Origin of the sequence: Natrinema sp. SYSU A 869 (assembly GCF_019879105.1) — an archaeon.
In the GTDB taxonomy this organism is placed as follows: Archaea; Halobacteriota; Halobacteria; order Halobacteriales; family Natrialbaceae; genus Natrinema.
The window spans coordinates 844117-901787 of record NZ_CP082249.1 but is presented as its reverse complement, the minus strand read 5'-3'; the positions used below and the strand labels follow the sequence as shown (position 1 = coordinate 901787).

General features: G+C 62.8%; 51 protein-coding genes, 1 tRNA gene and 1 pseudogene (1 of these 53 running past the window's edge). 29 read left to right on the top strand and 24 right to left on the bottom strand.

Annotation, left to right across the window (positions count from 1 at the left end):
- The first annotated feature begins 190 nt into the window (after positions 1 to 190).
- Positions 191 to 385, top strand: a complete 195-nt coding sequence (locus K6I40_RS12625) for a DUF1427 family protein (RefSeq protein ID WP_222919411.1) — start codon at positions 191 to 193, stop codon at positions 383 to 385.
- Positions 386 to 714: 329 nt separating this feature from the next.
- Here K6I40_RS12625 and K6I40_RS12620 read toward each other — a convergent pair whose 3' ends face one another.
- From K6I40_RS12620 to sdhC, 4 genes are read right to left on the bottom strand one after another with little or no spacing between them, the layout of a single operon-like run.
- On the bottom strand, positions 715 to 2553 hold the full coding sequence (locus tag K6I40_RS12620; RefSeq protein ID WP_222919410.1) for an FAD-binding protein: 1839 nt from the start codon (positions 2551 to 2553) through the stop codon (positions 715 to 717).
- 2 nt (positions 2554 to 2555) lie between these two features.
- The gene (locus K6I40_RS12615) at positions 2556 to 3428 is read right to left on the bottom strand and encodes a succinate dehydrogenase/fumarate reductase iron-sulfur subunit (protein ID WP_222919409.1); all 873 of its coding nucleotides are present in this window, start codon (positions 3426 to 3428) and stop codon (positions 2556 to 2558) included.
- A 1-nt stretch (position 3429) separates the two neighbouring features.
- Complete coding sequence (locus tag K6I40_RS12610) at positions 3430 to 3795, bottom strand: succinate dehydrogenase hydrophobic membrane anchor subunit (RefSeq protein WP_222919408.1); 366 nt, start codon at positions 3793 to 3795, stop codon at positions 3430 to 3432.
- Complete coding sequence (gene sdhC / locus K6I40_RS12605) at positions 3795 to 4226, bottom strand: succinate dehydrogenase, cytochrome b556 subunit (protein WP_222919407.1); 432 nt, start codon at positions 4224 to 4226, stop codon at positions 3795 to 3797. The genes K6I40_RS12610 and sdhC overlap by 1 nt, the downstream gene beginning before the upstream one ends.
- A gap of 156 nt (positions 4227 to 4382) precedes the next feature.
- Here sdhC and K6I40_RS12600 point away from each other — a divergent pair, with 156 nt between their 5' ends.
- The 4 genes from K6I40_RS12600 (at position 4383) to K6I40_RS12585 (ending at position 7037) form a co-directional block, all read left to right on the top strand.
- A complete protein-coding gene (locus K6I40_RS12600; protein WP_222919405.1) occupies positions 4383 to 4628 on the top strand; it encodes a hypothetical protein in 246 nt (81 codons plus the stop codon).
- Positions 4625 to 4777: a hypothetical protein gene (locus K6I40_RS12595; protein WP_222919403.1), complete on the top strand. Its 153-nt coding sequence runs from the start codon at positions 4625 to 4627 to the stop codon at positions 4775 to 4777. The genes K6I40_RS12600 and K6I40_RS12595 overlap by 4 nt, the downstream gene beginning before the upstream one ends.
- 407 nt (positions 4778 to 5184) lie before the next feature.
- Positions 5185 to 5601, top strand: coding sequence for a zinc ribbon domain-containing protein (locus K6I40_RS12590; RefSeq protein WP_222919401.1), 417 nt, complete (start codon positions 5185 to 5187; stop codon positions 5599 to 5601).
- An 851-nt stretch (positions 5602 to 6452) separates the two neighbouring features.
- Positions 6453 to 7037, top strand: a complete 585-nt coding sequence (locus K6I40_RS12585) for a hypothetical protein (protein ID WP_222919399.1) — start codon at positions 6453 to 6455, stop codon at positions 7035 to 7037.
- 476 nt (positions 7038 to 7513) lie between these two features.
- Here K6I40_RS12585 and K6I40_RS12580 read toward each other — a convergent pair.
- Positions 7514 to 8604 (bottom strand): annotated as a pseudogene (locus tag K6I40_RS12580) (succinylglutamate desuccinylase/aspartoacylase family protein).
- Positions 8605 to 8788: 184 nt separating this feature from the next.
- Here K6I40_RS12580 and K6I40_RS12575 point away from each other — a divergent pair.
- The 5 genes from K6I40_RS12575 (at position 8789) to katG (ending at position 15703) form a co-directional block, all read left to right on the top strand.
- Complete coding sequence (locus K6I40_RS12575; protein ID WP_222919397.1) at positions 8789 to 9541, top strand: GNAT family N-acetyltransferase; 753 nt, start codon at positions 8789 to 8791, stop codon at positions 9539 to 9541.
- 461 nt (positions 9542 to 10002) lie between these two features.
- Complete coding sequence (locus K6I40_RS12570; protein ID WP_222919395.1) at positions 10003 to 11472, top strand: flippase; 1470 nt, start codon at positions 10003 to 10005, stop codon at positions 11470 to 11472.
- 91 nt (positions 11473 to 11563) lie between these two features.
- Positions 11564 to 12907, top strand: coding sequence for a RimK family alpha-L-glutamate ligase (locus tag K6I40_RS12565; RefSeq protein WP_222919393.1), 1344 nt, complete (start codon positions 11564 to 11566; stop codon positions 12905 to 12907).
- Positions 12908 to 13014: 107 nt separating this feature from the next.
- Positions 13015 to 13260, top strand: a complete 246-nt coding sequence (locus K6I40_RS12560) for a PRC-barrel domain-containing protein (protein WP_222919391.1) — start codon at positions 13015 to 13017, stop codon at positions 13258 to 13260.
- A 304-nt stretch (positions 13261 to 13564) separates the two neighbouring features.
- Complete coding sequence (gene katG, locus K6I40_RS12555; RefSeq protein ID WP_222919389.1) at positions 13565 to 15703, top strand: catalase/peroxidase HPI; 2139 nt, start codon at positions 13565 to 13567, stop codon at positions 15701 to 15703.
- Between the two features lie 107 nt (positions 15704 to 15810).
- On the opposite strand, the gene K6I40_RS12550 is transcribed toward katG, so the two are convergent.
- The 6 genes from K6I40_RS12550 to K6I40_RS12525 all read right to left on the bottom strand — a co-directional run bounded on the left by K6I40_RS12550 (position 15811) and on the right by K6I40_RS12525 (position 25118).
- The gene (locus K6I40_RS12550) at positions 15811 to 17100 is read right to left on the bottom strand and encodes a hypothetical protein (protein WP_222919387.1); all 1290 of its coding nucleotides are present in this window, start codon (positions 17098 to 17100) and stop codon (positions 15811 to 15813) included.
- Positions 17101 to 17328: 228 nt separating this feature from the next.
- The gene (locus K6I40_RS12545) at positions 17329 to 17919 is read right to left on the bottom strand and encodes a DNA-3-methyladenine glycosylase 2 family protein (RefSeq protein ID WP_222919385.1); all 591 of its coding nucleotides are present in this window, start codon (positions 17917 to 17919) and stop codon (positions 17329 to 17331) included.
- Positions 17920 to 17997: 78 nt separating this feature from the next.
- On the bottom strand, positions 17998 to 19866 hold the full coding sequence (locus tag K6I40_RS12540) for an FAD-dependent oxidoreductase (protein WP_222919383.1): 1869 nt from the start codon (positions 19864 to 19866) through the stop codon (positions 17998 to 18000).
- Between the two features lie 141 nt (positions 19867 to 20007).
- Positions 20008 to 22593: a heavy metal translocating P-type ATPase gene (locus K6I40_RS12535; RefSeq protein WP_222919381.1), complete on the bottom strand. Its 2586-nt coding sequence runs from the start codon at positions 22591 to 22593 to the stop codon at positions 20008 to 20010.
- 96 nt (positions 22594 to 22689) lie between these two features.
- Positions 22690 to 23436: a helix-turn-helix domain-containing protein gene (locus K6I40_RS12530; protein ID WP_222919379.1), complete on the bottom strand. Its 747-nt coding sequence runs from the start codon at positions 23434 to 23436 to the stop codon at positions 22690 to 22692.
- Positions 23437 to 23972: 536 nt separating this feature from the next.
- The gene (locus tag K6I40_RS12525; RefSeq protein ID WP_222919371.1) at positions 23973 to 25118 is read right to left on the bottom strand and encodes an acyl-CoA dehydrogenase family protein; all 1146 of its coding nucleotides are present in this window, start codon (positions 25116 to 25118) and stop codon (positions 23973 to 23975) included.
- Between the two features lie 115 nt (positions 25119 to 25233).
- Between K6I40_RS12525 and K6I40_RS12520 the strand changes: the two genes are divergently transcribed.
- Both K6I40_RS12520 and K6I40_RS12515 read left to right on the top strand, forming a co-directional pair.
- Positions 25234 to 27207: a 3-hydroxyacyl-CoA dehydrogenase/enoyl-CoA hydratase family protein gene (locus K6I40_RS12520; protein ID WP_222919369.1), complete on the top strand. Its 1974-nt coding sequence runs from the start codon at positions 25234 to 25236 to the stop codon at positions 27205 to 27207.
- 368 nt (positions 27208 to 27575) lie between these two features.
- Positions 27576 to 28148, top strand: a complete 573-nt coding sequence (locus tag K6I40_RS12515) for a HalX domain-containing protein (RefSeq protein ID WP_222919365.1) — start codon at positions 27576 to 27578, stop codon at positions 28146 to 28148.
- On the opposite strand, the gene K6I40_RS12510 is transcribed toward K6I40_RS12515, so the two are convergent.
- The 4 genes from K6I40_RS12510 to K6I40_RS12495 all read right to left on the bottom strand — a co-directional run bounded on the left by K6I40_RS12510 (position 28133) and on the right by K6I40_RS12495 (position 32475).
- Entirely contained in the window at positions 28133 to 30106 is a 1974-nt protein-coding gene (locus K6I40_RS12510) for a PAS domain S-box protein (RefSeq protein WP_222919362.1), read from the bottom strand. The genes K6I40_RS12515 and K6I40_RS12510 overlap by 16 nt on opposite strands.
- 196 nt (positions 30107 to 30302) lie before the next feature.
- A complete protein-coding gene (locus tag K6I40_RS12505) occupies positions 30303 to 31454 on the bottom strand; it encodes an acyl-CoA dehydrogenase (protein WP_222919359.1) in 1152 nt (383 codons plus the stop codon).
- Positions 31455 to 31534: 80 nt separating this feature from the next.
- Positions 31535 to 31930, bottom strand: coding sequence for a hypothetical protein (locus tag K6I40_RS12500; protein WP_222920359.1), 396 nt, complete (start codon positions 31928 to 31930; stop codon positions 31535 to 31537).
- 170 nt (positions 31931 to 32100) lie between these two features.
- A complete protein-coding gene (locus K6I40_RS12495) occupies positions 32101 to 32475 on the bottom strand; it encodes a cupin domain-containing protein (RefSeq protein ID WP_222919356.1) in 375 nt (124 codons plus the stop codon).
- Between the two features lie 143 nt (positions 32476 to 32618).
- Here K6I40_RS12495 and K6I40_RS12490 point away from each other — a divergent pair, with 143 nt between their 5' ends.
- From K6I40_RS12490 to K6I40_RS12475, 4 genes are all read left to right on the top strand, one after another.
- Positions 32619 to 33041: a hypothetical protein gene (locus K6I40_RS12490; protein WP_222919353.1), complete on the top strand. Its 423-nt coding sequence runs from the start codon at positions 32619 to 32621 to the stop codon at positions 33039 to 33041.
- A gap of 184 nt (positions 33042 to 33225) precedes the next feature.
- Positions 33226 to 34281, top strand: coding sequence for a metal ABC transporter substrate-binding protein (locus tag K6I40_RS12485; RefSeq protein WP_222919350.1), 1056 nt, complete (start codon positions 33226 to 33228; stop codon positions 34279 to 34281).
- Complete coding sequence (locus K6I40_RS12480) at positions 34278 to 35015, top strand: metal ABC transporter ATP-binding protein (protein WP_222919347.1); 738 nt, start codon at positions 34278 to 34280, stop codon at positions 35013 to 35015. Before K6I40_RS12485 ends, K6I40_RS12480 begins: the two co-directional genes overlap by 4 nt.
- Positions 35015 to 36031: a metal ABC transporter permease gene (locus tag K6I40_RS12475; protein WP_222919344.1), complete on the top strand. Its 1017-nt coding sequence runs from the start codon at positions 35015 to 35017 to the stop codon at positions 36029 to 36031. Before K6I40_RS12480 ends, K6I40_RS12475 begins: the two co-directional genes overlap by 1 nt.
- Positions 36032 to 36038: 7 nt before the next feature.
- On the opposite strand, the gene K6I40_RS12470 is transcribed toward K6I40_RS12475, so the two are convergent.
- Complete coding sequence (locus tag K6I40_RS12470) at positions 36039 to 36503, bottom strand: hypothetical protein (RefSeq protein ID WP_255682008.1); 465 nt, start codon at positions 36501 to 36503, stop codon at positions 36039 to 36041.
- A gap of 188 nt (positions 36504 to 36691) precedes the next feature.
- Here K6I40_RS12470 and K6I40_RS12465 point away from each other — a divergent pair, with 188 nt between their 5' ends.
- From K6I40_RS12465 to K6I40_RS12455, 3 genes are all read left to right on the top strand, one after another.
- Positions 36692 to 38803 (top strand): acetate--CoA ligase, encoded by a 2112-nt coding sequence (locus K6I40_RS12465; protein ID WP_222919342.1) that lies wholly within the window; start codon positions 36692 to 36694, stop codon positions 38801 to 38803.
- A complete protein-coding gene (locus K6I40_RS12460) occupies positions 38800 to 39936 on the top strand; it encodes a phosphotransacetylase family protein (protein WP_222919340.1) in 1137 nt (378 codons plus the stop codon). Before K6I40_RS12465 ends, K6I40_RS12460 begins: the two co-directional genes overlap by 4 nt.
- A 132-nt stretch (positions 39937 to 40068) precedes the next feature.
- Positions 40069 to 40362 carry a PRC-barrel domain-containing protein gene (locus tag K6I40_RS12455; RefSeq protein ID WP_222919338.1) on the top strand — a complete coding sequence of 98 codons (294 nt, stop codon included), beginning with the start codon at positions 40069 to 40071 and terminating at the stop codon, positions 40360 to 40362.
- Between the two features lie 8 nt (positions 40363 to 40370).
- Here K6I40_RS12455 and K6I40_RS12450 read toward each other — a convergent pair whose 3' ends face one another.
- Positions 40371 to 41831, bottom strand: coding sequence for a DHH family phosphoesterase (locus K6I40_RS12450; RefSeq protein WP_222919336.1), 1461 nt, complete (start codon positions 41829 to 41831; stop codon positions 40371 to 40373).
- 165 nt (positions 41832 to 41996) lie between these two features.
- Between K6I40_RS12450 and K6I40_RS12445 the strand changes: the two genes are divergently transcribed.
- Positions 41997 to 42070, top strand: a tRNA-Lys gene (locus K6I40_RS12445).
- A 373-nt stretch (positions 42071 to 42443) separates the two neighbouring features.
- Entirely contained in the window at positions 42444 to 42794 is a 351-nt protein-coding gene (locus tag K6I40_RS12440) for a hypothetical protein (RefSeq protein WP_222919334.1), read from the top strand.
- Positions 42795 to 43252: 458 nt separating this feature from the next.
- Here the strand turns inward: K6I40_RS12440 and K6I40_RS12435 are convergent, their stop codons facing one another.
- A complete protein-coding gene (locus K6I40_RS12435; protein WP_255682005.1) occupies positions 43253 to 44752 on the bottom strand; it encodes a hypothetical protein in 1500 nt (499 codons plus the stop codon).
- A gap of 322 nt (positions 44753 to 45074) precedes the next feature.
- Between K6I40_RS12435 and K6I40_RS12430 the strand changes: the two genes are divergently transcribed.
- From K6I40_RS12430 to K6I40_RS12400, 7 genes are all read left to right on the top strand, one after another.
- Positions 45075 to 45749: an MBL fold metallo-hydrolase gene (locus tag K6I40_RS12430; protein ID WP_222919332.1), complete on the top strand. Its 675-nt coding sequence runs from the start codon at positions 45075 to 45077 to the stop codon at positions 45747 to 45749.
- A 179-nt stretch (positions 45750 to 45928) separates the two neighbouring features.
- Complete coding sequence (locus K6I40_RS12425) at positions 45929 to 46252, top strand: hypothetical protein (RefSeq protein ID WP_345779433.1); 324 nt, start codon at positions 45929 to 45931, stop codon at positions 46250 to 46252.
- 268 nt (positions 46253 to 46520) lie between these two features.
- Positions 46521 to 47474, top strand: coding sequence for an extracellular solute-binding protein (locus K6I40_RS12420; protein WP_222919325.1), 954 nt, complete (start codon positions 46521 to 46523; stop codon positions 47472 to 47474).
- Positions 47471 to 48343, top strand: coding sequence for an ABC transporter permease (locus tag K6I40_RS12415; RefSeq protein WP_222919323.1), 873 nt, complete (start codon positions 47471 to 47473; stop codon positions 48341 to 48343). The genes K6I40_RS12420 and K6I40_RS12415 overlap by 4 nt, the downstream gene beginning before the upstream one ends.
- Before the next feature lie 133 nt (positions 48344 to 48476).
- Entirely contained in the window at positions 48477 to 49145 is a 669-nt protein-coding gene (locus K6I40_RS12410) for a helix-turn-helix domain-containing protein (RefSeq protein ID WP_222919321.1), read from the top strand.
- A gap of 138 nt (positions 49146 to 49283) precedes the next feature.
- On the top strand, positions 49284 to 50048 hold the full coding sequence (locus K6I40_RS12405; protein WP_222919319.1) for an enoyl-CoA hydratase/isomerase family protein: 765 nt from the start codon (positions 49284 to 49286) through the stop codon (positions 50046 to 50048).
- Positions 50049 to 50146: 98 nt separating this feature from the next.
- Positions 50147 to 50587: a hypothetical protein gene (locus K6I40_RS12400; RefSeq protein WP_222919317.1), complete on the top strand. Its 441-nt coding sequence runs from the start codon at positions 50147 to 50149 to the stop codon at positions 50585 to 50587.
- 265 nt (positions 50588 to 50852) lie between these two features.
- Here the strand turns inward: K6I40_RS12400 and K6I40_RS12395 are convergent, their stop codons facing one another.
- The 4 genes from K6I40_RS12395 to pyrB form a co-directional block, all read right to left on the bottom strand.
- Positions 50853 to 52058, bottom strand: a complete 1206-nt coding sequence (locus tag K6I40_RS12395) for a hypothetical protein (protein ID WP_255682002.1) — start codon at positions 52056 to 52058, stop codon at positions 50853 to 50855.
- Between the two features lie 268 nt (positions 52059 to 52326).
- Positions 52327 to 53172: a hypothetical protein gene (locus tag K6I40_RS12390; protein ID WP_222919315.1), complete on the bottom strand. Its 846-nt coding sequence runs from the start codon at positions 53170 to 53172 to the stop codon at positions 52327 to 52329.
- Between the two features lie 250 nt (positions 53173 to 53422).
- The gene (gene pyrI / locus K6I40_RS12385; RefSeq protein ID WP_222919313.1) at positions 53423 to 53911 is read right to left on the bottom strand and encodes an aspartate carbamoyltransferase regulatory subunit; all 489 of its coding nucleotides are present in this window, start codon (positions 53909 to 53911) and stop codon (positions 53423 to 53425) included.
- Positions 53904 to 54848: an aspartate carbamoyltransferase gene (gene pyrB, locus K6I40_RS12380; protein ID WP_222919311.1), complete on the bottom strand. Its 945-nt coding sequence runs from the start codon at positions 54846 to 54848 to the stop codon at positions 53904 to 53906. Before pyrB ends, pyrI begins: the two co-directional genes overlap by 8 nt.
- Positions 54849 to 55013: 165 nt before the next feature.
- Between pyrB and K6I40_RS12375 the strand changes: the two genes are divergently transcribed.
- Positions 55014 to 55640, top strand: a complete 627-nt coding sequence (locus K6I40_RS12375; RefSeq protein WP_222919309.1) for a transcriptional regulator — start codon at positions 55014 to 55016, stop codon at positions 55638 to 55640.
- A gap of 34 nt (positions 55641 to 55674) precedes the next feature.
- Here the strand turns inward: K6I40_RS12375 and K6I40_RS12370 are convergent, their stop codons facing one another.
- Positions 55675 to 56667 carry a hypothetical protein gene (locus tag K6I40_RS12370; RefSeq protein WP_222919308.1) on the bottom strand — a complete coding sequence of 331 codons (993 nt, stop codon included), beginning with the start codon at positions 56665 to 56667 and terminating at the stop codon, positions 55675 to 55677.
- Between the two features lie 102 nt (positions 56668 to 56769).
- Positions 56770 to 57671, bottom strand: partial view of an FKBP-type peptidyl-prolyl cis-trans isomerase gene (locus K6I40_RS12365; RefSeq protein WP_222919306.1) — the 3' portion only. Its footprint extends 58 nt past the window's final position; 902 of the gene's 960 nt are visible here — the last part of the coding sequence; its start codon lies beyond the right edge, outside the window; it ends in the stop codon at positions 56770 to 56772.

The following is a 57671-nucleotide window of genomic DNA, read 5'->3' as shown; positions in this document are numbered from 1 at the left end:
ACCGTCGATGTCTGGTCCGTCGTTCGTCGAACAGGCGGTGAGACCGTACGCTGGCCGCTCGAGTGCCCGATTTCGCATATAGTTGATCGTCGTATCAGCGACAGACGATACCTGTTGGCAGGAATCCTGCGGCCCGTGAATTCGGACGGACTGCTTTTGTGGGCTCACTCCCGAGTAGTAGGGGGACGCAATGTCGACGCAAATCACTATCCTCGCGCTGCTGACTGGGTTGCTGACGGGTGCCCTATTCCGATTTCTCAACGTTCCGATCCCCGCTCCGCCGGAATTTCCCGGAATCATGGGCATCGTCGGGATCTACGTCGGCTACAAGGTGATCGAGTATCTCGACATCGGCGTGGACCTACTCGAGATACTCGGAATATAGCGGCGCGAACGGGTGTGAAATCGCCGCTCGAAGTATATCTGGACGACCCGGTCGCTTACAGACGAGTCCCACGCCACCAGATCACGACGGGAAAGAGGATGGGAATGAGAAATAGTCCGCCAATAACGCCGATAGCGAGTATCGACGGTGGGGCGGATACGAGGACGAAGTACCCGATACTTCCGAGAAGCAGGACGATAATAAGGTTTAACCGGCGAACGATTCGTTGCTCGTCCATTTAGTATCGGTTCCAATATCAGGAATATAAAACTTTCCGACGGCAATCGAACCGGCTGCAGAACGACGATCGGAGAGACGCCGGTGTGGCGTCAGTAACTGCGCTCTTTCGGCTCGTAGGTCTTGTTCTCGCCCTCGAGAATGACCGGTCGATAGAAGATCGAGGGTTCGCCCTCGTCCCAGGAGATGAGCGTGTGCTTGAGCCAGTTCTCGTCGTCGCGGATCTGGTTCTCCTGTCGCCAGTGAGCGCCGCGGAACTCGTTGCGTACGAGCGCGCCGAGCGCGATCGTCTCGGCGACGTCGATCAGGTTCCGCGTTTCGATCGTCTGCTGGAGGTCCGTGTTGAACGTCTTCGAGGGGTCGTCGACGTAGACGTCCTGGTACTCCTGTCGACACTCACGGATGATCTCGAGTGCTTTCTTGACGCCCTCCTCGGTCCGGAAGACGTTGACGTAGTCGGTCATGGCCTTTTGGAGCTTTGCGCGGATCTCGGCGTGCTGGACGCCGTCGTCCTTGTCCATCAGGCGGTCGACGCGCTCGCGAGCCGTTTCGACGGTCCGCTCGAGGATACCTTCGGCATCGGCAGTAACGCCACCGTCTGCGGCGACACCACCGCTCGTGTCGAGTCCCGCTTCGCCGGGGGCGACTGGGAGCTCGGTCTCGGTCTCGTCCTCGACGTCGTCGCCGTAGCCGGTCCGAATCTCGGGATCGCCCAGATCCTCGCCGGCGGCGTGGCGGCCGGCGCGCTTGCCGAAGACGATCAGTTCCGGCAGGGCGTTCCCACCGAGCCGGTTGCCACCGTGGACGGAGACGCAGGCACACTCGCCAGCGGCGTAGAGGCCGTTAACGCAGGTCTGGCCGTTCTCGTCGACCTCGATACCACCCATGGCGTAGTGTTGCCCGGGCTTGACCGGCATCGGCTCGACGAGCCCGTCGACGCCTTCGAAGTCCTCTGCGAGGTGGAGGATGTTCTCGAGGCGATCCATGATGCGCTCCTCGCCGAGGTGGCGCATGTCGAGGTGAACGTACTCGTCCTCGACGCCGCGGCCTTCGTTGACCTCGGTGAGTTCGGCGCGGGCGACGACGTCCCGCGAGGCGAGCTCGCCGGAGTTGTTCGCGTAGCCGTGCTCGAACATGAACCGCTCGCCCTCGTTGTTGTATAGGATGCCACCCTCGCCGCGGACACCCTCGGAGATGAGGACGCCCGTTGACGGCAGCGACGTCGGGTGGAACTGGATGAATTCCATGTCCTCGATCGGCGCGCCCGCACGGTAGGCCATGGCGTGGCCGTCGCCGGTACAGGAGACGGCGTTGGTGGTGTGATCGAAGGCCTGTCCGGGGCCACCGGTCGCGAGGACGACGCCCTGATTCGCCTTGAAGCCTTCAATGTTGCCGGACTGGACGTCGTAGGCGACGACGCCGTGGCACTCCCGATCATTGGGATCGGACTCGTCGGTCGTCGCCAGATCCATGACGTACCACTCGTCGTAGACTTGGATGCCTCGTTTGACGACCTGCTCGTACATCGTGTGCAGCAGGTGGTGGCCGGTCTCCGCGCCGGCGTAGGTGGTCCGCGGGTACGAGAGTCCGCCGAACGGTCGCTGGGAGACCCGGCCGTCGTCCTCGCGGGAGAACGGCATCCCCCAGTGCTCTAAGTTGATCGTCTCCTCGGGAGCGTCCTGGGCGAGGGTCTCGACTGCGGGCGCGTCGCCGAGGTAGTCCGACCCCTTCATCGTGTCGTAGGCGTGGAGTTCCCAGTCGTCGCCCTCCTGGAGGGCGGCATTGATGCCACCCTCCGCCGCGCCGGTGTGGCTTCGGACGGGGTGGAGCTTCGAGACCATTGCCACGTCAGCTCCCGCCTCGTTCGCTGCGATCGCGGCCCGGAGGCCGGCGCCGCCGGCGCCGACCACGATAACGTCGTGTTCGTACATAATTACCAGAACTTCAGGTTCTTCTTGACTGCTTCCCGCTTGAGCTCCTGAATGTGCTCGGTGAGCGGAATGTCCTTCGGACACACCTCAGTACAGGAGAACTGGGTCTGGCACCGCCAGACGCCATGTTCCTGCTCGAGAATGCGGAGTCGGTGCTCCTTGATCTCCTCGCCCTCGCGGTCGTCCATCGCGAACTTGTAGGCCTTGTTGATCGCCGCGGGGCCCAGATACTCGTTGTCGCCGGCCGCGATGTTACACGAGGACATACACGCGCCACACCAGATACATCGCGAGGACATCTTGATCTTCTCGCGGTTTTCCGGGCTCTGGCGTTGTTCTTCGAGCGCGTCCGTGTCGGGCGTATCCTCGTCTTGGAAGTACGGCTCGACCGTGTGCATCTGGTCGTAGAAGTGATCCATGTCGACGACCAGATCCTTGACGACCTCCTGATGGGGCAGCGGCTCGATGCGAACCGGCTGCTCGAGTTCCGAGATCTGGGTCTTGCAACCCAGTCGCTGCTTGCCGTTGACAAAGAACGCGTCGGAACCGCAGACGGCCTGCCGACAGGAGTGTCGGAAGGTCAGCGACGAGTCGTACTCGTCGCGGGCGTACATAACCGCGTCAAGGACGGTCATCCCCTTTTCGAAGGGGACGTGGAAGTCATCGAAACGGGGCTCCTGTTTGCCCTCGATTTCGGGGTCGTAGCGGAACACCTTGATATGGACCGTCTCCCCCTCGAGTTCCGCTCGTTTTTCGGCGTGTTTGTCGACCATGCCGCCGCCTTTCTGCTCTTCGGCCGCTGGCGACTCCGCACCTTTCATCTCCGGATCTTCCGGTGCTTCTTGACTCTCGGGTTCGGCTTGTTGTGTACTCATATTAGATCAGTCCTCTCATTACGAGTGCGACGTAGGTTCCCTGTGCGATGAGTGCGACGCTGGCGAGGACCAGCACCGCTAGCACGACCTTCTTCTGGGTTCCCTCGAGACCCTGATTGATCAGCGCGTTGTAGACGCCGTTGACGCCGTGGAACGTGGCAGTGATCAGGAACAGAACCATCGTGAGGAAGTAACCAACGTTCTCCATTCGGGCCTGAGTGCTCATGAAGGTTACTTCGTACGCGTGATTGACGAAGTGCAAGAGGAAGAAGTGGAAGGCGAGAACGACGACAAGAAACGCCGCCGTGATCCGCTGGAGGAACCAGCCGGTGCCGCCGGGGGTAAATGAGGAGTATCGTTCCGCCATTAGATGGACACCTCCGTCAGGAAGGTCGGAACGCTCGCGACGGTGATCGCACCCGTCAACACCAGTGAGGCGTAGAAACTCTTGTCCTGTGCCTCGAGTCCAACGCCGAGGTCGACCATCAGCAGGCGGAGGCCGTTCAGGATGTGGAAGACGGCCACCGCGAGCAGGCCGACCTCAAGCAGTCGGATGAGGAACAGGCCCTCGAGTCCCTGCAGCGTCGCAGTGTAGACGTTGACCGCTTCTCCGTCGACCATCGTCGTTTCGCCCTGTGCGCCACCGATAGACGTACTCAGCACGGCAATATGGGTGAACAGGTAGCCGATCAGGACCCATCCGGTGAACTTGTGGAAGATCCACGCCCACATGCCGGCCGAGAACTCCTTCCAGCGACCGAAGTCCTCGATGAGACCGCGATTGTAAGACTGACTCATGCGCTCATGTGGACCGTTTGACCGTGGGGGTATAGAAGTTACTTCTTGTGTTCCCAGTGTTCCAGAGAAACCGGCAAAGCACGCCCAAAGAAGTAGACGATTAGATATCTGCCGGTCAGTGCATCAATCTGGTGGTCAGATCGGAGGTGTCGCGGCGTGACGACCTTCGTGCTGATCGTCGAGGATGGCTACGGTTGCCACCTCGAGTCGGGGCTGCAGTACACCACGCTCTGTGGCCGGACGTTCGACACAAACAAGGTCGAGCGTATCGAGTACGAGACCCCGGAGTCGCCCGAACATCCCCACGCAACACTTTGCTTTGACTGCTCCACCGTCAGCAACGGCGGGTCAATCAGTCCCCGTCGCCGTGATCGACACTTCTCGAGAGGTGGTCAAGCGTGAGCGCCCAGACCGACGGCGGGTTCGGCCCGTTCTGCGGGGCGCTCGGATGCACGGATGACGCCGACGTCGTGATCGACCACCCGAAGCACGGTGAGCTGACGATCTGTAATGGCTGCGTGGTTGGCCACGTGGTGGTTCGCCGTGTCTGACGAACCCGACGTCAGCCCGGAGGATGCCCTCCAGGTCGCCCAGCGTGCGCTCTCGAAGGTGAACGGCCTTGAGGACGAGATCAAGGAGCTCTAGGAGGACCGCGACGAGATCCTCGAGGAGCTCACTGCGATGGAGCTTCGACTATCCGAGGTCGACGAGGACTGCGACTACGACGCACTCATGCGAATGGTGTTCCGCGCGATCGCGTTGTCGAGTATATGACCGAAGACGACGACCGGTGGGACGCTGATCGGCTGCACTCGGATATGGACTACATGCTCGATAACGGCGTCGCGATCGGCGAGTGAAACGTTATAGCTGATACAATCGCCCGATTTATCAGATTTGAAAATAGTCTTTTAGTGATAAGAATTAAGAGGGAGTCATTAGTTGATGGAAATGTAATATGGCAAGTGATAGCGGTGAGTTTGCAGGAGAGGATGAAGAAGAGTCCCCCTCACCAGGTGCCGATGAGGTATTCTGCTCGAGTTGTGGTGAAGTGATTAAAGCTGAAGCTAAAGTTTGTCCTGAATGCGGTGTTCAGCAAGAAGAAGCGGAGGATGGCGGTGATTATACGATTCCTGATGCGAAGCAGTTCGAATTTGAAAAGATAGCGAATAAAGACATAACCACGATCATGTTGGTGAGCTTCTTGCTTACCCCTGTCGGATATTACATGGTCGGGAAGACTGGCCTCGCCATCATCAATTTCCTTACACTAAATTACTTCTTACTTGGCATCGTCATTGTCCCGTTCCATACGAGGAAAATAATCAAAGATTCACGTAGCGAACTCCGACGAGCAGGGGTTGAGGGATACTGATGTCGCGGGCAAAGGCAGCTGACGAGGTATTCTGTCGCTCATGCGGCGAACCAATAAAGGAGAAAGCAGAGATTTGCCCTGAGTGTGGTGTTCGAAATAAGAAAGCAGAAAGCTCAACCTCAACTTCAGCATCATCTCCGGCGGTAGGGAAACACGATCCATCACAGTATGAGACGACTGTCTCTGAGACATGGTACTATGGGATCGCAGCTGGTGCTGTTATGTGGGTCCTCCTTCTGGTAGTTGCAAGCTCTAGTGTCGGAGGAGCAGTTGAGGCATTCCTCGGACTCTGTGTTCTAATCGCTTGGGCGTTGATCCCAGTGGCAACCTATTACGACGCTAAATACGTCCGGGCGAACAGTCAATGGAACCCCAATACAGTTGTGTGGTGTATAGCAGGGGCCATTTGGCTGGTAAACATCTTGTCGGCAGCCTTCTACCTATATCGAAGGCACGAGACGGTTGGGGAGCCATAGTTCCGGTCGGCTTTTTACCACTCAATGGGAGAAGAGGCTGTTTCAAAACGCCGCCCATTACGGCTTTTATGACACCTATTGAAACTGTCTGGTATAATCGAATCTCGGTGGGTCTTCGACGATGCTTACGAAACTCGGATTCTCCACCGTAATGAGGAACTTCATGTACTCTCACGGCTGCTTGGGAGACTCAGTATGGCTTTCCTGCGGAGAACGTGTTAATCCATGGTCCCAGCGGCGTTAGGAAGACCGCGTCGGCCCAGTGGATGCTGCGCGATCTCCGACAGCGCTACGCCCTCGAGTCGGCAGTCCTTGAATGCTCTGGGGAGACGCATAACGGAATCCTCTACGAGGCTGTGACCAAACACTCCGATAGTGGTGTGGTCCATCGCAATAACCCCCGACAAGTTGGTCGACGCTCTCAAGGCGGCCGTCGACGGCGAGCCCTACGTCCTCGTGCTTGACGAGGCTGACGTCATCCCCGACCTGGGTGTCCTTGAGGATCTGTTCGCCGTCGACGGCGTCTCGGTGATCGCGATCGCCTACCGGCAGGTCGAGTGGCTCAACCGCGTCGATCGCGACCTCCGGCCCCACTTCCACGGCGACAGTCAGATCGAGTTTCGGAAGTACTCGATTGAGGAGCTCGTGGATATTCTCGAGCCCCGCGTCGAACACGGACTGACTGACGACCCGACTCAGCCGGGGCACCTCGAGTGGATCGCCGACGAGACCGGCGGCGTCGCTCGGTGGGCGATCAAGTCGGTGTTGTCCGCTGCGGAGTTGGCTCTCGAGCGCAACCACGATCAATTGCTCAACGAGGACGTCGCGGATGCATTCGAGCGTGCGAAGCGGAAGATCCGGAAGGCAAACTTACGGTCGCTGCCGCTCCCCCACCAGCGACTGTACGAAATCGTTCGGACAATCGGGCCGGCATCCGGGAACGAGATGCGAGCGGCCTAGAGGAGTACCAGGCAGAAATCTTCGAAGGGCGAGGGTACGACCCAGTCTCGTGGCGGCGGACCTTTCGAAGATGAACTCATCGAACCTATCCTCGTCAAGGTCGATGAGCGGTTGGTCGAGACGCTTTGCGTTGAGCCTGAGGTTCCCCAGGTATTCGGCCATGCTGCTGGTCTTCACACGACCGTCGCACTTTCGGACGAATCGCTTGACGTAGGGCTGGTCCTTGGGGTGAAACTCGTCGATGCGATCGAGTTGCTGCTGGAATCGGCGATCGAAACTCTGAAAATCATCAATGTCACCCATACCACAACAATGAGAGTCCGCTGTTATAATACTGAGTCAGGTAAAGAAGTTACTTTTATCTCTCCTGTACCGACTTCCATACATATCAACACATACAGAAGTAAAAAGATTTTCCAACAGATTCCCGAAGTCGTTCGGGTATCGGCTGTCGTACGTTCGACTACCGGGTTCGGTCAGTTGGTCTGCCGGAGTTCGGACCGCGAACTCTTCGTCGTCCGCTCGCGCTCGAGGGCGGTAAGCGTGTCCGGTGAGAGACCGACGAGGTGACAGAGCGGGTTCCCCGGGTAGACCACGGGGTTCTCGAGGACGCCGACGATGAGGCCGGTAAACGGAGCCTCGACGGTGACGATGTCGTCCTTTTCCTTGAACGGGTTCGTGATGGTACAGATGACCTCGCCGTCTTCGACGAGCGCGCCGCGGCCGCGTTTCATGTCGACGATGCCGCCCGCGTCCGCGCGGAGCCAGGTCTTCTCGTTGTCGTCGTCGATGACGGTCCGCCAGCCCGGCCAGTGAACCGACGATTCGCGGTGGAGTCCGAATTCGGCGAGTACGCTCGCGACTCCGGTGAGCCCGCGATCGATCAGTCGGCGCTGGAACCGGTGGGCCTCGCCCATCTCGACGGTGATCGTGGGGATCCCGTCTTCGGTTGCCTCCCGGCGGAGCGTCCCCGAGGGACCCTCACCAGCGATGATAACGTTAGAACTGAACGCCTTGGCGAGTCTGGCGACGCCTGACTGCTCCATGTTTGCACGAACGTGCAGCATGTTCGTTCGCCCGCGCGTCGATGTGTGGAAGTCGATCCCAAGGTCACAGGGTTCGATGAAGTTCGTGAAGATTCGATAGGCCATCCGCCGGGCGCTCGTCGAACCCTCACGGCCGGGGAACGACCGGTTCAGATCCCGGTCATAGATCGGCAGATACCGCTCCTGTGCGAGAAAGCCCGGGACGTTCATGACGGGGAGACAGACAAGCGTCCCGTGGAGGACGGAGTGATCCCAGTCGTGGGCGACTTCGCGGACGACTTCGATCCCGTTGAGTTCGTCGCCATGGGCCGCCGCCGAGAGGAAGACCGTTGGCCCCGGCCATTCGCCGTTGATCACCGTGACGGGAATCCTGACGGGATCCCCGAGATACGTTTCGCTGATGCCGTAGCGGATGTTCGCTGACTCCCCGGGATCGACCTTCCCCCGTTGTACGTAAACGCCTCGGCCATCGCGTCGGAGTCGTGCCGGCCGGGCGGCTCGCTCGCCACGTCATCGCTCATACCACGTTCTCCGGGGGAACCACCGTGAATCTTCTCCCTTCAACGTCTGCGGCGGTCACCTGTTACGCCCGCTCGAGCCGTTCGTGCGACGTTTCCCGGAAAAACGCGCTTTCCCTCGAACACCGGCGATCAGAATGTGGGACTGTGGGCATACGTTTTGTATCTGGGCATGGTATTAATGCGCATGGAGATCCGTGATGCTACCCGTTCGGACACCGACGCGATTCGCTCGATTGCCCGCGATTCGCTCAATTCCACGTACACGGCATTCATCAACGAGGAGACCATCGACGACGCGATCGAGCAATGGTACGGTGACTCGTTTCCCGACGAACTCGCGGACGACCGCGCGCTCTTTCTGGTCGTCGAACGCGAGGGCGAGGTCGTCGGCTTCTCCCAGAGCGAACTGGTCGGCCAGCAGTCGAAGACCGGACGGCTCCTCTGGCTACACGTCCATCCCGACCACCGCGGCGACGCCACGGGCGTGCGACTGCTCGTCCGCACCCGCGAGGAGTTACTGGAGACAGGTGCGGAACAGATCCGCTGTTTCGTCCTCGAGGACAACGAGGGCGGCAACGAGTTCTACCGGAGCCACGGCTTCGAGCAGGCCGGTCAGCGCGAGGTCGAGATCGGCGACGAGACGTTCACCGAGAACGTCTACGTTGAGTCCGATCTCGAGGATGACGGCGAGTGGGGCGCGATCGACGAAGTCACGGTCGACGGTGAGACGATCTACGTGAGCTACGGTGAAGCCGCCCGTGGGACCCGGTCACCGTTTTACACGGCCTACAAGAGCCCTGACCGACACGATCAGTACGCCTGGTTCTGTGGCACGTGTGATTCAGTCGACAACGCGATGGACGCGATGGGACGGATCGAGTGCAACGTGTGTGGCAATCGGCGGAAAGCGACGCGATGGGACGCCTCGTACCTGTAGGTGGATGTCTCCATCGCTGATCACGGATGCAGTACACAGGGAATGGTCCGCCGGTTGCGGACTCCCGTTTACCGTCCCTAACTGGTCAGGTTCGTTTCCCAGATTGATGGATCGATCAGTTCCAGTCGCAGGTCGATCGCTCGCCGCCACCGCCCCGTCTCCGCCGTTCCGTTCAAATCACGTATTTGTCCGTCACGACTGAGTTCCAGCCTCAGTTACCTGTACGGGCGTGTTTCGGCTATTTGAGTGGCGTTACAGGGAGAATGTATCCGGATCGTCTCGGAATTCCGCCGACATCGGAGCCGCGTACCGGGAATATCGCCCTCGTCGATTCTGTTGTGGCCGCTTTCGGGCTGTTGTCCCCCCATTACAATTGACTGATCCCTTGAGCCACCGAGTACGTTGGTCGCTCTCGACTTCCGCGTCGGTCAGTCACGAGTGTCTCATCACCCACATTTACTATGAACAGGGAGGACCACATCGTCGACGGCTTCAAGGCAACGCTCGTCGCGCGCGGGATCTACATGATCTCGAGCGCGTTGTTAATGTTCGTGCTGGCGCGGTACCTGCTCGATCCGGACGGGTACGGCGCGCTGTACTGGGCGATCGGTATCTTAGCTATCGTCCAGCTGTTCGCGGATCTCGGGCTCAGCAAGTCCGTCGCACGGTATATTTCGGAGTACCGCGAGACGGATCCGGGCCAGATTCCGTATCTCCTCAGGTCGGTGATCACGGCCAAGATCATCCTGCTCACGGTCGTCGGCTACGTCTTGTTGCTCTTTCACGAGCGGATCGCGACTGCACTCGGCGATCCCGGAGCGGCTCCGTTTCTCGCTGCGGGCGTGCTCTATCTCGTCGTCTTCTCCGGGAGCACTTTCGCACAGGTGGCGCTTCAGGGGTTTAATCACCTCGGCTACAGCGCGATCGTCCAGGCGATCAGCGGGGCCGGCCGGTTCATCTTCGCCGTCGCGTTCGTGCTCGCGGGGCTCGGCGCGCTCGGCGCGTTCTTCGGCTACATCGTCGGCTACGCGATCGCTGCTGCCGTCGGCATGGGTATTCTCTACTACGGCTTCTACAGTCGACACGAGACCGCCGAGGAGTACGAAGACGGGCTCTCACGTCGGTTACTCGAGTACAGCATCCCGTTGACGGCGACCCGGAGCGCGAACGTCATCGACAAACAGATCGACATCGTGCTGGTCGGCTTCTTCCTCAACCCCGCCGCGGTCGCGTTCTATACCCTCGCAAAACAGATCACCGATTTCGTGCTCGCCCCCGCCGAGTCGCTCGGCTTTACCATCTCACCGAACTTCGGCGAACAGAAGGCAGCCGGCGAACTCGAGGAGGCCAGACGGATCTATCAGACCTCACTGACGAACATCCTGTTGCTTTACATCCCGGCAGCGGTCGGCCTCGCGATCGTCGCGGAGCCGTTCCTGACGATGGTGATCGGGAACGACTACGCGGACGCAGTCCCCATTCTGCAGGTCCTCGCCGGATTCGTCGTGTTGCAGGCGATTACGAACCTGACCAGCGATAGTCTTGACTACCTCGGGCGCGCTCGAGCGCGCGCCGTCGCAAAGGGCGGGACTGCCGTCGCCAACTTCGGACTGAACGTCCTGCTGATTCCGACGATCGGGGTCGTCGGCGCTGCGATCGCGACGGTCGCGACCCACTCGGTGTACGTCGCCGTGAACCTCTATATCGTCCACACCGAACTCGGCCTACACGTCGGGCGGCTCGCCCGGACGACGGGACTTATTTGTGGAATTACGGGCGTGATGGCGGTCTCCGTGTTGCTAGTGACGCCGATGGTGTCGAGCCTGCTCATGCTGTTCGGCGCGATCGCGGTAGGAGCGATCACGTGGGGCGCGCTGGCGGTGCTGAGCGGGCTGGTCGATCCGGGACAAGTTCGGTCGGTCATTGGCTGATCTTGCCACCGTTTCGGACGATGTCATCCCTGACCCGTCGGCGAATGAAGCCACTGCCAATACTTATCCGGCGGCTCGGTGTCTAGTTCGTATGGCTGTTGCCGATCCCGTAACCGTCGGGGTACTGAGCCTGCATACGAGCAAGGAAACTAAGGCAATTCTCAACGCCGTCGAGGACCTCGGACACGACAGCGAGTGGCTTCGGACCGAGAACGCGTCGATCAGCGTCGCGGACGGCAGCCCTCTTGTCGAGCCCGAGGTCGACGTGATCGCGAACCGAATGCTGCTATCGAACACCGAACAGCCCGCCGAGGAACTCGGGCTGGTAAACGCGTTTTCGCAGCTGATCCCGACACTCAACGAACCGAGTGCGATGATGACGGCGATTCACAAGCTCTCGACGGCGACGGCGCTCGCGTCGAACGACGTTCGGACACCGGACGTGACGCTTGCGCTCAGCGGTGATACGCTTAACGCTGCGCGGGAACGGTACGGCGACGAGGCGGTGTACAAGACGGCGATCGGTACGCACGGCGGCGGGACGTGGAAGGTCGGGCCGGACGACCCGGTCAATGCGAAAGTCGGCAACCGCTACGCCTTCCTGCAGGAACTCGTCGATCAAGCGGACGTCCGCCACCGTGATCTGCGCGTCTACGTCGTCGACGGCGAGGTCGTCGCCGCGATGTACCGCTACGCGCCGGACAACGACTGGCGGACCAACGTCGCCCTCGGGGGCTCCGTCGAGGACGCGACCAACGACCTCCCCGAAGAGGCCCGCGAGATGGCCCGTCGTTCGGCCAAGATCGTCGGCCTCGACTACGCCGGCGTCGACCTCGTCGAGGGCGACGAAGGCTGGTTCGTCCTCGAGGTCAACCCGACAGCGGGATTCAAAGGACTCTACGAGGCAACGCAAGTGAGCCCAGCACCATACATCGCGAAACTGGCAATCGAACGTGCGGGCGGCGAAGTCGACGACGAGCGAGTACAGGAGATTTCAAACGTTCTCGACGACTCCCGACCGACGGCGCAGCCCGCGGAGGCGGTAGCTCAAGACACGGAACCATCGGTGATCGGGTACACCGAGGAGATCGTCCTTTCCGGAACGAGCGGATCGAAGTCGGTGCTCGCAAAGTCCGATACGGGCGCGACGCGGACGAGCATCGATACCGGCCTCGCCGCCGACATTGGTGCCGGCCCAATCAAGTCCATTACCCGAATCCGATCCGGGAGTAGCAAACAGTCCAAGAGCCGGCCCGTCGTCGACGTCGTCGTCGGCGTCGGTGGCAACCAACACACCGTAACGGCCAGCGTCGAGGACCGCAGCCACATGGATTACCCCGTCTTGCTCGGCCGGGACATCCTCGAGAACTATCAAGTCGACGTCAGCCGTCAAATCGACAGCGATGTGCCCGATACGCCGGAGGAAGAAGAGTAGTCAAACGGCATGGGACAGCCTAGGGACGGATCTCGAGGTTGTGATCCATCGTCCGGCATCTCCGCTTCCGGTTATTTTATTGATTTGTTTCGCGAATAGCGACTCGCATGACAACGATCCTCGCTTCCACCCTCTCCGACACGCCAGTGATGGGCTCCGACGGGACGGAGATCGGCACGGTTCACAACATCACGATGAACGTCGAAACCGGAGAACTCCAACGATTGCTTGTGACCCCGACGATCGATAACGTTCGAAGGTTCGATACGAACGATGACGGAAAGATAATCGTTCCGGCCTCCTGTATGAGCGACATTGACGACTATCTGATCGTCGATCTGACGAGACGCTGATCGGCACGGAGTCGACCGGCACGGGCGGTCGATAGCCGTCTCCGCCCGACATCGAACGATTACACCGGTGACCGAGGTCGATAGCCGTCTCGATCGGACTGATTTGGACGATTGAGGGTGTGCCACTTGACGCACTCAGACGACTGCTACCGTGTGATATCGAATCCCTGCCGTCGCCGAGTCTCTCATGTTCCGCCACTCTGTTTTCCGCTATCGAAAATATAGTATCCGAAACCTGAAGCTGAGGTTGTGATCGGTACATATATTATTACCCAATCCGTTTTCCCATCCGTACGAACTATCCATGAGCGATAACAAACGGAAGCGGAACCACGACTGGTGGCCGAATCAGTTGGACCTAGACGTTCTCGACCAGAACGCTAGCGACGTCAGTCCGTACGACGAGGACTTCGATTACGCCGAGGAGTTCCAGGAACTCGACCTCGAAGAGGTGAAGGCAGACCTCAAAGACCTGATGACGTCGTCCCAGGACTGGTGGCCTGCCGACTACGGCCACTACGGGCCGCTGTTCATCCGGATGGCCTGGCACAGCGCCGGCACGTACCGCACCGTCGACGGCCGCGGCGGCGCATCTGGCGGGACCCAGCGTTTCGCGCCGCTCAACAGCTGGCCCGACAACGGGAACCTCGACAAGGCGCGCCGGCTGCTCGAGCCGATCAAGCAGAAGTACGGCCGCAAGCTCTCGTGGTCCGACCTGATCGTCCTCGCCGGAAACACCGCCCTCGAGTCGATGGGCATGCAGACGCTCGGCTGGGCCGGCGGGCGCGAGGACGAGTTCGAGCCCGACGAGGCCGTCTACTGGGGTCCCGAGAGCGAGTGGGAAGCCCCCCAAGACCAGCGTATCGACGAGGACGACGAACTCGACGAGCCCCTCGGCGCCACCGTGATGGGGCTCATTTACGTCGACCCCGAGGGTCCCAACGGCGAGCCCGAGCCGCTCAAGTCGGCGAAACGAATCCGGCAGGCCTTCGGTCGCATGGCGATGAACGACGAGGAGACGGCCGCCCTCATCGCCGGCGGACACACGTTCGGCAAGTCCCACGGCGCCACCGACGACGACATGGGTCCCGAGCCCGAGGCAGCCCCCATCGAGGCGCAGGGTCTCGGCTGGATGGACTCCGGTAAGGGCTCCTCGACGACCACCAGCGGTATCGAGGGCGCCTGGAACGCCTGGCCGACGATGTGGGACACCTCCTACCTCGATAACCTGCTCGACTACGAGTGGGAGCTAACGGAGAGTCCCACCGGCGCGAAGCAGTGGCAGCCGAAAGAGGAGGAGGCGTACGACACCGTGCCGGACGCCCACGATCCGTCGGAGAAGCACGCCCCCATGATGATGACGACGGACGTCGCCCTCAAGCGGGATCCGGAGTTCCAGGAGATCATCGAGAGCTTCCGCGACAATCCCCCGGAGTTCCTGGAAGCCTTCGCGAGCGCGTGGTACAAGCTGATCCACCGCGACATGGGCCCGCCGGAGCGGTTCCTCGGTCCGGACGTTCCCAAGGAGACGATGCTCTGGCAGGACCCGGTCCCGGACGCCGACTACGACCTGATCGGCGAGGAGGAGGCCGCCGAACTCACGGACGAAATCCTCGAGTCGGAACTGACCGTCTCCCAGCTGGTCAAGACCGCCTGGGCGGCGGCCTCGACCTACCGCGACAGCGACAAGCGCGGCGGCGCGAACGGCGCTCGCATCCGCCTCGAGCCCCAGCGGAGCTGGGAGGTCAACGAGCCGGCGGAGCTCGAGACCGTGCTCGAGACCTACGAAGCGATTCAGGAGGAGTTCAACGGCTCGCGATCCGACGACGTACGGGTCTCGCTCGCCGACCTCATCGTGCTGGGCGGCAACGCGGCCGTCGAGCAGGCCGCGGCGGACGCCGGGTACGACGTGGACGTCCCGTTCGAACCCGGACGGACGGACGCCTCGCAGGAACAGACCGACGAGGAATCGGTCGAGGCGCTCAAACTGAAAGTCGACGGGTTCCGTAACTACTTCGGCGGCGAGTACAACCAGCCGGCCGAGGACCTACTGGTCGACCACGCCGACCTGCTGGACCTGACGGCATCCGAGATGACCGTTCTGGTCGGCGGCCTGCGCGCGCTGGACGCGAACTACCAGGATTCCGATTTCGGCGTCTTCACCGACGAGCCGGAGACGCTGACCAACGACTTCTTCGTGAACCTGCTCGACATGGGCTACGAGTGGGAGCAGGCCTCGGAGTCCGAGGAGCTCTACGAGTTGCGCGACCGCGAAACGGGCGATGTCGAGTGGACGGGCTCCCGCGTGGACCTCATCTTCGGTTCGAACTCCCGGCTTCGGGCCATCGCGGAAGTCTACGCGAGCGAGGAAGCGAAGTTCGTGCAGGACTTCGTGGACGCGTGGCACAAGGTGATGAGTAACGATCGTTTCGACCTCGAGTAATCGCTCTCAAGGTGCACGACGGACCGTTCGAATCGCGATAGCGACCGATTTCGCTGGGATACCCCTACCTGTACCCGATCGGTGATCTTCGCCGACCGGGTTCTCCGTTACTCGCTGCGGATGACGACTTCGTCGTCTGTGATCTCGGTTATCTGTGCCGACTCGACCGGATAGTCGTCGTCACCGTGGCCGCCCCAGTCCAGCCGCGCTTTGAGCCGATCCGTCAGCCCGGGCTCGGGGTCGACGTACGCCGTCTGGCCCTCGACTTCGGCAACCATGCCGATCTGCTGGCCCGACTCGTCGACGACGTCTTTCCCCTGATCGTCCGGCGAGAGTTCGATCGCCGACGCGTCCGCCATCTCGTCCGTCGTTCCCATGCCGGCGTCGGACTCGGTCTCGGCCATCGTCTCGTCGGCCGTGGCCCCGGCAGTTCCGGTTTCCATGCCGCCGGTTTCCATCGCCTCGTACTCGTCGACGTCGATGATCTCACCCTCGAGTACGTCGCTGGTGATCACCTCAGACTCGATGAGTTCGCTCTCCTCGAGCACGTAGCGCATCCGCCGCTGGTCCGTCAACTCCTCTTCGATCGTCCGGCGCTCGATGAGTTCGCTCCGGACGGTGTCGCCTTCGGTCCGTTGGCTCTGGATCACTTCCTGTTCGACGACATCGTCGGGCGTCACGCTCGAGCGAACGACATCACTCTCAAGAATCGATCGCTGGACGCTCTCGAGTTCGATGTCCGTCTGGATATCGTCCCGCTCGATCTCCTCGTCTTGCTCGATGTCGACGTCGACGACGCGGCTCTCGACGATGTAGCGTTCGATCTCCTCGATGGTATCGAGGCGCGTCTCGTCGACGGTCAGTTCGATCATATCGTCGGAGACGAACTCCGTCTCGACGATCGTCCGATCAATCAGTTCGGAATCGACGACGTCGCGTTCGACCAGGTCCGTATCGATCACCTCGCTCTCGATCGTGTCTCGCTCGACGATCTCCCGTTCGACGACCTGCGTCTCGACGATCTCAGTCGTCACCGTCTCGCCGCGTCGCAGCGAGTCCTCGAGTTCGTCCCGGCCGAGGTCGGCACGTTCGAACGCCCGCTCGCGTTCGACGATCTCGAAGAAGCCTATCCCCTCGCCGGTCGGTTCCGTCTCGTGATAGATGAAAACGAGGTCGTCGTCTTCGAACCGCTCCTCAAACTCGTCCCAGGTGTACTCCTCGTGACTTTCGCCCATTTCGTCGCGGCGGACAAAGGAGTGGCCGTGGTCCTCGCTATCTCGGACCCTGACCGGAACGGCATCGCGGGCCTCGGCCCACTCCCTGATGCGTTTGGGATCAGTGGTCATCCGTCGCTGCTCGGGTATATCAGTCTCGTTTGAGGATGAATCGTTTGCCATCTCGTTAGGCCTTGCGACCGACCCGCACTTGAGTCAATAGGGCCATCCCGTCGGGTCAGTGTCTCGTTTCTCGAGACCCCTCGTTCGGCCGGCATAGGCTGGGGCGTAATCCATTGTTGTCGTGTCTGACGGCGACTGTTTCGCTGCCCAGATAGCGTGTAGTATGTGCTTACCGCTCGCGAGAATCGGTTCGTGACTCCGTGCGGTGAGCAATACGATCCCGATGCTTCAATCGGACTCGTATTCGGCCCAGATATACCGCGTCGCGACGCTCCGATACGGCCGCCACGGCTCGGCGATCTCGCGCATCTCCGCGCGGGTCAACTCCTCGCCGTCGCCGTACAGTTGCTCGATCCCGCGGCGAACGGCGAGATCACCGAGTGGGAGCACGTCCGGTCGCTCGAGGACGAACAGGAGGTACATGCGCGCGGTCCACGCGCCGATCCCTTTGATCTCGGTCAGCAAGTCGATGGCCTCGCTGTTGGAGTGCGACGCCAGCCCCGCTCGCGTGTAATCGTTCTCCTGAAATGCGCGCGCGGCGTTCTGAATGTACTCGACCTTGCTTCGGGAGAGGCCCGCGTCACGGAGTGCCGCCTCGTCCGCGGCCAGGACGGACGCCGGTGTCACGTCCCTCTCGAGGAGGTCGAACATGCGCTCTCGAACCGCCGCCGCGCTCGCGGTCGAGAGCTGCTGGTTGATGATCGAGATGCAGAGCCGCTCGTACTCGTCCCAGTCCGGTTCGACGTAGGGGTCGTGCCGGTCGACGAGAGCAGCCATCACGGGATCCTCACGGAGGACGGAGTATGCCTCTTCGTTCATACGGTGGTATGGATACGAGAATAGGGGGCCGAGAACCCATATGTGTCTCGGTTGGAACAGCGGGCAGATCGGGATCGCTCACTCGAGGTGGTGGTAGTCGAGTTCGTACCCCTCCGCGAGCGCTTCCCGGACGGCCGGGCCGGGCTCACCGACGCCGCGACGACTGATCGAGAGTCCGTCCGTTCCGACGGCGGTGACGAGGTTCACCCGCCAGTCCGACTCCGTTTCGGGGTAGTCCGTCCGGTAGTGGGCACCTCGGGACTCGGTTCGCTCCAGCGCCGCCCGGAGCATCGCCTCAGCGACAGTGAGACTCATCGAGAGGTCGACGGCGTACTCGAACGATTTCGAGGTGAAGTCGCTCTCGACGCGGAGATCGGCGATGCGCTCCCGAAGGGCGTCCAGTTTCGCGAGTCCCTCGCGGAGCCCCGCGTCGTCGCGGAGGATGCCGGCGTGGTCCCAGAGCAGGTCGCCGAGGTCCTCAAGGAGTCCCATCGGCGTGACGTTCCCATCCGAGGCGGTGAGTTCACGGAGGGCTTGGAACTCACGTTCGGCCAGCGCCTGCTGACCGTTGGTCACGTCTGGGTCCTCGTCGGCGTCAGTCAGGGCGCTCGCGACGTGGTCGCCGACGAGTTTCCCGATCGCGACGGTCTCGGCCAGCGAGTTCCCGCCGAGGCGGTTCGCACCGTGGACGCCCGCGACCGTTTCGCCGACGGCGTAGAGCCCCTCGACGCCGGTCTCGCCCGTCCGAAAGTCGATGTCGACGCCGCCCATCGTATAGTGGGCTGTCGGGGCAACCGTCATCGGCTCTTCGGTGATGTCGACGCCAAGGGAGTCGAAGCGCTCGACCATCGATGGCAGCCGCTCGCGGACGTACTCGGCGTCCCGGTGGGTAATGTCGAGAGAGACCCCGCCGTCGTCGGTGCCCCGCACCTCGCGGACCTCCCGGGCGATAGCTCGCGCGGCGACGTCGCGGGCATCGAGTTCCATCTGGTCTGGCGAGTAGCGCTCCATGAACCGCTCTCCCTCCGCGTTGTACAGCCGCCCGCCCTCGCCGCGGACCGCTTCGGTGACCAGTCGGCCGTCCCACTCCTCGCCGTAGCGTTCGCCCACCATCCCGGTCGGGTGGAACTGGACGAACTCGAGGTCCATGAGTCGGGCCCCCGCCTCGAGCGCCAGCGCCTGCCCGTCGCCGTTGTTCTCGTCGTCCCGCGAGGAGTGGCGGTGATAGAGCGCCGAGAATCCGCCCGCCGCGAGGACGACGTGATTCGTCCGGAAGAGCAGCCCCTCGCCGGTCTCCATGTCGAAGCCGACGGCACCGTCGACGCGCTCCCCGTCCGACAGCAAGCGTGTGATCATCACGTTCTCGCGGTAGGGAACCTCGAGGTCGCGAACGCGACCGATCAGCGTCTCGAGCATGGCCTCGCCGGTTCGATCGCCGACGAAGCAGGTACGGCGATAGGACTGCGCGCCGAAGTAGCGCTGGTTGATCTCGCCGTCATCGGTTCGATCGAAGGGCATCCCCCACTCGACGAGTTCTCGGATGCGGTCGGGCATCTCCTGAGCCGTCAGTTCGACGGCCTCGGGATCGTTCAGGTGGTGGCCCTCATTGAACGTGTCCGCCGCGTGAATCGCCCAGTCGTCCGCTGGATCGAGCGAGCCGAGCGCGGCGTTGACGCCGCCGGCCGCCCACGTCGTGTGCGCGTCGCCGTGCTCGCGTTTGCCGATGACGAGCGGGTCGACGCCCGATTCTGCGAGTTCGATCGCGACGCGAGCGCCCGCCGCGCCCGCCCCGACGATGAGCACAGGTGTCGTTACCACCACATACTCGAGTCCGCCGTTCGACTTGGGGTCGCCCTCGGTCTCGATGCAGTTCTCGACGCCGGCGGTGGCCCCCGCTCGGTAGTCGTCGGCCCCTCGTCTATGACTGTCGTTGGCTATTTCTGTCATCACTGTAATAGTAGTGCCGACCGGGTTTAGGCCCCACCCCGAACGATGCAGAACTGGCGTTAAAGCCGTTATTGTGGCCATAGTAGGGCAACCTGTGTCCCAAAAATGGTGCCGATCCGAGCCCACCGTTCGAGAAACCGGTTACTCGTCGTCGCCGCGTCCTGCAAGGTCTTCGGGGATCTTGGGTTCGACGTTTGCGAGCCGCATCGCGTTACTCGTCACGCCGAGGCTCATTCCCATGTCACCGATAACGACCGCGTGGATCACCGACACGAAACCGAACGGTGCCCCGGCGGCGAGGACCATTTTTACGGCCAGACTCGCCCAGATGTTCTGCCGGATGACGCCGTTGGCCGTGTTCGAGAGCTGATAGAGGTACGGGAGCCGCGTGAGATCGTCACCCATCAGCGCGACATCGGCCGTCTCGAGCGCCGTATCAGTTCCCGCTGCGCCCATGGCGATGCCGACGCTCGCAGTCGCAAGCGCGGGCGCGTCGTTGATGCCGTCACCGATCATGGCGACGTGGCCGTCCCTGTCGTCATCCTCGTTGCCGTCACGCTCTCCCTCGAGTCGGTGGATCCAGTCGAGTTTCTCGTCGGGGAGCAACTCGGCGTGGAACTCGTCGATCCCAACCTGCTCGGCGATCGCGCGGGCGGTCCCCTCGTTGTCGCCGGTGAGCATCACGACGCGGACACCCTGCGCTTGCAGCCGTGAGACGGCCCACATCGCTTCGGGCCGGACTCGATCAGCGACGCCGATGACGCCCAGCGGGCCGTCCTCGGTGCCGACGACCACGACCGTCTTGCCCTCAGCCTCGAGGCGCGGGACGACATCGCGCAGCACGTCGACACAGTTATCGCGCTCGCAGTCGGGGCGATCGTTGGCATCCGCCGCTGTCGATTCGGTCTCGAGGAGTTCCCCGCCGTCGGTCGTCGCATGGACGTGCTCGAGGTCCGCCAGCCCCTCGAAGAGTCCTGGTTTGCCGACGTAGTGGGTCTCCCCGTCGATGTCGACGCGGACACCCTTCCCAGTAAGCGCATCGAAACTCGAGACATCGGGGTCATCCGCGTCCAGACCCCGTTCCTCGGCGTACTCTACGATCGATCGACCGATTGGATGTTCGCTTCGGCGCTCGGCCGCGCTCGCTCGTCGGAGTACGTCCGCTTCGTCGGCCCCCTCGAGCGGGACCACGTCGGTCACCGAGAGATCGCCCGTCGTGAGCGTCCCGGTCTTGTCGACCGCAAGGGTGTCGCTCTCGGCGACCGCCTCGAGGTGACGGCCGCCTTTGATGAGCACGCCGTTTCGCGCGGCGCTGGTGATCCCTGAGACGACGCTGACGGGCGTCGAGATGACGAACGCGCATGGGCAGGCGATAACCAGCAGGGTCAGCCCACGCAGGAACCACGTGTTCCACGACGCCCCCGCGAGCAGCGGCGGACCGGCGGCGACCGCGACCGCGAGCGCGACGACGATCGGCGTGTAGACGCTCGCGAAGCGGTCAACGAATTGCTCGCGTTTGGTTTGCTCGCGCTCGGCATCCTCGACCATGCGGACGATCCGGGCGATCGTTGAGTCCGCGGCCGTCTGCTCGACGTCGACCTCGAGATAGCCCGATTCGGCGATGGTGCCAGCGAAGACCTCGTCGCCCTCAGCCTTATCCGCGGGGACGCTCTCGCCGGTGATCGGCGACTGATCGACCGCGCTCTCGCCCTCGCGGACGGTCCCATCCGCGGGAATCTTCTCACCCGGGCGGACCACGACGACATCGCCGATCGCCAGCTCTTCGGCCGGAATCGTCTCCGTGGTGCCATCCTCGCGTTTGACGGTCGCGGTGTCCGGCGAGAGGTCCATCAGTTCCCGCAGGGAGTCCCGCGCCCGATCCATCGAGAACTGCTCGAGCAATTCGGCGATGCTGAAGAGGACGGCGAGAGTCGCCCCTTCGAAGGGGTGGTGAGCCGCGACGGCGGCGACGATGCCGACGCTCATCAGGAAGTCGATATCGAGGCTCCGATTGCGCGCGGAGTAGTAGCCGTTCCGGAAAATAGGCGCGCCGGCGGCGGCCGCAGTGATGATGAACAGCAGCGCCGAGAGGTCGTAGCTCCGACCGAGGACCGAAAAGAGGGTCAGGTCCGCTCCGGTGAAGACGAACTCGAGGGCCATACCGGCGGCCACGACGATGGCTCCAGCACCTGTAATGGCGGCCCGTCGGCTCTTCCAGATGGGGTCGTCGTCACCGATTGAGCCGCTCCCGTCGCTTATCGGGGTCGCGTCGTAGCCCGCGGAGCCGATCGCCGCGGTGACGGTCTCGGGATCGGTCTCCTCCTCGAGGACGACGGTCACGCGGCCTGATGTGGGTCGGGTCTCGATCGCACTGACGCCGTCGACGCCTTCGAGTGCGTTCTCGACTTTGTTCGCACACGAGGCACAGTCCATGTCCGGGACCGAGACCGTCAGTTCGGCGTCCGAACCCGCGATCTTGTAGCCGGCGGCGCGGACCCGCTCGCGGATTTCCGCGTCGCTTGTCCGCGTCGGGTCGTACTTGACGACGAGTCGGCCACTCGTCACGCGCGCGTCGAGTTCGTCGATCCCCTTGAGGCGCTCGACGCTGTTGGTCACTTTGCCCGCACAAGAGGGACAATCCATCTCGGGGACACGGAGTTCGAGGGTCCGACTCAAGTCCGTATCCGCGTCCTCGTCCGGTGGTGTCGGTGGTGTCGATTCGCTCATTACCTGCCTATACTCACCCGGCACCCATACGAGTTGTTTGGCGTGCGCCAAGCCGAGTCCTGTCGCACGACTACTCGACCGCAGTTCCGGCCGCGCTCAGTGACCGGCCGCGAGTGTCTCGAGCGAGTCGTCTGCCGCCATGAACGCCGTCGCGAGACTCGCTTCGGCCCGGCGGAGTCGGTAGGAGAGGGTCGATCGCGGCACGTCCAGTTCATCCGCGAGTTCGGAGAGATCGATCCGCCGTGGGGTCTCGTAGTAGCCGCGTTCGACGGCAGCCCGCAGTGCATCCCGTTGCTCGGCCGGGAGCGTGTCATCCGACTCGAGTCGCTCGCGGTCCGGATCGAGATCGGTCAGCCGCAACATCTCCATGCCGGCACACTCGCCGACTTCGTCCCCCAGCGCGTCGAAGAAGTCGTGAATCGGCGCGTCGCTCCCGAGGACGATCCGCCAGCGGTAGCGCCGCCCCTCGCGGTAGGTCTCGAACAGCAGTCCCTCGCCGAGATACTCGAGGGCGAGGTGAGGAACCGACGTACAGACGTCCGTCCGGTTCCAATAGGTGTAGACGACGAGTTCGTCGTCGGAGCGGTCGAGGACCTGCGTCTCGCAGTCGGCCCCGCAATCGTCTCGAACAAGACAGTCAGCACAGAACGACGGCTCGCGGTAGGCCTCCTCGAGCGCGTCGATCCCGGCCGCTGACCCGGTCGCGTGATCGACCCGCCAGAGGCTCTCGGGCGTGACGTGACACGACAGCGACCGCACCGTCGTGTCCGGATGGGACTCGAGCGCATCCGCGACCGGGTTCGTGCCGGGATCGTACTCGAGGGCGAAGACGAACTCTCTCATCGCGCTGAAATAGGGACCGACGCGACAAAGGGTTTCCCGACACTCGGCGCGCCCTGCCAGTTGCGCAGGTCGTCCCGGACGACGGCGGCTTTTATCGTCGTGGAGCGGTATCTATCACCGAATGGACGCTCACGCTGCCGGTCAGCAACCGACTGGAACAACGCCGAGGATCACGGTCCACTGAAACAGGACCCGTAGATCGGTTGGCCGGGAACGCGGTTCGCCGCACTCACGGCGAACCGCGTGACCCGGGGAGGGCAGGCAGTTCACCGAAACCCACCGCGAGCGAGGCCGCAGGCCGAGCGAGCGGGCCGACGACTGACTCGGAGCGAGGATACGAGTAGAGAGGAAGGAGAAGTACTTTTCATCGAAGCGAAGCGGGATCGAAGATCCCGCGAGGTCGTCGGGCGGCAGCGCCGCCCGACTGCAAGCGATTCCTCCGGAATCGCCCAGTCCAAAGAACGCTCCTGTAGAACGTTCTTTTGAGGATTTTGCCGAGGGCCGGCGAAGCCGGCCCGCAGAGCAAAAGTTCGGTTCTAGTCCTCGAGGAGTTCTCGGGCAATCACGTTCTTCTGAATCTCGGTGGTGCCCTCGTAGATCTGGGTGATCTTCGAGTCGCGGTAGAACCGCTCGACGGGGAAGTCGTTGACGTAGCCGGCACCGCCATGGATCTGGACGGCCTCGTTGGCAACGTCGACGGCGACGCGGGAGGCGTACTCCTTAGCCATCGAGGCGAGTTTCGTGATGTCGTTGCCCTGATCGACGTTCCAGGCAGCCTTGTAGGTCAGGTTGCGCGCGGCCTCGGTCTCGGTGGCCATCTCCGAGAGCTTGTGCTGGATGGCCTGGAACTCCGAGATGGACTGGCTGAACTGCTCGCGGTCCTCGGCGTAATCGAGGGCGGCCTCGAGTGCGCCCTTGGCGATACCGAGTCCCTGTGCAGCGACGCCGGTTCGAGTGGCGTCGAAGAACTGCATCTGCTGGAGGAACGCGGCGTCCTCGTCGCCGACGAGGTTTTCCTTGGGGACGCGGACGTCGTCGAGGATGAGTTCGGCAGTGTCGGAAGCTCGGATGCCGAGCTTGCCGGTGATCTTGTCGGAACTGAAGCCGTCGCGGTCGGACTCGACGATAATCTGGCTGAAGCCGCCGTAGCGACTGTCGGCGTCGGGGTCGGTCTTACAGAGGACGACGAAGAAGTCGCCGACGGTACCGTTGGTGATCCACATCTTGTTGCCGTTGATTACCCACTCGTCACCGTCCTTCTCGGCGCGCGTCGAGACCGAGGAGACGTCCGAGCCGGTATCCGGCTCCGAAATCGCAGCGCCGGAGATTTTATCGCCCAGCGCGACGGGCTCTAAGTAGCGCTCCTTCTGGTCTTCGGTCCCGAACTCGCGGATGGCCTCAGTCCCGAACGAACAGGCCATGATCGAGAGCGCGATGCCGGGATCGTGCGAGAACAGTTCCTCGGCGATGATGGCCGACTCGAGCGTCGAGTAGCCGGCACCGCCGTACTCGATAGGAATCGAGGAGCCGACCAGGCCCATCTCGGCGGCCTCGTCGACGATTTCGTGGGGGAACTTCTCCTCGGTGTCGTACTCCTCGGCGTTGGGAACGATCTCGTTCTCGGCGAACCGGCGGACTTCGTCGCGGATCTGCTCCTGTTCGTCACTGAGTCCGAATTCCATGGACAATCGATACTATCCGAGTGATAAAGAGCTTTGTAACCGGGAGTAAACAGAAATATAGTTTCTACTAAAGGAGAGGGAAACGTTGAAACGGGTCCGAATGGGATTCTGGTCCATGGACCTAGAGGATATCAACACCATCACAGTTCTGGGTGCGGGCAACATGGGTCACGGTATCGCAGAGGTCGCCGCGATGGCGGGCTACGACGTGAACATGCGCGATATCAAAGAGGAGTTCGTCCAGAACGGCTACGAGCAGATCGAGTGGTCGCTGGGCAAACTCGCCGAGAACGATCAGCTCACCGAGGCAGAGGCCGACGCCGCCCTCGAGCGAGTGACGCCGCTGGTCGACATGGCGGAGGCCGTTGCCGACACCGATTTCGTCATCGAGGCGGTCCCCGAACAGATGGAAATCAAAAAGGACGTCTATACCGAACTCGAGGAGGCCGCGCCCGACCGCGCAATCTTCGCGACGAATACCTCGAGCCTCTCGATCACGGATCTCGCCGAGTTCACCGAGCGGCCCGAGCAGTTCTGCGGGATGCACTTCTTTAATCCGCCGGTGCGGATGCAGCTCGTGGAAGTGATTTCGGGTGCCGAGAGCGCCGAGGAGACCCTCGAGGTGACGGCGGAACTCGCCGAGGATCTCGGCAAGACGCCGGTGAGAGTCCACAAGGACTCGCCCGGCTTCATCGTCAACCGCATCCTCGTGCCCCTGATGAACGAGGCCGCGTGGCTCGTCAGCAATGACGAGGCAACCATCGCCGAGGTCGACTCGACGACAAAGTACGACATGGGCCTACCGATGGGCAGCTTCGAACTCGGCGATCAGGTCGGTAACGACGTCAGTTATCACGTCCTCGAGTACATGCACGAGGTGCTGGGCGAAGCCTACGAGCCGGCTCCGCTCCTGGCTGAGAAGGTCGAAAACGAGGAGTTCGGTAAGAAGACGGGCAAGGGCTTCTACGATTACGAGGACGGCGAGGGCGTCCAGATCCCGACCGATCAGCAGTCGGATTTCGTCACGGAACGACTCCTCGCGACGATGGCGAACGAGGCCGCGAAGCTGATCGGCGGCGACGTCGCCCCGCCGGAGTCGATCGACGAGGCCGTCCAGCTCGGGGCCGGCTTTCCCGACGGCCCCGTCAAGCTGGTCGACGACTATGGCCTCGAGACGCTCCACGAGACGCTCACGGAGGCCTACGAGGAGACCGGCCACGAGCGGTACGCGCCCGCGGAATACCTCGCGGAGCGAGCCGAGGCGGGCGGTTTCTACGAGGCAGAGGAGGACGCGGACGCGACAGACTTCGGGACGATCCGCATCGAGTACCCCGGCGATATGGTCGGCCATATCGTCCTCGACCGGCCACACCGGATGAACACGATCAGTGACGAGCTGCTTGAGGAACTGTCCGCAGCGATCGAGCACCTGGAGGCCGACGACGAGGTTCGCACGCTCCTCGTCACCGGCGAGGGCGAGAAGGCGTTCTCCGCGGGGGCGGACGTCCAGAGCATGGCCGGCGACGGTGCCGACCCGATCGAGGGACAGGAACTCTCGCGACTGGGACAGTCAACGTTCGGTGAACTCGAGGCCTGTGATATGCCCGTCGTCGCGGGGATCGACGGCTTCTGTCTCGGCGGCGGAATGGAACTCGCCACCTGTGCCGACCTGCGCGTGGCGAGCGAGCGCTCCGAGTTCGGCCAGCCCGAACTCGATCTCGGACTCATTCCCGGCTGGGGCGGCACCCAGCGGCTCAAGCACATCGTCGGCGAGGGCCGTGCGAAGGAGATTATCCTCACCGCCGAGCGCTACGACGCCGAGACGATGGCCGACTACGGCTTCGTCAACGAACTCGTCGACAACGACGAACTCGAGGACCGCGCGCTCGAGTTGGCGACCGATCTCGCCGGCGGCCCGCCGATCGCTCAGAAGTTCACCAAGCGCGCGATGCTCGCCGGTCGCGACGACACGGAGGCCGGCCTCGAGTACGAGGCCTCCGCTTTCGGCCACCTGATGGCGACCGACGATCTAATGGAGGGCATTATGGCCTTCATGGGTGACGAAGAACCGGAGTTCGAAGGGAAGTGAGGCGACCGTCGAACGACGAGCGGAGCGAGTCTTTCGGAACAGAGCCGGAGTTCGAAGGGACGTAATCGTCTCGACTGGGCAGGGGAGTCTGACGGTCGGAGCCAACTAATTGCGTTCGGATTCGATCCGGTCCGTCGAAACGTCTCCACTTGCCTTCGTCGGTCGCGCGATCCGGCTACTCTTCGCCGCGAGATAATTGCAGTAACCTGATATCCCTCGCGATCAAATTCGATATGTAACCGAATTGCTGACTGTGTTTGAACGATTTACATTCATGAAATATGATATTTGGTCGCGAGATTTATCACCCAGAGGTACCATTGGTGACGCGTGGCTGCAATCGATGAAGAGAATGGAGGGGTTACCCAATGAGTGACGGGCCCGAGGTGCTCGTCGTCGACGACGAAGCTCGACTCGCGGACCTGTTCGCCGCGTGGCTACAGGATGGGTGGGCCGTCGAGACGGCGTACGACGGAGAGGAAGCACTCGAGAGCATGGCAGACTCCGTCGAGGTCGTTCTGCTAGACCGACGGATGCCGGGACTCTCCGGTGATGAAGTGCTCGAGCGAATCCGCGAGCAGGGATACGATACGCGGGTCGTCATGGTGACGGCGGTCGATCCCGACTTCGATATCATCGAGATGGGCTTCGACGACTACCTGGTCAAACCGGTCTCGAAGGACGAACTCGTCGAGATGGTCGAGGACGTCGCCGACCGGTCGGACTACGAATCCGACATTCAGGAGTACTATGCGCTCGTCTCGAAGAAGGCATTACTGGAGTCGGAGAAGGCCGATCGGGAACTCGCGGACAACGAGGAGTACCAGGAGCTCCACGACCGGGTTGCGGAGCTCGAGCAGCGAGTCAATGAGACGGTTTCCGGCATGTCCTCCCACGACGACTTCGTCGGCGCGTTCCAGGACCTTCAGTCCGAGAACTGAGCGCCGATTTCGAACTCGAAGCGTGCCCCTCCGGTATCGCTCTCCGTCGCAACGACCGACCACCCGTGTCCGGTAGCGACTTCTCTGACAATCCAGAGGCCGATTCCTAACCCTTCCGTGGAGGTGGACGCGGACGGATCGAAGATTTCGTCTCGGAGTTCCGCAGGGAGCCCCTCGCCGTCGTCCTCGATGAAGAACCCCTGCGTCTCGTCAGTTCGCTCGTCGCTCTCGAGAGGCCTGACGCGAACGGTCTCGGTCGTCTCGCCGTGTTCGATACTATTGCGGAAACAGTTCTCGAGGAGTCGCAAGAGTCGCGAGCGGTCGGCCGCGAGCGTCATCGTCTCCGTGACCGACAGCGTCGTCTCCGCCGTCGAGACGTGATCCCACGCCTCGCGAGCGATCGATTCGAGGTCGACGGGATCGGTGTCGGCCGCCCATTCTCCCTCGCGGGCGATGGCCAATACGTCCTCGATGATCGACTCCATCCGGTCGAGTCCGTTGCGAGTCTTCTCGGCGTAGGTGGGGTCGCCGGTCTCCTCGAGCAGCTCGAGATAGCCCTGTGCGACGCCGAGCGGGTTCCGGAGGTCGTGGCTGACGATTCGTGTGAAGGCGTCGAGTCGCTCGTTGCGTTCGTGGAGTTTCCGTTCCTGGCGTTTCCGTTCGGTGACGTCCCGAAGCACCCCGACGGAGCCGCGGAACTCCCCGTCGGGGACGAGGATGGCGATTTGGGCCTCGCAGGAAATCGTCTCTCCGGCCTTCGTCTCGACCGTCAGTTCGAGCGTGTCGGTACTCCCGCCGCTTTTGAGGAGCGATCGGATGATCGCCTCGCCGGCCTCGACGTCCTCGTGATCGAACAGGATCGACGCGTGCTCGCCGAGCAGTCCCTCACGGCTGTAGCCGGTCATCTCGAGGATCGCGTCGTTGACGGTCATGATGTGGCCCGCGTTGTCCAGCACGTACATTCCGTCACCGGCCGTCTCGACGAGTCGCTCATACCGGTGGAGCGTTCGTTCCTGTTGTTCGAGTCGGCCGCGGATCGCGATCGTCTCGAGGACGTGGGACGCAGCCTCGGTGACCGCCTGAACCGCCTCCCGTTCGTGCTCGGAGAGCGGGTCCGTCGCGTAGATGACGGCGACGCCGTACATGTCACCGTGTGCGGCGAGCGGGACGGCGGCGACCGACTGAACGCCCTGCTCGACTGCGCGATCTCCGAACGGGACGGCAGCACCGTCCGTCTCGTCATATTGCCGGATCTGGAGGGTTCGGGTGCGGATGACGCGTTCGAGCAGCGGCTGGTCGCCGGTGCCGATATCGAACGGTCGCTGGAGCGGCCACTCCAGGGCCTCGGGATCGGACAGCCACGGAATGATCGCTCGTTCGCCGCGGTCGTACTCGCCGATCCAGACGAACGCGAACCGATCGCCGTCCATCAGTTCCTCACGGAGCACCCGTTCGACGGTCAGCGGCGACGTAGCGTCGACCAGTCGGCTCCGGACCCGACTCACGAGTCGCTCGAGGTCGTCGGGAAGCTCTCGATCCGCCGCGACGGTCCCATCGGCCGTGGCGCTACCGTCGGCGTCGTCCTCGATTTCGGTCGGCATTTCGGCACCCGTCCCGGCCGCGATGCCCTCAGTGATCGTGTTCGCCAGTTGCGTCGTCGAATCGGCGTCGGCCGCTCGAGTGTTGACCCGTGTCAGCACGGCACCGGTATCGCCGTCAGTTTCCTGGTAGACGAACGTCGGCGTCGCTGCGTCGACGGTGTCAACGAGCGCCGCGGCGTTCGCGATCGTTCTCGCATCGATGACGACCGCGTCGATCGACTCGTGGTTGAGTCGGTCGACCGCATCGACGAATCGTTGCGCAATGATGACATCGACGGGTGCGTCCGTCAGCGACAGTGTGATCGACGCTCGCGTCGAGCGATCGCTGCTCACACAGAGTACGCGTGGCCGGCTCATATCAATGGAATGCTGGCTGGAAACATCTCTGACACGACGATAGCGGGTTCGTCAGGACACATGATTCCGAACGGGATTGTTCTTTCGACCAATCAGTCCGCGGCGCGGGCTCCCGGAGACGGGAATGGGGCGATTCCCTGGAGAAGAGGGGAGGGACTCGAACTGTAATCGGCAGAGTTATCGGCTAGTCCGCCACTCAGGGTGCCTGACCGTAAATCAGGTTGCGCTGAATTTCGTTCGCCCCCTCGTAGATGACCGGAATCCGTGCGTCGCGGTAGACGCGAGCGATCCGACGCTCGTCGAGAATCGAGCGGCCGCCGTGGAACTGCATCCCCTGCTCGGCGACGTCGACCGCCGTTTCCGTCGCCTTCGTCTTCGCCATCGCGGCCCAGTAGCCGGCGTTGTCCTCGGTCGCGACCTTCTCGCGGGCGCGCCAGACGAGCGTCCGGGCGCTCTCGAACTCGACCAGCATGTCCGCGAGGCCGTGCTGGACGGACTGGAAGTCGCTGATCGTCCGCCCGAACTCCTCGCGGTCGTGGGTAAACTCCCAGGCTTCCTCGATGGCGGCCGCGGCGATGCCGAGGCCGTGGCCGGCGACGGCGACGCGACCGTGATTGAAGAAGTCCGCGAGCAGCATGAAGCCGTCACCCTCCGAGCCGATCAGGTTCTCCTCTGGGATTCGGCAGTCGTCGAACTCGATGTGGGCCTGCTTCGAGGCGCGCATCGCCATCTTCTCGGGGATGTGCTCGGCCTCGTAGCCGTCGGTATCCGTCGGGACGATGAACATCGAGTGGTTACCGTAGCGACTGTCATCGTCATCACCGGTACGCGCGTAGAGCGTAATCCAGTCCGCCTCGACGCCGTTGCCGATCCAGTACTTCTCGCCGTTAATGACGTACTCGTCGCCCTCCTTCTCGGCCGTGGTCTGCATCCCCGCGAGGTCGCTGCCCGTGTCGGGTTCGGAGACTGCGAGCCCGGAGCGCTGCTCGCCCTCTGCGACCGGCTGAACGTACTCCTCACACTGTTCGTCCGTCCCGTGCTCGTAGGTAATCTCACAGCCGAAACTCGCCAACTGCAGCGTCAGCGCGATCCCCGCGTCGGCCCGGTAGAACTCCTCCGTGAGCGCGAGCAACTGCGCCAGATCGAGTCCCCGACCGCCCCACTCCTCCGGGATGTCCTGTGCGACGAGATCGGCTTTCCGGCCTGCCTCGAGGATCTCCTCGGGATACTCGCCCGATTGGAAGTACTCCTGTGCGTTGGGTCGGATGTGTTCCTGTGCGAACTCGCGGGCCTCAGCCTTGACGTCGCGTGCGTGCTCCGGGACGATGCTTTCGTCGAGTAGTTCCATACCCACATGATGCTCCCGTAGTGGAAATAATCGGGGGCAAATAGTGCAACCCGTAGCTGGGATATCGCGGCGACCACCCGCTACCGAATCATTTGGACGAGATCGTCCGTCGAAACCGCCACGTCCGCGTGCTGCTCGAGCAGGTAGATATCCCAGACGAGATCAGCCAGCAGGTGCGCATAGAGGACGGCTCCGGTCACGATCGCAAGGGGGACGCTGACGGCGGCGATCACTGGAACGACGATGCCGCCGATCACCACGTGGCTCAACAGCCGCGAGAGGACGCCGACGTCGCCGGGTTCGAAAATCTCTGACTGATCGGCGACCGCTGCACGCGGATTCGACAGACAGAATCGGACAGCGTCCCAGCGCCCGGTCTTGAACCGGGCGATGAGAAAGTGATCGAGATCGATAAAGACGCCGACGGCGGTACCGTAAGCGATGACGACTGCAGCCGGAATGGTGTCACCGAACAGGGAAACCGGTGGCAATAGAGCGGTTAGAACCCCAGCGACGACGAGCGACACGACCGCGTGGTGTTTCGAGTAAATCGAGAGTCACCTACCACCGACGACCACGCGGGCTACTAAATCGTCCCGCCGAATGTCGGTTGGTGGTCCGCAACCGGCCCGATGGCGACTCGAGACTAGCCGGCGAAGCCGGAGAGCGACCACTCGTCGTCGCCGTCTTCGTCCGCGATACTCGGCGCGCTCACGAGGACGAACGCGCTCTCGTGGTCGCCGTTGCGGATCTGGCGCGTCGATTCGGGCGGGATCCACAGCGCGTCACCGGTCTCCATTGCGATCGGTTCGTCGTCGACGACGACCATCGCCGTTCCCTCGATGAGGACGTACACCTCCTCGTGGTCGTTGTCGGTGTGATCGTGAGGCTTGCTGTTCCAGCCGGGGTCGCAACGGGCCACCGTAACCCCCACCTGCTCGGTCTCGAGGGGATCGCTGAGAACATGCATCGCGCTCGAGACCTGCTCGACATCCTCGTAGTTGACCTTTCGGTATGTCATATTGCCTCATTCACGAGGGCAACAGTAAAACTATACTATCGACACCACTTCGTCGGCGATTCACCGTGACTAACTGTTGCTCTCGGTGACATGCTCACGACCGAGTCGGGACATCTTAGTGAGTCGCCGTTCGACCGAATACCGTGTCCCATTCAGTCCGGGCCGCTCGGCGTCGAATTCAGGCCGAACACGTGTCGATCGTCGACGGGATCGACGCCTGCGCCGACGCGATCGCCGACCCCTGGGATACCTCCCGAACGACCGACGGCGACGCGGTCGCCGACGGACTCAACCGGGCCCTCGAGGAGGCGGAGATCCTTCAACTCCTGCCGAACGTGCTTGCCGACGTGGTCGAGGCGACCGGCCACGAGCTCCAGGCCCGCCCCGTCCCAGGGCCGCCCTACGTCGTCGTGACGAGTTGCGGCCCCGTGCTTCGCGCGACGATCGAGCCGGGACGGCTCGTCGTCCGATTCGACGCGTTCGACATCGTTCGCAACGCCGATCCCGATCGGAAACCGACGTACCGCCGGCTCGACGGGATCGAACTCAAGGTGTCCCTCGAGTAGGCACCTCGAGCGGGCGCACACTCGCCGTCGAGACGCGATCGCTATCGTTCCTCTCGACACTGGTAATAACTCAGCTCGCTATATGGCCAGTTGTTGTTAACATGGCCGACTACTGAACCTGCCTGTTAATAATATCTCCCACCTGGATAATAACCCTTATACTTCAGTGGGACCAGTCTCGACTATGAATCTGACACGACGCGCGCTGGTGAGGGCGGGTGCCGGCGCGGCCACTGCCGGCACTATCGCCGGGTGTCTTGACGACGTCGGCAGTGCGACCACGGGCCTCGATACCGGCTACGCCGCCTTCTTTACGCTCTGGGACTGGACCGAGCAGGTCAGCGGCGACGCGATCAGCTTCGAGAATCCGGTCGGGACCGGTGAAGCTGGACACGGCTGGTCGCCAAGCGGTGACCTCACTCGAGAGATCGCGGATTCCGGTGCGTTCATCTACTTCGATACGCCCGAGTTCTCGTGGGCGCAGGACATCGCGGCGACGCTCGAGGCCGACTACGACACGGTCACCGTCATCGACGGACTCAGCGGGCTCGACGACCAGCTGCTCGGCTGGGATCACGAGGTCGATGCTGGGGGCCATGAGAACGGAAACGACAGCCACGACGGCGACAGTGAATCTCACGATCACAACGACGAGGATGGCCACGAGGGCGAGCACGACCACGATCCCTCGTCGTTCGACCCGCACGTCTGGCTCGATCCCGTCCTCGCACGGGATATCGTCGATACCATCGCACAGGGGCTCGCCGACGCCGACCCGGACAACGCCGAGACCTACGAGACCAACGCCGACGAGTACACGTCGGAACTCGAGTCGCTCGACCAGCAGTTCGAAGACCTGATCGACGCAGCCGATCGTCAAATCGCCGTCTTCGCCGGCCACGACTCGTTTACCTATCTGCAGGAGCGATACGGGTTCGAGATCCACACGCCCGTAGGCGTCTCTGCGCAGGCCGATCCGAGCCACAGTGATATCGCGGAAACGATCAATTTGGTCGACGAGGAGGGGATCGAGACGATCCTTTACGACCCGTTCAACGCGCCCGACGGATCGTATCAACTGGTCGAAAACATCCTCGATGGCAGCGACGCTACCGACGCGATGCCGTTGACCCACCTCTCGGGCACCCTCGCGAAGTGGAACGAGCAGGGCTGGGGCTACCGTGAACAAATGGAAGAAATAAACGTCCCCGCGTTCAGAGAAGCACTAGGCGCACAGTGACCGTCGTAACTCTCGAGAATGTGACGTTTGCCTACGGCGAGCAGCCGGCCGTCAAGGACGTCTCGCTGACGGTCGAGGAGGGGGACTTTCTAGGCTTGGTCGGTCCCAACGGGTCAGGGAAGACGACCCTCCTACATCTCATGCTCGGCCTGCACAGTCCCGACAGCGGCTCGATCGAACTCTTCGGCGAGCCGGTCTCCGCGTTTGACGACGGCGAACGGATCGGCTACGTCTCCCAGCAGGCGACCAGCCGCGGCGGTTCGATGCCGGTCACCGTCCGCGAGGCCGTCACCATGGGCCGGTTCGCCCACGTGGGCCACGGACGGCTGACCGACGAGGACCGCGCGACCGTCGACGACGCACTCGAGACGGTCGGTATCACCGAACTGGCCGACCGACAGGTCAACCAACTCTCGGGCGGCCAGCGCCAGCGAGCCTACATCGCACGCGCACTGGCCTCCGAGGCAGACCTGCTGGCGTTAGACGAGCCGACCGTCGGCGTCGACGCCGAGTCCCGCGACGCGTTCTACCAGTTGCTCGAGTCGCTCAACGCGTCGGGGATCACGATCATCCTGATCGAACACGATATCGGCGTCGTCACGGACCGTGCGAATCGAATCGCCTGTATCAACACGGAACTCTACCACCACGGTGACACTGAATCGTTCGTCGAAAGCGACGCCTTGACTGAGGCCTACGGCGCGACGGGCCAGGTCGTCCATCACCACCACTGATGAATCAGTCCAGATCCCTCCGACGGCGGCTCGAGCTTGTCGGTATCGGACTGACTGCTATCCTCGCGGTCGCGATGATCTGCCTGCTCGCCGTCGATGCGTTGCGATCCTACCCCATCGCAGACGGCGCATACGACCAGGCCCGGATCGCGGGCTGGTGGCTCGATTACTATCTCGGGACGAACGTCTTCTCCCATCCGTTCATGTGGCGATCGATCGCGACGGGGATTCTGATCGGGGTCGTCGCGCCGCTGGTCGGCACCTATCTCGTCCACCGCGAGATGGCCCTGATCGGCGAGACGCTGGCCCACACGGCCTTCGCCGGGGTCGCGGTTGGCCTCCTCGTGAATTCGATAACGGGCTGGAACGGTTCGTTAATGCTCGTCGCGCTGGTCGTGGGTGTTCTCGGCGCACTCGGCGTTCAGTGGCTGATCGAGCGAACCGACACCTACGGCGACGTGCCGATCGCGATCATGCTGACCGGCAGCTTCGCAGTCGGCACACTCCTCATCAGTTACGACCGGACGACCGGGATCAACGTCCGGGACTATCTCTTCGGTAGCATCTCCGTGGTCACCCCGTCGGGAGCGCGACTGATGGCCGTTATCAGCGTTCTCGTCGTCGTCGTCATCGTTGCAACGTACAAGCAACTGCTCTTCATCACCTTCGACGAGCAGGCCGCCCGCGTCGCGCGGCTCAACGTGACCTGGTACAACACCCTGCTGATCGTGATGACGGCGATCGTCGTCGTCGGCGCGATGCAAATCCTCGGCGTCATTCTTGTCGCCGCGATGCTCGTCGTCCCCGTCGCGGCCGCCACCCAGATCGCCCACAGCTTCCGGGAGACACTCTTGCTCTCGATCCTCTTCGGGCAGGTGTCGGTCATCGGCGGCTTCGCGTTCTCGATCTCGCAGGGGCTGCCCACCGGCGGCTCGATCGTCGTCGTCGCCATCGCCTGTTACCTGCTCGCGATCCTCGCCTCGAGCCGGTCGGCGGCCGCCATTTCGACGCACTAACCGTTCATCATGCACGAGGGTCGGTGCGCACCTCGTCGACGAGCTGGAGGATTGCGCCGAGTCCGGAACAAACGATCCCGATTGGGACGAGAACGAGCCCGATACCGGTCCCGTACGCGACGAAACTGGGAACGAGACCCTCGAACACCCATGCGACCAGCATGGGGATGACCAGCAAGATAACGGAGAGACTACCGGCTACGGCCCCGGTCACGAGTAACCGTCGCGGCCGTTCCGCCGGGACCCAGTGTCGAGTGACGAGGAACAGCAGCCCCGCCTCTATGAGCGCAAGGGTACCGACGAGTATGCACAACATCACGAAGAGGCCGGTGAGGCCGGCTGCGAACCCGCTCCCGGGCGGGTTTTCCGGGATCGTAATGAAGTACAGCACTGCAGTCAATAGACTGATCACGCCCAGCAGTGCAGTCGTCGCAGCGATGGGTCGAGGATGAGGGCGGGACAGACGGGACATCGGTTCGTTTTCAGATGGTCGCATAATAACGGTATCGACCACAGCAGCCAATGGGGCTCGAGCATAGCGCTCTCGGTCTACCGATACCCGCCCGTGAACCGAGGGTCGTCACATGAACGCCGACTCGGTTTTCCCGGCGGCGGAAACATGCCATATCCTTAACAGCCTACTCAGCCAACCCCAGAGCGATGGGACGGTTATCCGCACTCTTCGATCCCGAGACCGTCGCCGTGGTCGGCGCGACCGACCGCGAGGGCGCAGTCGGCCGGGCGATCCTCGAGAACCTGCGGGACGGGTTCGCCGGCGAGGTCGTGCCGATCAACCCCTCGCGCGACGAGGTGCTCGGGCTCGAGTGTTACCAGGACGCGCAGCGAGCGCCGCCGATCGATCTGGCGGTCGTCGTCGTCCCGCCCGATATCGTGCTCGAATCGATCCGCGAACTCGCCGACGCGGGCACCGAAAACGTCGTCATCATCACCGCCGGATTCTCCGAAACAGGCGGTGAGGGTGCCAAGCGCGAACGACGACTGCGCGAGATCGCCGACGAGAACGACCTCAACGTCGTCGGCCCGAACAGCCTCGGGATCATGTCGACACCCGAAGGCATGAACGCCACGTTCGGCCCCGAAGACGCCCTCGAGGGCTCGATCTCCTTCATGAGCCAGTCGGGCGCGTTCATCACTGCCGTCCTCGACTGGGCAAACGAGCAGGGGATCGGCTTTCAGGACGTCGTTTCGCTGGGTAACAAGACGGTCTTAGACGAGACGGACTTCGTCCGCGAGTGGGGCGACAACCCTGATACCGACGTCATCATCGGTTACCTCGAGGATATCGACGACGGGCAGGGATTCATCGAGGCCGCTCGCGAGGTGACGACGGACACCCCGATCGTACTCGTCAAGTCCGGTCGAACGGATGCCGGCGCGCAAGCGGCCTCCTCGCACACCGGTGCGATCGCTGGTAGTGAACAGGCCTACGAAGCGGGCCTCGAGCAGGCCGGCGTGCTCCGCGCCCGCTCGGTCCAGGAACTGTTCGACTACGCGCGGGCGTTGGCGGGACTGCCCCAGCCCGAATCGGACGGCGTCGCCGTCGTCACCAATGCGGGCGGCCCTGGCGTACTCACGACCGACGCGGTCGGCGATTCGACCCTCGAGATGGCCGACTTCACCGACGAGACGATCGACCGACTCGGCGAGGCGATGCCCGACGAGGCCAACATCTACAACCCGATCGACGCGATCGGCGACGCCGACGTCGAGCGCTTCGGCGAGGCCTTGGAGATCGCGCTCGAGGATCCCAATGTCGGCAGCGCGGTCGTCGTCGCCGCGCCGACCGCGGTGCTGTCCTACGACGACCTCGCCGAGACGGTGATCGAGAAGCTCGAGGCCCACGACACGCCGGTCGTCACTTGCCTGATGGGGGGCAAGCGGGCCCGCAACGCCGAAGAGACGCTGCGGGCGTCCGGCATCCCGAACTACTTCGACCCCTCGCGGGCGGTGTCGGGACTCGACGCGCTCGCTCGCTATCGGGATATCAGCGAGCGGACGGTCGAAGAACCCGAGACGTTCGACGTCGACCGCGAGCGCGCTCGTGAGGTGCTCGAGCGGGCCCGACAGCGGAACGACAACCGACTCGGCGTCGAGTCGATGGAACTGCTCGAGGCCTACGGCATCCCGACCCCACAGGGGGAGATCGTCGACGATCCCGACCGCGCTCGCGAGGTCGCCGGGGAGATCGAGGGTAACGTCGTCCTGAAGATCGTCAGCCCCGACATTTCCCACAAGTCGGACATCGGCGGCGTCAAAGTCGGTGTGGCTGACGAGGACGTCTACGATGCCTACGAGGACATCATCTCCCGGGCCCGCAACTACCAGCCCGACGCAACGATCATCGGCGTCCAGGTCCAGGCAATGCTCGACCTCGAGGCCTCGACCGAGACCATCGTCGGGATGAACCGCGACCCGCAGTTCGGCCCGCTGCTGTTGTTCGGGCTCGGCGGCATCTTCGTCGAAATCCTCGAGGACACGTCGGTTCGCGTGGCCCCGATCGGCGAGGAAGAGGCCCGCGAGATGGTCGACGAAATTCAAGCTGCGCCGCTGTTGCGCGGTGCTCGCGGCCGCGAACCCGCGGACGTCGACGGCGTCGTCGAGACGATTCAGCGGCTCTCGCAGCTGGTGGCTGACTTCCCGTCGATCCTCGAACTCGATATCAACCCGCTCGTGGCGGGCCCCGATGGCGTACAGGCGATCGACCTGCGACTCACCGTCGATACGGACGAACTCGACACGGAGGAACAATGACCGACACCGATCCAGAACACGAACCGGCGGACACCGAACCCGAGACCGACACCGACCCCACTGCATCCGGTGGTGACACCGACACGCTGCTCGTCAGCTCGCTTGAGGAGAGCACCGGCAAGACGGCAATCACGTTGGCGCTCGCCCGACTCGCAGCGGCTGAGGGCGACAGCGTCGGCTACATGAAGCCGAAGGGAACCCGGCTGCAGAGCAACGTCGGGAAAACCCTCGATGAGGACCCGCTGCTCGCCCGCGAACTGCTCGAGCTCGAGGCCGAAATGCACGACCTCGAGCCGGTCGTCTACTCGCCCACGTTTATCGAGCAGGCGATCCGCGGCCGCGAGGAGCCCGACGAACTCCGCGAGCGCGTCCAAGAGGCGTTCGAGACGCTCGCCGCCGACCACGACCGGATGTTCGTCGAGGGCGGCGGCCGGTATGATGTCGGCGGGATCGTGGAACTCGCGGACGCCGACATCGCGGAACTGCTCGACGCGCGCGTCCTGCTGGTCGCGCCGTACGAGGTCCCCGCTGACATCGACGACGTTCTCGCCGCCGCCGAGACGTTCGGCGATCGACTGGCTGGCGTCGTCTTCAACAACGTTCCCGACGCGGCCTACGACCAACTCGAGACAGACGTGGTCCCGTTCCTCGAGGGACGTGGGATTTCGGTCCACGGCGTCCTCCCTAGCGAGCGGGAACTCTCGGGCGTGACAGTCGCCGAACTCGCCGACGAACTCGGCGCGTCGATGCTCGTCGAGGACGGTCGAGATAGCTACGTCGAACGCTTTACCGTCGGCGCGATGGGGCCCGATAGCGCCCTGCGACACTTCCGGCGGACGAAAGACGCCGCCGTCATCACCGGCGGCGACCGGGCCGAGATCCACACTGCCGCGCTCGAGGCCCCTGGCATTCGCTGTCTCATCCTCACCGGCGGCCACCGTCCTTCGGGGGCGATCCTCGGCCAAGCCAGTGAGACGGGCGTCCCGATCCTGTTGGTCCAGACGGACACGCTCACCACCGTCGAGCGCGCGGAGGATATCGTCCGCAGCGGGCGCACTCGAGATGCCAAGACCGTCGACCGGATAGAACAGCTGTTGTCCGATCACGCGGCCGTTGACTCGATCTTGGGGTAGGACTCGAGTGTCGATCGGTTGGGAACCGCCCCGGCCCGGGCCCGCGCTCGAGCGAATCGGACGCGTCGTATCCGGTCCGGTGACTATCGCGTCTGACCAAAAGTTAAGAGTCCGCCACGCATGAGGCCAGTTATGGACGACATTCCCCAGGAAATTACGTCTCTCGTCGGCCGCGAGGTGTACTCGAATAACGGCGTCTTCGTCGGCGAAGTCGAGGATCTCCGACTGAACGTCAACGGCGAATCCGTCACTGGACTGGCGTTGGCGAACTTAAACGCCGAACTATTCGCTGAGGAAGCCCGCAGCGGACAGGGCATCATCGTTCCCTACCGGTGGGTTCGCGCCGTCGGCGACGTCATCCTCATCAACGATGTCGTCGAGCGCGTCCGCGATCCCGACGAGGAAGAAGACGAATTGCTCGCGTAGTCCGCGCGTTAGCTCCCGTTCGATCCTTCGCTGCTACCGCCTTCGACGCCCATCGCATCGAACAGCGTCCGCTTGACGGCCTCCTCGGTCAGGTCAAGCAGCGTATCCCGGGTATCCTCCGAGATTTCGATTCCGGTGAAAATGCCCAGCGGAATCTCCGCGCTGGCCTGAGTCGAGTGGCCGGCCGTCTCGCCGATCTCACCGTAGGCGTCGGCCAGAACCTTCCCAATGTTGATGCGGATGTCCTTCGAACGGCCGGCGAGGAAGATCGTCTCGTCGGCGATGCCGAAGACCGCAGTCGTGGTGACGCCCTCGAGATTCAGGAGGTGGCTGGCGGCCTGCGTCAATGCCTCGCGGTCGCGGACGAAGCCAGCGTTGGAGACGAGGTGACTCCCCTGCACATCGCGGTTCGTAATTGCCTCCGCGAGCACGTCTAATGTCTCGGGGGACATCGACGGCGACTCCACCTGCTCTAGCGTGTCGTGGTTCGCAAACGGGTAGAGGTAGGCGGCAGCGGTGAGGTCGGCGGGAGTAGTATCGCGTTTGAAATCCAGCGTCTCCGCGCGGATGCCATAGAGTAAGGCAGTGGCGACCTCCTCGGAGACGTTCATGTCGAATTCCTGAATGTACTTCGTCATGATCGTCGACGTCGAGGACATGTTCGGCCGGATGTCGACGAACTCGGGTTCGAACCCCTCCTCAGTCTCCGTTTCGTGGTGATCGATGACGATGTCGACCGGGAGGTCCATCTCGCCAGAGGTCGCGTGATCAACCAGTGCGACAGTGTCGTAGACGGAGTGGTCCTCGATTTCGTCCCACTGGACGAGGTCGATGCCGAGTAGGTTGACGAACGCCCGGTTCTCTTGGTGGCCGACATCACCCAGATAGATGATGTCAGATTCGATGCCCAGATGGTCGGCAATCGCCTGCAGCGCCGCCGCGCTGGCGATCGAGTCCGGATCGGGGCTGTCCTGGGTGACGATCGCCAGTCGCGTCGACGTCTGTTCGACGATATCGGCGAGTTTCCCGGCGTTGTACTCGAGTTCTCCCGACTCGAGGGCTCGCAGTGCGGATTCTGCGATGACCGAGGAAGGATTGATGACGATATCGGCCCCGACCGCTGAGAGTTCGTCGCCGGAGACGGGATCGCTCGCGCGGGCGACGATAAACTGATCGGCACCGCTCTTGCGGATATGTTCGACGGCGCGCTTGTTCGATTCGACGTCCGAGGCGAGAATGAGGACGACATCGCGGTCGACGACCAAGTCAGCAATTTTGGACTCGCGAATGTCGGCCGTCTGGGCGTCTAAATCCTGATCCCGGAGTGATTCGACGCGGCTCTCGTCGCGGTCGATGATAGAGACGTCCTTGCCCTGCTCAACGAGTTCCTCCGCGACCGCGTACCCCACACTTCCACAGCCCAAGATAGCGTAGTCAGAAATCGACGAAATCGTAACCCCCGTGCTCATATGACCGAGTGGTCGGACCGGTCGCACTTAACGGTCCCGAAGCGTGATACGCTGTGAAACTCTTGACCGGACGACTCGAGGACCGTGAATCACGCGCGTGGATCACTGCCACGCCGCCTGCCAAGGGAAACGTATTTGAACGACCGAGGGAAAGTCGGAGGTACAGGGCCGGTAGCTCAGTCCGGCAGAGCGTCTGACTCTTAATCAGACGGTCGCGTGTTCAAATCGCGCCCGGCCCGCTTTTGCCACGAGCAAATTCGCGAGTGGCAAAACGGTCATCGCGATTTGAATCGCAGGGAGGTCGCGCGCAACGGAGTGAGCACGTCCGACCGTGTGTTCAAATCGCGCCCGGCCCGCTTCTCGCCGCGAACAATATCGTGAGCAGCAGGTCACGGATCCGAAGCGATTTGAAGTAGAGAAGTCGCAGCGCGAGCGAAGCGAGCGACCGTCTTCGCGTAGTTCAAATCGCGTCCGGCCCACTTTCTTACTTCTGGATTGTGAGTCGCACTAATCGGGGGACGGAGTCGTGTCCATCTCAAACGGAGAGAGTCGAGTGTATTCGAGCGATTATGTAGCAGACAAGGGGACGCATCTGAGTATGCAATCGAATTCATGCACTTCGACACTCCTGTGCCAGTCGACGAGCGGGAGGGCGATTTCAACCTGGATTCTGAACTTGAAGGAAAACTCGAGATCACGGATCACTCGCTTAACTTCGCAAATGGACTTCCGTCCTACGGTAGCGATTACTGCAATAAGTCCGCGACAGTAAAAAACGGCTCTGGGGACTATCGTCTCTCTGTGAGAGGGCCGGACGGTGAGTATCAACACAAAACACGTGATCTCAAGCCGGGTGAAACAGGTGAGTTTGCGCTCACAGGGGGCCACTGCTCTGCCAGCGCCACTACGTACGGCTTCAGAATCGAAGCAGCGGAAGTCACTAAAATCGAAGACTCCGACTGATCGGATAACATCCCATTTATAGCTCTACTAAGATAGCCTGTTCTCAGCGGAGACTGTCAACCTCTATAGAAAATCGCGTCCCGTTTTCGGAGCCACGAAGAGCAGGTAATGAGAGAGCCTCAAAGAGAAAAAATCTGTCCAAGAGTAGTATCGATCTCGAGGGGGAGCGCGTCAACAGGTCGATCGGAGTCGGTTGATATCGTCGAGAACAGCGCTCTGTCGTCGATGAATCTGCTTGCACGCAGTCGACAGTGAACGAGTTCAACGATCGCGACGAAGAGCAGTTCGAGTGGGAGACGAGAGCGCAGACGGTAACGACGAACTCGAGCGACTGTCGGAGCGCACAGAGAGAGCGGACAGCGACAGATATTCGGACGGAACGGTCACCATTCGCCCGCACGAGAGTTAACACAATGTAGTGGGCAATACTAGAAAGCAATAGATAGCGCGACGACGCGTTACCGATCGTCTCGAACGCCGTCAGGGAACTCGTTGTTCGTGAGTGAGACAGAGCCGGAGTCGTTGATAATGCGCAGGGAGTACCCGTCTCCCTCGGACCGTGCGTAACTGTTCTCGACCTGAACGTCGTTCGCGCCGTTGACGACGATCGGCGTGTGGGTCGTCTCGAACTCGCTGTCGGTGATGCGGTAATCCGTCCCTCGTAGCTCGAGGCCGCGGCGTTTGTCGGATCCGAACTGCTCGACTGAAAGCCGGTCGAACCGACACCCGTTCCGCTCGCACAAGATCGCGTGGCGCATCGTCGATCCGTCCGCGTCACCGGTGATTCGAACATCCCGCAGGTCGACCGCTCCGGCGTCCTGCCCGCGGATCTGAACTGCGTTGGCGCTTCCATCGATCTCGATGTCGACGTCTTCGATCGATGTCGGTCCCGCCTCGGGATCGATCCGAATTCCGTTGTTCGAACCGTCGGCGACGGAGATCTCCGAGTTCGTAATCGAGGTGGTGTCGACGTTGTTCATGATCCTGATCGCATCGCCGTTCGGACGCGGCACGTCGACAGTGATGTTCTTGAGGTCGAACTGGTCCCCACCATCGAGTCGGATCGCGTGCTGTCCGCTCGAGTCGTGCGGGTCCTCGTCGACGACGACGGTCGCGTCCCTGATCTCGCCCGTCGTTCCGCTGAGGCGAATCGAGGCGGTACCGCTGTTCTGGAACCAGCCGCCGTTGACGCCGATCCGGCCAGTTTCGTTCGAGGCGTACAGCCCGTTGTCCGGAAAGCCGCCGAGCATACAGTCGTCAAAAACGATCGTACCGCGGTGGGCCGGGTTGACGACGATGCCGGTCGGCCCGCGCCACATGTTCTCCACGTTCGGCGTCTCGTCGGCGTGGAGGCCGCCGTCGGACGCACAGAAGCGCTCGACGACACCGCGCCCGTCAGGGTCGGTGATGTTGAACAGCCCCGGCCCCCACGTTCCGCTGTCGTGGACGCCGTGGACGAAGACGCGCTTCACGACGAGGCCATCTTCGACCTGAGCGCTCAGGACGCGAATCCCCGTCTCCGACGCCGTCTGATCGACGCTGAATCCCTCGAAGCGGAGGTCTCGTCCAGGATTGTCGCTGGTCCCCATCCGGAAGAGGCGATACTGCGGCCCGTCGAACTCGTGGTAGTTCGCCGGAATCAGCGTCGCATCCTCGCCGACGAACCCGACGTTCTCGAATCCGGTGAGCCGGAGCTGTTCGTCCATGTAGTACCGCCCCTCAGGGAATTTGAGAAGCGTGTCGTCGTCGACGTGCTCACGCAATACGGGCGTGACGGACTCGTTGCCCTCGTTGTCCGCCCCGGCCTCGACCACGTTGACGACGGTCTCGTATCCGTCTTCGTGTTCGTCTGCTGATGCCACACCGGCGATCGAGAGCGTCGTCCCAAGCCCGACGACACACCCTTTCAGATACGATCGCCGACCGAACTGCAGATCTCGTGAATCGTTCGAAGTCACATTCGCTGATGGACAGGGGATGTTCTTACGTATATTCGATGTAATTCCGTTCGAGATAGTACCGGTATCTTAACTGTCTCGAAATCATCCCGAACCCGGGTGAAGTGATGTATAGAACGGTTGCATCTGCATGGAACGTTAAATCGGGAGACAGTATCCGCTCCAGGCCGCGAGAACGACCGACAGGGAGGGAATCAAGGACGTTGCCGGAGCAGCGGTGGCCCACGCGGCGATCGCTCCCTCGAGCGGTGGCCGTCGATGGGTATCGGGGCACGGAATGAACCGACCTATAAGACGACCCACGACGTACGTCCGAGCGATCATGGCCCCCAATACCGTCGATTACGAGGGACTGAGATTCGATCGAATCGGGCACGCGAGCGTCCGTCTCGAGACCGACGACGGCCTCGTCGTCTACGTCGATCCGTGGGGCGAGGTGCTCAAGAGTGAACCGACCGACGGCGACGTCGTATTCGTCACGCACGACGATATGGACCACTACGATCCAGCGGCGATAGAGGCCGTCGCGGGGCCGGACGCGACTGTCGCAGCCTACGAGGCGATCGACACCGGCGACCTCGCGTTCGATGCGATTGACCTGCCCCACAAGGGCGAGGCGACCGTCGCGGGAATCGACGTTCGGACGATACCCGCCTACAACGACCCCGACGGGGACCATCTCGATGAGGACGGGGAGCCGTTCCACGCCGAGGGCGAGGTGATCGGCCTCCTGCTGACACTCGAGGGGACGACAGTCTATTTCCCGTCGGACACGGACTTCCTCCCACATCACGAGTCGATCACCGCGGACGTCTTCGTCCCGCCGATCGGCGGCCACTTCACGATGGATCGACGCGAGGCCGCAGCGTTCGCCCGGAACGTCGATCCCGAACTAGTCCTGCCCGAGCACTACGACACGTTCGACCCGATTGAGACCGATGCCGAGGCGTTCGCCAACGACCTCGAGAACGACGGAATTCGCGTCGAACTGTTCTGACTCCGCCGAGCCGTTTTTCGTGCCGCCCGATCGAGCCTCGAGATTGTCACCTCGGCCGTCGTCGATTCACCGGGCTCGAGGTCGACACGGAGGTCAGGCTGGCCGACGGCGGGTCGGTCGCGGTCCACACCGACTTCGTCCGCCAGAAGGCGAACATCCTGGAAAACTATGCTCTGGAGATGGTCGAGTACATCACGACGATCCCGGCCGATGCGCTCCGGACGACCGCCCGGGAGTTCGCGGCGGCCGACAAGGGGCAGTGGTTCACCGGCGAGGGGATCAATCACTGGTTCCACTCCAACGACTCGCTCCAGCGGACGATTTTCTTCGTCCAGTCGATGCTCGGCAACATCGGCGAGCGAGGGGCGGGCTACTACAACTACTCCGGCCAGTACAAAATCGAGCTGCTGGACGGCTCCCCCTCCTACGTCAACCCCGACGGGAACTCGGCTTACGGGATGTATCCCGGCTACGTGTTCGCGTTCTTCGGGGTGAGCAGCTAGACGCCTCACGAGATCCGCGGGGACTTCGATCGCGAACTCGACCTCGTCGAAACGATCCGCTCGCTCAAGGGGCTCGAGCGACCGACCGATGACCAGTCGACCGACGACTCGGAACCGGACGCCTGAATCGATTAAATAGCCGGTAAAGACGATATCTGTGCGTCGGTTGTACACGACGGCGACCGCCGAATGTAACCACTTTCGGTTGTTTTCCTACAATATTGGAACCGAAACCAGTTGTATTTATGCCGGCGATCCAACGGGACGTATGCACAGTCGCGACGGCTGTACCGGATTTGCCTCGAGGAGCCGTCGAGACATCCTCGCCGCGGCGGGCGGGCTCACGGCGGGGTTGGTCGGGACCGCGGGCTGTCTCGGCAGTACCGCCGGCGTTCGTGTGCTCGCCGCAGGCAGTCTGGCTGTCGCTCTTGAGAACGGTATCGGACCGGCGTTCGAGTCCGAGACGGGGCTGCAGTACGCGGGCGAGTACTACGGGACCAACGCCGTGTTGCGGCTGGTCGAGGACGGAACGAAGTATCCGGACGTCGTGATCGGTGCCGACGCCGAACTCCTGCGTGACCGATTCTATCCCAACCACGCCGACTGGGACGCCGAGTTCGCGGCCAACGAGGTCGTGATCGCCTACGCGCCCGAGACGGATCTCGGTGCGCGGCTCGCGGCCGGCGAGCCGTGGTATGAGGTCTTCGCAGACGCCGACGAGGATACGATTGCGATCAGCGACCCGGACCTCGATCCACTGGGCTACCGGGCACTCCTCCTCTTCGAACTCGCCGAGCGCGAGCATGGTCTCGATGGCTTTCGGGACGCGATGGCCGACCGAGTCGCAACGGTCCCCGACGAACCCCAACTGCTTGCCGGCCTCGAGAACAGCGACCGGGCCTGTGCGGTCGCCTATAGCAACATGGCGGCCGAACGCGACGTCGGTGTCCAGCGGCTGGACGACGCGTACAACTTCGGTGATCCCGCGTCCGCCGACCGGTACGCGCGGGCGAGCTATACTACTGACAGCGGTCACACGGTCGAGGGAACACCCGTCGTCTACAACGCAACGGTTCGAACCGACGCGGACGCCCCGGACGCGGGCCGGTCGTTCGTCTCCTTTCTATTCGAGAACGACGCGCTGCTCGCCGATCACGGGCTTCGCGTCGGCGATTCGCTGCCCCGATTTCACGGGGAGCCACCGGAGGCGATCAAGCCGTGAGTCGCACCCGGAGCCGGGGCGGTGAGTCGGAGCGGGACGTGGACGCGTCCGGGGCCGATACGGATACCGCTCGGTTCGACGCGGGCCGCGAGTGGCTCTCGAGCGGACTCGCTGTGCCGGCACTGCTCGGTGCGGTGTTGTTCGCCTCCTTCGTCGTCCCGTTCGCGGTCTTTCTGGTCCGAATGCGAGACGTCGACGTCGTCGCCGGACTCGCGAACCCGACGGTTCGGGACGCGATCGGGACCTCGCTGGTGACGGCCCCGATCTCGACGGCCATTGCGACCGTCTTCGGCGTGCCGCTGGCATACGTCCTCTCGCGGGCCTCGTTTCGCGGCAAGCGGCTGGTCGAAGCGCTCGTCTTGCTCCCGCTCGTCGTCCCGCCGATCGTCGGCGGCGTGATGTTACTGACCGTCGTGGGTCGATACACGCCGATCGGCGCGGCCGCCGCCGCGCTCGGAATGCCACTGACGGACAGCCGCGCCGGGGTCGTCCTCGCCCAGACGTTCGTCGCCGCACCGTTTCTCGTCGTCACCGCCCGTGCGGGCTTCGACGGCGTCGATCCCCGCCTCGAGGAGGCTGCGCGGACGATGGGGTACGGCCGAATCCGGACAGTGCGACTGGTCTCGCTGCCGCTCGCCCGCAACGCCATCGCCGCGGGGATCGTGCTGACGTTCGTCCGGGCGATCGGCGAGTTCGGCGCGACGATGATGGTCGCGTACACGCCGCGGACTATGCCGACCCAGATCCGCGTCTCGTTCATCGCCCGCGGGATCGACGCCATCGTACCGATCGCGCTCGCCCTGCTCGCCGTCGCCGTGATCGTCGTCGTCGCCGTCCAGTTGCTCGTCGGAACCCCCCGTCGCCGCTGAACTGCCGCGTCTGCAATGCTGTCGGGATTTTACCTTTCGAACTGGTCAGAATCCCTGTAATTCAATCTAACCGCTTCTAAGTGGTTTGGAAGTGGGGTTATGGACATCGTCGTTCTATCCACAGCTGAGACTTATGACATCCATCGCAGACATCGAGATTCCGGCCGACGGAACCGGCACTGGCGAGCTGTTCGAGGCTGTCCCCTCGCTGACGTGTGAAATGGAGCGGGTGATCGCCTCGAGCGGTCACGGACTCTGGCTGTCGGGACCCTCCCAACCGGAGATCGAATCGGCCATCGATGGGGCCTCGGCGATCGGCAACTACTCCCAGATCAGCAGCGACGAGGACCGCTGGCTCTACGACATCGAGTTCGAGCCCGATACCGTCGACCCGTTCGAGATCATCCTCGAGGAGAACGGGACGGTACTGAGCGCTTCGGCCTCCAACGGTACGTGGCTGCTCAGCATCCGCGTCGTCGACCGCGAGAGCGTCAGTTCACTGTACGACCGGCTCGACGACAACGACGTGACGCCGACGATCGTTCGACTCTTCGACCTCGCCGAAGAGACCCACTCCCAGTGTGGCCTGACGACTCGCCAGTATGAGACGCTGGTCGCGGCGATCGATCACGGCTACTTCGAGATCCCCCGCGAAGTCTCAATGCAAGAGCTCTCCGAGGAGCTAGGCATCTCCCATCAGGCGCTCTCCGAGCGTCTGCGCCGAGCCTACCGCGCGCTCGTCACATCCGAACTCAACGTGACCGAAGAGGACACCGCCGCCCCGCCAATGCCGACCAATTGAGGGAGTCGAGCACCCAGCGACCAGTTGACGGCCTGACTCGATGTTTTTCGTTGACCACTCGACCGCTGCAGAGTGACACTGCAGCCGAAGACGAGACGACCTCGAAGAGTTAATAGCCGGGCGTGCGACGCGTGCGGCATGGAGATCGACAGCGACGACGGTGTTCTCCGGTTGACCTTCGATCGGCCGGACGCGCTCAACGCGATCACGATGGAAACGGCCGACGAACTGGCCGACGCAATCGAAGCCGCCACCCCCGAGGAGGACGACGTGATCGTCCTCACCGGCGAGGGAGCGGCCTTCAGCGCCGGCGGCGACCTCGAGTCACTGGCCGAGACTCCCGAATCATCTCAAGCGGCCTACGAGGAAGTCACCGAGACCTTCGGCCGCGTCGTCGAGGCGATGCTCGAGTGTCCCGTCCCGATCGTTGCGAAGGTCAACGGTGACGCCATCGGCGCGGGCCTCTCGCTCGTCGCGCTTGCCGATATCGCCTACGCTGCCGCCGACGCGACGTTTTCCTGTGCGTTCGTCAGGGTCGGGCTGATCCCCGACACCGGCGGTACCGTCATGCTCCCCCACATCGTCGGGCTGCGGGCCGCGAAACAACTCGCTTTCACCGGCGAGTTCTTTGACGCCGAGCGAGCGGCCGCCCTCGAGCTGGTCAACGAGGCGGTTCCCGCCGAGGAACTCGACGACCGTGTCGCCGAGACCGTTGAGCGACTCGCCGACGGCCCCACGGCCACGATCGGGATGATGAAGCAGGCTATGCATGAGAACCTGAGCCGTCCCTGGGACGAGGCGCTGGACTACGAGAACCTGCTTCAGGCACAGGCCCGTACGTCCGACGCCCACAAGGAGGGTGTTGCCGCCTTCCTCGAGGACCGGGACCCGGCGTTCGAGTAGGTCCGCGCACTCGCTCTCGATCCGTCACTCGATCGGACAGTTCGCAAGCACCCGCAAGCACCACGACCTTGCACGAATCGACCCTCAATTAGAGTGCAATGTCCCCACAGTTTACCGACGACGACGTCGGCAAGCGCGTCGTCAACGCCAACGGTGACGAGGTCGGGATGGTCGCCGACGTCGAACACGGCACAGCCCACGTTGAACCGGACCCCGGAATCACGGACTCGATCAAAGCGACGCTCGGCTGGAGCGATAGCGGCGAGAGCACCTACCCGCTCCAGGAGGAGGCAGTCAGTCGTGTGACAGACGACGAGATCCACCTCGAAAACGACCTCTCCGGTCGCAATACGGGAGCAACCGGTGGTGGTTCAGGCGCGGGTAGCGATACCGGAATGACCGACACCGGGGCCGGAACCGGAACCGAGAACCGCGGGATCGACCGGGATGAAAACGATATCAGCGGTCGGGACGACGAGAGCGTGATCCGCGACGATGACGACGATCAACTCATCGGTGACGACGACAACGCTCGGTAATCCAGGTTCTTCGACCCCCTCAAGCCGACGGCGCGACCGCGATTCCGATTCCGTTTTTGTTTCGGCGACACTGGCTCCGAGTTCGAGCCGCAGTAATCGCTGGCAGCACGCTCCTCGAGTGGCGACTCGAGAGAAAAGCGCATGGACCGTAGTTACTCCTGGTTCGATCCCTGTTCCTCGTTGTCACGACTTGCCTCGGTCGACCGCTGGGGTTGCTCCGACGTCATGTCCGTCTCCTCCATCACCTGCCGCTCGGGGGACCGATTCATTTCATCGCGGTCCTGATCGCGGCCAGTGTCCGCTTCCGACTCCTGATCGTGTCGGCCGCGCGTGGTCGACTGTTCGCCGCGTCGTTGTTGTCCCCGCTCTCCTCCCTCGCGACGGTCGGTGTCGATCCGTTGTGAGTACTGGTCTCGCAAGCGGCCCTGTTCGGTCCGTCCCGGGGATGACTGCTGGCGCTGCGTCGGCTGCTCGTACTCCCTCCCGCGCCGAGTCTGGTCACTGCTTCGGGGCTGACTGCCGTGCTGTCCAGGGCCCTGTTGTGCCCCAGTTCGTGGCTGTGACCCCTGTGATTGGGACTGTCGTCCCCTTGGCGTCCCTGCTCGAACTGGCCCTGACCAGATGCCGGCCCTCCTTCGAATCCCCGCTGTGATCGGCCGGGGCCGCCCCCCTGTGCCTGGCCACCAAACTGCTCGGACTCGGTTCCACTCGAGTGGCCGGGCGCAGCCGTCATCGGCTCTTGCCGGGAGCCGGATGCAGCGGTCGATTCGCCACCGTACTCCTGTGGCGTGACCCACTCGCCGGTCTGTGGATACTGTTGGGACTGCGAGCGCCCGCTCGAGCCCTGCTGCCCGCCCATCTGGGCCTGTGTCTGCATTTGTGGCTGTCTGTCCATCCCCTGTTGTGCCCGCATCCCCCCACCAGTCTGTTGGTGACCGGTTCGCTGGCCGGTCATCCCCTGTTGGCTCATTCCTTGCTGACTGTGCATCGGGCTGCCCATCCGCTGACTACCGGCTTGTTGGCCGCCCATCTGCTGGCTGTCCATCCGGCCGCTCGTCCCGCGCTGGCCCATCCCCTGCTGGCTCATCCCCTGCTCGGTCATCCGACCCTGACCAGTCATCTGATTTCCCATCTGCTCCATCTGCGCCATCTGGGGTTGCGCGGCGGCCTGCATCCCTCGTTCCATCACCTGTTCCATCTCCGGCATGATGGCTTCCATTCCCTGCAGATAGCTCTGCATCATCGACTCCGTGAACTGCGGGCCCGGCACGCTCTCGAGCATCGATTTCGTCATCTCGAGACCCTGTTGCTGGGCGGTTTCCTGCCATTTGAGCGCACTCAGTGTCATCCGAGCCACGTTCCGCTGGAGATCGATCAGCTGTTCCATGGTCTGCTGGCTCTGATTCATCGTGGACTCCGCCATCTGCTCCGTGTTCATCTCGGTGGACTGCTGGGTCTGTTGTTCTCTCATAGTCATCACCTGAGGATCTGCGGACGCGTCGATCCTCGGTCACGACTGCAGGCAACCGAGACGCAAATAAAGGCCGTCGTCGGTTCCAGTCGGTCGCGTGGCCCAATCACACATAAATGATGCCCCTCCCGCTCGGTCTCCGGCACGGCAATACCACTGCGTCGTGCCAGGGTAATTCGGGATAATATCGTTATACGGGTTCGTAAGCGGTACTTGCGAACGGCAGAAGCGACTGTTGGAACGAAATCCGGCGGTGGCGTCGCCCCCGTCAGGTCTCCGAATCGCTACCGGGTTCGCCATGTGTCACGCCCTCGCGCTCGTCAGCCTGCATCCGGCGCAGCGCCGCGCGACCCTTGCTCGCCTCGTAGCCGAAGAAGACACCCTCGGCGTACTCCTCGGCGACCTCGACCGCATGGATCAGATTGTCGACATCAATATTTACCGCGTATAACTCGATATTAAACGGCGTCTCGAGCGCGCTCTCGAACCCCTTCGCGATCGTCTCGAGCCAGTAGGTCGTGCCGTAGGCCGTATCGTACAGCGGGACGACGAACTCGTCGACGTATTCCGTGATTGCCTCGATATCGATACCGGCGCGCTCGGAGAGATGTCCAGGGTAGGGATCGGGATAGAGCGTCATGTAGACCGTCCCGGGAATTCGGTCTGCGGCCGCTTCGACGAATTCGGTGATGACGCTCGCACGCCACGCCATGCGGTCGTCATACTCGCTCGCTTCGAACTTCTGTTCGCAGACGCCACAGCGGCAGTACTCCGCTCGAGGAAAGCCAATATCGTCGAGACGGACGTCCTCGTTCTCGGCGACGCAATCGTCGATGATCTCGAGTAGCCCCTCCCGGTAGTCCTCTCGAGAGGGACAGATATAGGCCCAGTCGAAGTACGGTTGTTTTCGGTCGGCCGGTCGACCCATATCGTCGACGGGAATCAGCGACGGGTCTGCGTCGGCGGCGGCGTTGTCGCCGAAACAGGAGACCATGTTCACCCCGTCTGCGATCGGTTCGGCGGACCGACCGGTCACGTCCTTGACTTCGTAGAACCCGCGGTCGAACTCCGGCCACCGTACTTCTTCGGCGTTCCGGGTGACGACGCCGTACATAACTCAGTGTACGCCGCCGTCCCCGTAAGCCGTTCGGAATCGGGCGCTATTCTTCGGTCGGTTCGTAGTCGACCTCGACGTCCGACGAGCCGCTAAACGCGACCTTGTAGAGGACGGCGATGGCGAACAGGGCGAGCGCAATCTTGACGGTACGTGACATGTACGTCCGAAGAATCGGCCGGCAATTACTTAGGTATTCTGGATAGTAATCTCAGCGAGAAAACCGAGCCGCGCAGCACCGACTCGTGGCTCAGGTGTCGATCAGCTCCGCGATTTCCTCGCGAATGATCGTCTCGCAGTACGAACACCGAACGCCGTCCTCGAGCACAGAAAACCGAGAGGTAACTGGTTCATCACCGGTCGTGATACAGCCAGCGTTGGGACAGGAGAGCACGCCCTCGACGACGTCGGGGCTTTCGACGCGGTGTTTCTCGACGACATCGTAGTCGCGGACGATGTTGATCGTCGCGTCGGGCGCGATCAGCGAGAGGACGTCGACCTCGTCCTGGCTCAGCTCTCGGCCCTCGACCTTGACGATGTCCTTGCGCGCGAGCCGATCGGAGGGGACGTTCATCCCGACGGACACCTCTTCGCCCTCGGTGCCGTCGATGCCCAGAATCGCGAGGACGTTCAACGCCTGCCCGCCGTGGACATGATCGATGACGGTGCCGTCGCGGATCTTACTCACCCGCAATTCGTGGTCATCGTTGCCGTCGTGGTGATCGTGATCGTTACTCATCGCTTCCACCTTCGATGGACTTGTCGTCGCTCAACAGGAGATCGAGCAGCGCCATCCGGACCGGGACGCCGTTGTGCGCCTGTTCGAAGTAGGCCGCGTGGTCGGTCTCGTCGATTTCGGGCGCGATCTCGTCGACGCGGGGTAGCGGGTGCATCACCGTCAAGTCGTCGCTTGCGGCCTCGAGCGTCTCGGCGTCGATCTGGTACTCGCCGGCGACTTTCTGGTACTCGTTCTCGTCGGGGAACCGCTCGCGCTGGATCCGCGTGACGTAGAGGACGTCCAGCGAGGGCAGCACCTCCTCGAGCGCGTCGTGTTCCTTGATCCCCGCGCCGTCCTGTTGCTGATGGAGATCGTAGACGACCTCGCGAGGTAGCTGGAGGCTTTCCGGGCTGATGAAGTGCTGTTGGGTATCGAAGTTCGTCAGCGCGTAGGCCAGCGAGTGGACGGTCCGACCGTACTTCAGGTCGCCCATGATGCCGATGGTCAGATCGTCCAGTCCGGCGTTCTCCCGGATCGTGTAGAGATCGAGCATCGTCTGGGTGGGGTGGTGGCCCGCGCCGTCCCCCGCGTTCAACAGCGGAACGTCGACGAACTCACTTGCCATCGTCGCCGCGCCCTGTTTGGGGTGGCGCAGGACGAGCGCGTCGGCGTACCCTTCGATGACCTGGACGGTGTCGGCGAGCGTCTCTCCCTTCTTCACGCTCGAGGATTCGACCGAGCCCATGTCGACGATGCCGCCGCCGAGTCGCTTCATCGCGGTCTCGAAGCTCATCTTCGTCCGCGTGCTCGGTTCGAAAAAGAGCAACCCGAGTAGGGTACCGGCGTGGCGGTCGGCGAGGGCCGACGGATCGGCGTCAACCTCGGCCGCGTAGTCGAGGACGGTCTCGATGTCTCCTCGAGAGAGTTGTTTGCTCGTGATGAGGTGATCGTGGCGCATTCGTTCGTGTAGGCTGTGGCGTGCCCCTTGAATCTCTCCATTCGATACGAGTGAGGACGGTCGTCGAGCGTGACTCGAGCGGGGCGGTCACCGCCTCTGGATATCAGATATTGAGACATTAAGGCAAAGAGTTATACAGATACTACAGCAATTGGGCATAACTGTATGGTCGGCCGGCTCGACACTGGAATCGACGTACTCGATCGAAAACTCGACGGTGGGCTCCCACCGGGGTGTATCGTTGCGTACACCGCCGACCCGGCCAGCCAATCCGAGCTACTGCTCTACGAGCTCACGGCTGCCCGCGGAACGCTGTACCTCTCGACGGAACGCTCCGATGACGCCGTCCGCCACGCCGTCGAGGCCTCGCCGTCCTCGGTCGGCAGCCCAACAGTCAGACACGTCACCAGCGACACGCCGCTTGAGGAGGCGACCCGGCTCATCGGAGCCCTCCCCGACGGAGCCAACCTCATCATCGACACGATGGACGTCTTAGAGCAGTGTGATACCGACGAGTACATCACCTTCTGTAACAATCTCCAAGCCAAGATGCTCGAGACAGGGGGTATCGCCGTCCTCCACTGCCTGAAAAGCGATCACGAGCCCGGGAACCGAGCGCGGACCTTCCACGCCGCTGACGCCGTCTTCGATCTCCGAACCAAAATCGCCGGTTCCGAACTCGAGAGCCACCTGACGATCCCCAAGTTCCGCGGCGGCAGTCAGCCGACCGACGCGATCAAACTCGAGCTCACGGAGGAAGTAGCGATCGACACGAGCCGCGACATCGCGTGAGTGTCGACGCCGGACGCCGTCCATACCGGTTCCGTCATATTTCTTGTTCGGGCGTCGTAAACGGCATGATCGCGGCGGTCCGTTCGGTGACCGTCGCCGTTCGAAGGATGAACGAGAAGAGCAGTGTGAGCGGACACAGGCCGACCGCGACGGCCACCGGAAAGACGACCGCACGGACGGGTCGTCCGAACGGCGGCCCCAATGCCATGGTCATCACGAACAGCGCGGCGATCGCGGTGCCGACCTCTGGAACCCCGGCGTAGAACAGGTACCGCGAGAGCCGAGAGAGTTCGATCTGCAGGTAGACCGATTTGAAGTACTGCCGAGCGATGTCCATCTCCCGCAGCCGATCGAGCAGATCGTCGATCGCCGCGTCCGCGTCCCCGGGGATGTCCTCCCCGTACTCCCGACGACACTCCTTGAGTCGCTGTACCTCGTGGGCGAAGTTCGTCTCGAGCGTCGTCGAGAGCGTATTGAAGATGCCGGAGTCGGACTCCTCGACGAGCCCATCGATCCGATCGAACTCGTCGGTGAGCTCCGTGACGATCTCGTCGATTTCGTCGCGGGCGTCCGGGGACAGCGACCCGGCAGTGGTGCCGCCGAGTCGCTGGGCGTCCCGGCGCGCGCTCTCGACGACGAGCCGGAGAAAGCCCGATGGCTCCGCCGGTGCGGTCCGGTTCGATACCGCTTCGACCTCCTCGCGGTAGTCGACGGTCTCCTCGATCTCCGACTCGAGTTCGCCCGGTGACTGCAGCTCCTGTGAGAGCAGCAGCTGATTGATCGAGACGACGACCGTAATCAGCGTGAAGTTTCCAGAGATCAACCCGCTGAACGCGTAGAACAGCGGCTGTGCGTCCGCAATCGGGGCGACGCCGCTGACCGAGAGCACGAGATACGCGATCCCGAAGGCGGCCGCGAGAATGGCAGCGACCACGAACCGATTGCCGTCGAGGAGCAACCACTGTTTGAGCCTACCGCTCTCAGTGTCCGACTCGGGACCCGGGCCGTCGCTTATCGAACCGACCATCGTCGTCGCTCGGGCCTACAGTCCCGGCTGCGAAAAAGTCGAGCCACGCACGTTCGTGGTCGTCGTCAGCGGGCCGAAAACGGCCGGCGATCGCGGCGTTACTTATTCCTCTGCGCCTTCGAGCTCTTCGACGATCTCGTCAGCATCGACGTCGGCGTCCTCGAGGGCCTCCTCGATGTCGCCGCCGCCCATTCCGCCACCCATGCCGCCCATCATACCGCCCATGCCCATGCCACCCATGCCGTCGATGACTTCCTGGACGATAACGCGGTCGACGCCGACCTTCTCGATGATGTCCTGCCCGATCTGCTGTTTGCCCATCATCCACTGCTGGTTCATGGTCATCTGGGGCGTGGCCTCGAGGTAGAGCGTCTCCTTCTCGACGGTCTCGGTCTCGAACTCGGGCTCTGCGTCCTCGTCGTCCTCGTCAGGCTCGACGGGAACCTCTTCCTCGACCTCGTCCGTCTCGATCCAGAGGTCGGGCTCCATCTCGAGGTACATCTCGAAGAGGCCGGTAGCCTGCTGCTCGCGGTCGTCGACCTCGTCAGCGATCGTGTACTCGTACTCGACGTCCTCACCGGCCAGCGGGTGGTTGAAGTCGACGCGGGCGCGGCCGCCGATGATCGTGCTGATGTAGCCCTGCTCGCCCTCGATCTGGACGTTCGCACCGGGGTAGCGGTCGTCCTCGTCGATCTTCTCGGCGCTGACGGTCTGGACATCGTCCGGATCGTACTCGCCGAAGGCGTCCTCGGCGGGGACGGTCACAGTACCGGAGTCGCCGGGCTCGGAGCCGATGATGTCGTTCTCGACGGCCTCGAAGATGTGGCCCTCGCCGACCACGATCGTTCGCGGCTTGAACTCCTGGCCCTCTTGATCGACGCCCTCTTCCTCGGCGACCTCGGGGTCGGTCGTGTCGACCAGCTGTTCGTCCTCGGTGGTGTACGCGGTGTATTCGAGTTCGACGAAGTCGCCTTCCTGCAGTCCGTCGGCGTCTTCTTCAGCTA

Excerpts from the sequence above, each read along its gene's own strand:
- K6I40_RS12625 (WP_222919411.1), top strand. The coding sequence starts at position 191 with ATGTCGACGCAAATCACTATCCTCGCGCTGCTGACTGGGTTGCTGACG.
- K6I40_RS12620 (WP_222919410.1), bottom strand. The coding sequence starts at position 2,553 with ATGTACGAACACGACGTTATCGTGGTCGGCGCCGGCGGCGCCGGCCTC.
- K6I40_RS12615 (WP_222919409.1), bottom strand. The coding sequence starts at position 3,428 with ATGAGTACACAACAAGCCGAACCCGAGAGTCAAGAAGCACCGGAAGAT.
- K6I40_RS12610 (WP_222919408.1), bottom strand. The coding sequence starts at position 3,795 with ATGGCGGAACGATACTCCTCATTTACCCCCGGCGGCACCGGCTGGTTC.
- sdhC (WP_222919407.1), bottom strand. The coding sequence starts at position 4,226 with ATGAGTCAGTCTTACAATCGCGGTCTCATCGAGGACTTCGGTCGCTGG.
- K6I40_RS12590 (WP_222919401.1), top strand. The coding sequence starts at position 5,185 with ATGGCAAGTGATAGCGGTGAGTTTGCAGGAGAGGATGAAGAAGAGTCC.
- K6I40_RS12575 (WP_222919397.1), top strand. The coding sequence starts at position 8,789 with ATGGAGATCCGTGATGCTACCCGTTCGGACACCGACGCGATTCGCTCG.
- K6I40_RS12570 (WP_222919395.1), top strand. The coding sequence starts at position 10,003 with ATGAACAGGGAGGACCACATCGTCGACGGCTTCAAGGCAACGCTCGTC.
- K6I40_RS12565 (WP_222919393.1), top strand. The coding sequence starts at position 11,564 with ATGGCTGTTGCCGATCCCGTAACCGTCGGGGTACTGAGCCTGCATACG.
- K6I40_RS12560 (WP_222919391.1), top strand. The coding sequence starts at position 13,015 with ATGACAACGATCCTCGCTTCCACCCTCTCCGACACGCCAGTGATGGGC.
- katG (WP_222919389.1), top strand. The coding sequence starts at position 13,565 with ATGAGCGATAACAAACGGAAGCGGAACCACGACTGGTGGCCGAATCAG.
- K6I40_RS12550 (WP_222919387.1), bottom strand. The coding sequence starts at position 17,100 with ATGGCAAACGATTCATCCTCAAACGAGACTGATATACCCGAGCAGCGA.
- K6I40_RS12545 (WP_222919385.1), bottom strand. The coding sequence starts at position 17,919 with ATGAACGAAGAGGCATACTCCGTCCTCCGTGAGGATCCCGTGATGGCT.
- K6I40_RS12540 (WP_222919383.1), bottom strand. The coding sequence starts at position 19,866 with ATGACAGAAATAGCCAACGACAGTCATAGACGAGGGGCCGACGACTAC.
- K6I40_RS12535 (WP_222919381.1), bottom strand. The coding sequence starts at position 22,593 with ATGAGCGAATCGACACCACCGACACCACCGGACGAGGACGCGGATACG.
- K6I40_RS12530 (WP_222919379.1), bottom strand. The coding sequence starts at position 23,436 with ATGAGAGAGTTCGTCTTCGCCCTCGAGTACGATCCCGGCACGAACCCG.
- K6I40_RS12525 (WP_222919371.1), bottom strand. The coding sequence starts at position 25,118 with ATGGAATTCGGACTCAGTGACGAACAGGAGCAGATCCGCGACGAAGTC.
- K6I40_RS12520 (WP_222919369.1), top strand. The coding sequence starts at position 25,234 with ATGGACCTAGAGGATATCAACACCATCACAGTTCTGGGTGCGGGCAAC.
- K6I40_RS12515 (WP_222919365.1), top strand. The coding sequence starts at position 27,576 with ATGAGTGACGGGCCCGAGGTGCTCGTCGTCGACGACGAAGCTCGACTC.
- K6I40_RS12510 (WP_222919362.1), bottom strand. The coding sequence starts at position 30,106 with ATGAGCCGGCCACGCGTACTCTGTGTGAGCAGCGATCGCTCGACGCGA.
- K6I40_RS12505 (WP_222919359.1), bottom strand. The coding sequence starts at position 31,454 with ATGGAACTACTCGACGAAAGCATCGTCCCGGAGCACGCACGCGACGTC.
- K6I40_RS12495 (WP_222919356.1), bottom strand. The coding sequence starts at position 32,475 with ATGACATACCGAAAGGTCAACTACGAGGATGTCGAGCAGGTCTCGAGC.
- K6I40_RS12485 (WP_222919350.1), top strand. The coding sequence starts at position 33,226 with ATGAATCTGACACGACGCGCGCTGGTGAGGGCGGGTGCCGGCGCGGCC.
- K6I40_RS12475 (WP_222919344.1), top strand. The coding sequence starts at position 35,015 with ATGAATCAGTCCAGATCCCTCCGACGGCGGCTCGAGCTTGTCGGTATC.
- K6I40_RS12470 (WP_255682008.1), bottom strand. The coding sequence starts at position 36,503 with ATGTCCCGTCTGTCCCGCCCTCATCCTCGACCCATCGCTGCGACGACT.
- K6I40_RS12465 (WP_222919342.1), top strand. The coding sequence starts at position 36,692 with ATGGGACGGTTATCCGCACTCTTCGATCCCGAGACCGTCGCCGTGGTC.
- K6I40_RS12460 (WP_222919340.1), top strand. The coding sequence starts at position 38,800 with ATGACCGACACCGATCCAGAACACGAACCGGCGGACACCGAACCCGAG.
- K6I40_RS12455 (WP_222919338.1), top strand. The coding sequence starts at position 40,069 with ATGGACGACATTCCCCAGGAAATTACGTCTCTCGTCGGCCGCGAGGTG.
- K6I40_RS12450 (WP_222919336.1), bottom strand. The coding sequence starts at position 41,831 with ATGAGCACGGGGGTTACGATTTCGTCGATTTCTGACTACGCTATCTTG.
- K6I40_RS12440 (WP_222919334.1), top strand. The coding sequence starts at position 42,444 with ATGCACTTCGACACTCCTGTGCCAGTCGACGAGCGGGAGGGCGATTTC.
- K6I40_RS12430 (WP_222919332.1), top strand. The coding sequence starts at position 45,075 with ATGGCCCCCAATACCGTCGATTACGAGGGACTGAGATTCGATCGAATC.
- K6I40_RS12425 (WP_345779433.1), top strand. The coding sequence starts at position 45,929 with ATGGTCGAGTACATCACGACGATCCCGGCCGATGCGCTCCGGACGACC.
- K6I40_RS12420 (WP_222919325.1), top strand. The coding sequence starts at position 46,521 with ATGCACAGTCGCGACGGCTGTACCGGATTTGCCTCGAGGAGCCGTCGA.
- K6I40_RS12410 (WP_222919321.1), top strand. The coding sequence starts at position 48,477 with ATGACATCCATCGCAGACATCGAGATTCCGGCCGACGGAACCGGCACT.
- K6I40_RS12405 (WP_222919319.1), top strand. The coding sequence starts at position 49,284 with ATGGAGATCGACAGCGACGACGGTGTTCTCCGGTTGACCTTCGATCGG.
- K6I40_RS12400 (WP_222919317.1), top strand. The coding sequence starts at position 50,147 with ATGTCCCCACAGTTTACCGACGACGACGTCGGCAAGCGCGTCGTCAAC.
- K6I40_RS12395 (WP_255682002.1), bottom strand. The coding sequence starts at position 52,058 with ATGAGAGAACAACAGACCCAGCAGTCCACCGAGATGAACACGGAGCAG.
- K6I40_RS12390 (WP_222919315.1), bottom strand. The coding sequence starts at position 53,172 with ATGTACGGCGTCGTCACCCGGAACGCCGAAGAAGTACGGTGGCCGGAG.
- pyrI (WP_222919313.1), bottom strand. The coding sequence starts at position 53,911 with ATGAGTAACGATCACGATCACCACGACGGCAACGATGACCACGAATTG.
- pyrB (WP_222919311.1), bottom strand. The coding sequence starts at position 54,848 with ATGCGCCACGATCACCTCATCACGAGCAAACAACTCTCTCGAGGAGAC.
- K6I40_RS12375 (WP_222919309.1), top strand. The coding sequence starts at position 55,014 with ATGGTCGGCCGGCTCGACACTGGAATCGACGTACTCGATCGAAAACTC.
- K6I40_RS12370 (WP_222919308.1), bottom strand. The coding sequence starts at position 56,667 with ATGGTCGGTTCGATAAGCGACGGCCCGGGTCCCGAGTCGGACACTGAG.